Raw genomic sequence first — 56,900 nt, 5'->3', positions numbered from 1 at the left:
GAAATATTTAGGTGTGTCTGTTGGACTGCCGCTTTCAACCGGCATGCAGCTGATTTTAAATACGGTCGCCGGTGCATTGTTTTTTGCGGAATGGACCCAGACCCGCGATTATGCATTAGGTGTTAGCGCGTTGATCTTATTGGTGATCGGGGCTTATCTGACCGCTCGCCAAGATGGTGAAAGTCCGGTAGAAGCCGGCAGCAAGATGCTTGATTTTCCTAAAGGATTTCGGGCATTGATCTCATCCACTATTGGGTACGGCGCCTATACGATTTTGATTACTTGGGCAGGATTGGACCCATTGGCGATCATTTTGCCACAAAGTGTCGGGATGCTGATCGGTGCCAGCCTATTTGCTTTAAGAAAGACGAAGGTCGACCGTTTTGTAGGGAAAAATACCTTGTCAGGATTGTTATGGGGCATCGGCAATGTCTGCATGCTGATCACGGTTCAGCACGTCGGACTAGCGGTGGGCTTCTCATTGTCGCAGATGGGAATCATCATTTCAACGCTAGGCGGGATTTTTATTCTCGGCGAAAAGAAAACCAAAAAAGAACTGCGGTATGTGGTGATTGGTTGTCTGCTGGTGATTATCGGCGGTGTTTTGCTGGGGTATATGAAAGCAACATAAACGTATATTTTTGAGGAGGAGTTATGGATTTATTTCGAAAAAAAGTCATACAACGGGAAAGTGTGACGAATTTAAAAAAAGAGTTGAAGTTAAAAGATTTGATTATGTTGGGGATCGGCGCCATTATCGGCACAGGTATCTTTGTTGTTACAGGGACTGCTTCTGCTGAGTATGCCGGACCGGCATTGATTCTTTCCTTTGTTGTAGCTGGTATCGTTGTTGTGTTATCAGGGCTTTCTTTTGCGGAATTTGCTTCTCGGATCCCCGTTTTAGGGGGCGCCTATTCGTATCTGTATGTCGTTTTTGGTGAATTTACCGCGTGGCTGGCAGGCTGGTTTTTGATTTGCGAGTTCTTATTGGCCGTTTCTTCGGTGGCATCTGGCTGGTCAGGCTATGTGCAAGGCTTTTTGGCCAGTGCGGATATCCATTTACCAACTGCGTTGACGGGCGGTTATGACCCAAGCAAGGGGACCTACATTGATTTGATCGCTGGTTTAGTCATTATTTTTGTAACCTTGTGGGTCAGCCAAGAAGCGAAAAAAGCGTTACGTTTGAACAATGCCATGGTATGGGTCAAATTCGGCGTGATCCTCTTGTTTATCGTCTTTGGTGCCTTTTTCGTGGAACCAGACAACTGGCAGCCCTTTATGCCCTTTGGTTTTTCAGGCGTTTTTAATGGTGCAGCGTTAGTTTTCTTTGCTTTTCTTGGCTTTGATGCCGTCGCAATGGCGGCGGAAGAAGTCGAAGATGCCAAGAAAAATGTCCCTCGAGGAATCATTGGTTCCATTGCGATCGCAACTGTCCTTTATATCATTGTCACACTGATCATGACGGGAATCGTTCCGTTTGCTGAATTAGGAGTCAATGATCCGGTAGCTTTTGCGATGCGTTATGTCGGTCATGGGGTTGTCGGATCAATCATTTCTGTGGGTGCGATCTTGACCTTATTAACAGTGACGATCGCTATGATGTACTCCTTGGCGCGTCTGTTATATGCCATCAGTAAAGATGGGTTATTGCCAAAAGCGATGCAAGCCATTGATCCAAAGCATCAAACACCAAAGAAAGCGACCTACATCGCGGGTGTTTTTGCTTTCTTCTTTGCGGCAGCTTTCCCATTGAATATCTTGGCAGAATTGACCAACATTGCGGCATTGTCGTATATGATCTTAATGTCCTTAGGAATCATCAAGCTGCGGAAGATGATGGGCCCACCTGCTAAAGGCGAATTCAAAGTACCACTGGTACCGTTATTGCCTTTGTTGTCCGTTGCCAGCTGTCTCTTCTTGATGACCCGTCTACAAACGGCGACCTGGATCGTTTTTGGGATCTCCTTAGTGATCGGAATCGCGATCTATTTTGTATATGGCTATCGTAACAGCGAATTAAATGAGAAAATTGACGAATAGGATTGTGAAAAGGCAAAGACCCGGATGCGGTTTTTGTCTTTTTTTATGTAAATATAGCCGAGCTTCCTATAAGCAGCGTTTTAGGAGGCTTTTTTTGTTATTCAAATAGTGGTCATTTCTGGTGCTGATCATTGCAATGACAGTCTTTCTTGATCAAAAGTCCTCTATGAATCTGCTTTTTTTGAGAAATTTTCCAAATGACAGATTCGCTAAAGGTTCATCCAGTATGCTTTTGTTAGAGAAAAAAAGAGAGGATGTTGGCAATTGAATTATATGAAACGGGCATGGCTGAGTGTGACGAGAAAGCGAGGAAAATCTGCAATATTGTTTGCTGTTATTCTAATTTTAGGAAATGTGATCGCTGGCGCAATTGCGGTCAATCAGTCGACTCAAAATGTCGAAAAGCAGATCAAAAACCAATTAGGTTCCCTCGCAACGATCGATATCGACTATGAATCCTTGATGGCAAATAGTGAGGGCGGCGCAAGTATGGAGGAGATTCAGCCGCTGCCGGAGGAGCTGATCAAACAAATTGGCGAGCGCTCGGAAGTCAAACAGTATGACTATTTGCGAGAAGCATCGATTGCTGTTGAAAACTTCAAACCTTATCGTTTTAGTCGTCAAGAAGATGATGACAATGTCATGATCGTTGGGGGCATGCTTTCCTTGATCCATTTGGCAGGAACCAATCTCTTAAAGCCGCTAGACTTTGAAGAAGGTACGGTGAATTTAACACAGGGACGCTTCTTCACTGAAGAGGAACAGCGTACCGGAAAACGTGTGGGGTTGATTTCTGAAGAGTTGGCTCAGGAAAACGGCTTAGCCGTCGGTGACACCATGGTCTTAGATGGACAGTTTATCGACTATTCGTCTGGTGAAGAGACAGAGAAACAAAAAGGCAATGATTACCCAATTGAAATCGTCGGGATCTTTAAAAACACAAATTTAGAAAAAGCGAATGAAAAAAATGATAATTCGAGTTCGTCCTTTTTTGATGATAGTCCCTTCAATCGTATCTATATGCCAAATGATGCTGTGAAAACGATTGTTGAAGAGGAACGTGCGGGGCAACAAGCGGCATTTCCAGCGACAGATCCTGGTTCTGATAAGGATTTCTTTACCCCGCAATTTATTTTGAATCAACCAGAAGATGCAGAACAATTCAAACAAGAGGTGACACCACTCTTGCCAAATGGCTATAAGGTCAATGCTTCTACGGATGAGTATGACCGTGTGGGAACCAGTATGAATCGCTTATCACAAATTTCCTCGTATGTCGTAGTGATTGCGGTGATTGCTTCCTTGATTATTATCTCCTTGATCATTGTCTTGTTTACCCGAGATCGTAAATATGAGTTAGGTATCTACCTTTCGTTAGGGGAACGCCGGAAATACGTGTTTGCACAGATTGTGATCGAACTCCTGTTGATTGGTGTCAGTGCAATGCTGATCTCCTTGGTTACAGGGAATATGCTGGGCAAGATGGTTTCTGAATCTTTGTTAACCAGCAGTATGCTAGAGGCAAACCAGACAGGGATGGAACAATTCTTTGTGGGTGCACCGAAAATCGACCAAGCGACGATCAACGAGGCGTTTCGCGTTCAATATACCTTATCTTATGTGATCGCCTTTTTAGCGACTGGGATCGTGACGATCTTGCTTTCGGCAGTGGTGCCGCTGTTGTATATTTTACGGTTGAATCCGAAAAAAATCATGCTGTAAGGAGCGATGAACATGGCAATTTTAGAAACAAAAGACATGACGTATTACTACCAAGATGGCGAGAATCGCCGGAAAATTTTAGATAAAACCAATATCTCCTTTGAAAAAGGCAAATTTTACACGATCTTAGGAAAATCAGGCTCAGGAAAGACCACTTTTCTTTCCTTGATCAGTGCATTGGATCAGCCAACCGATGGGGAAGTGTTTTTTGAAGAAAAAAATATCAAAACGATCGGTTATGAAGAATATCGCCGCAACAAAATCAGTTTGATTTTTCAAAGTTACAACTTGATCCCTTATTTGACGGCTTTAGAAAACGTCCTTGTTTCGATGGCGATTTCAGACAACAAACTCCCGGATCAGCATGATCAAATTGCGTATCGTTTGCTGGACTATATCGGCATCAATTCCACGAAAGCCGATCGTTTCGTCAATCAGCTTTCCGGTGGGGAACAGCAGCGGGTCGCCATCGCTCGTGCTTTAGCGACCAACGTTGATATCATTTTAGCCGATGAACCTACCGGGAATTTGGATGAAGGCATGGAACAAGAAATCGTGGATATTTTTAAAGAACTAGCGGCGATCCACAACAAGTGCATCATCGTAGTGACCCATTCGACCGAGATCGCCAAGCAGTCAGATCAGACTTTTTACTTAAAAAAAGGTGCGTTGACGGCCTATGAGTGATTTTTTATCGAAGTTTGAAGAAGAACCGAAACAGCCAGACAAGGGATCAGCAGCAGCCGAAGTACCTTCTTCCCGTGCTTCCCGCAAAGAAAAAGGTTCAGCTTCTTTAGAAGAGGGGATCGAACATGATCCCTCCTTCAAAAAGAAGCGGCGAAAAAAACGACTGCTAGGGTTAGCTGCCTTGCTTGGACTCTTTATACTCAGCGGCTTTTTATTTTTCCAATTGGCGTATGTCCGGTTGGATAACTTTGTGGACAAAGAGATCTCAGAGGTCAGAGAATGGGCAGCGGAACATGATCTTGCGGTTGATGTCACACCAGCCTATGATGAAGCCCCAGCCAATCAAGTGATCGCCCAAGCAGAAGCCGCCAGAAGTCGAGTCAGAAAAAGAAGCACCCTGCATCTAACCGTGAGCCAAGGACCTGATCCAGAAGAGAAATTGGCATTGCCAGACTTTATGGAAATGACGAGGGACGAGGCAGCAGAGTGGATCGAAAAAAATCAAGCAAACAATTTGACGATCGTCGATGAATACCACGATGAGATCGAGGAAAAAGCACCGATTCGAGTAGAATTTACCAATAAAGAAGTCTCACGAGAGAACTATCATCGTCGAGATGTCGGACGAGTCTTTTATTCCAAAGGCGAAGAAACCTTTGAAAAAGATATTGAAGTACCAGACTTTAGTGATAAAACCCGTGCAGAGGTAGAAACATGGGGGAAAGCCCATGAGCTGGAGCTTGAAGTCAAAGAACAGGCTTCGGATACTGTGGAAGAAGGCAAGGTCATTGAACAAAGCGTGGCACCAAAAGAAAAAATCGCGAAACGGGATGCGTTTCAAGTAACGATTTCCCTAGGGAAAGGGGTCACCGTACCAGACTTTTCAACGATTTTACCAGATGATGCCCAGGCCGCTGTTGAGGGTGTCACTGTGCGGATGCGGATGCAGTTTACTCAGAGTCTGCCCTATGGACAATTGATCTCGCAAAGTGAGACCGCCGGGACCGTCTTAACCAGCAAAGATGACCAAGGCATTGAAGTCGTCTATTCGGCAGGACAACCTTATATCAAAGATTACCGTCGAAGCGAGATCCTTGAAGGGGATCTGCAAAAACTCTTCTTTGATGAATTCCGTTCAAAAGGGGCGAACATCAGCTATCAAGTCCGTTATGTCAATTCAGCAGAACCCTACGGGACAATCGTGGGGATGAGCAAGTTCAATCAGTTTTTACCGTTAGAAGATACGATTACCTTCGATATCAGCTTAGGCAATCAGACAGCCCCAGCGGCATCTGATTCTGAATAGTCGCTTTCTTTTTTAGTCAACCTGCAAAAGGAGGAAACCCATGCGTCATCAAGAGAATTTTCAAGACCTTAGGAAAAAGCTGTTTGTGTTTTTACTAAGCGGTATGGTAGCATTGTTGCTACACATGTGGATTCATCAAACAAGTGTACACATGCGGATCGTTTCAACAGAACCTTTTATTGGAGAACAATTGGAATGAGTCTATAGGAATGATTGTGCTTACTGAAAAGTGATTGAAAAAGAAATGATGAGTGTAAAAGGGGGACTGACCGATGCGGATCTTATTCGTAGAAGATGAGCCATCGATCGCAGAAGCGGTTGCCAGCTTATTGAAGAAACAACATTATTCCGTTGATTTGGCGTATGATGGCGAAACCGGATTAGATTATGCAGCGAGTGGTGTATATGACATTCTCGTTTTGGATATCATGCTGCCAAAAATCGATGGGATCACATTGCTAAAGACGTTACGCAAGCAAAATATTCGCACGCCGATCATTATGTTGACGGCCAAAAGCGAAGTCGATGACAAAGTACTCGGCTTGGATGCAGGGGCAGATGATTACTTGACGAAACCCTTTCAAATGAAAGAGTTGCTGGCACGGATTCGTTCGCTAGGCAGAAGAAAAGATTTGGATTATCAAGAAGACCAGTTAGCCTTTGGCAACGTGGGCTTAGATCGTAATGAGCTGCAGTTATCCACGCCTAGCAATCAAGTGGTGCTGTCACCCAAAGAAATGAAACTGATGGAGCTATTTTTAGCCAGACCTAAAGTGATTTTATCAAAAGAAACCATCATCAATAAAATTTGGGGCTTTGATCCCGATGTGGAAGAAAACCGCGTTGAAATCTATGTGTCTTTGCTGCGGAAAAAACTGACGCTGCTTGAAGCGGATATCGGCATTCGCACGATCCGCAATGCGGGGTATATTTTGCAGAGCAAGGAGCCGCCATGTTAAAAAAATTGCGAAATAAAATGCTGTGGTTCAATATGGCGTTGATCTCAATCATTGTCTTAGGTGCCTTTACCTTTATCTATATTTTGAATGCCACCCAAATTGAAAACGAGATCCAATCATTGATCTCGCAAGAAGCAAACACCCTAGCTGCGGTACCTTTGGATGAGGAGGAAGTGCGGCAATCACTGACAGAGCCTGAGTATCCAATGATGTTGACCATCACGAATAGTACCAGTGAGCTCAGAGAGATCGCTCTACTTGACATTAGCCAAATGGATGTCGTGATTCAAAGTATTGATGAGAGCGTCGATCAAAACGAGCTTTATGAAGCCTTGGTCGATGCAGCGGCGAAACAAGGGGAGATTCCTAACGAAGTGAAGGTGAATGGTCGAAATTGGCGGTATGCGCTCTTTTTAGTGACTTCTTTCAATCAATACTCAATCGATTACGATGCAATAGGGGAATATTCCACCAGTATCAATAATTACGAGCCATTTTATCAAGTGCTGTTCTTTGACGTCACCGACTACAAAACCAGTCTAAGCAACTTAAGAAACACGCTTTTGCTCATCGGCGTTTTAGCTTTAGCCAGTATTTATATCGCTAGTTTTTATGTGGCCAATCGAGCCTTGCGACCGGTGGAACTGGCTTGGCGCAAACAAAAAGAGTTTGTTTCTAACGCTTCCCATGAGTTGAAAACACCACTGGCGATCATTCAAGTCAATGCTGAGGTATTAGCTGGCAGTCCAGAAGAAACCTTGGAAAGCCAAATGAAATGGCTGGAAAACATTCAGTTAGGTTCCGAACGGATGGATGAGCTAGTAAATAGCTTATTGCTGTTGACCAAATTTGAAAGTGCCGAGCAAGAAATGGTGCGTTCGGTGATCGATGCCAGTCAAGTCGTGCAAAGTGTTTATCAAAGCATGGAGGCGATTGCGCTGGAAAAAGGGATCCACTATCAGGAACAGATCGCTAAACAGGTGCGCCTTGAAAGCAATGAGCAAGCCTTGCGGCAATTGACCATGATATTGGTAGACAATGCCTTGAAATACACGCCCGCTGGAGAAACAGTCACAGTGGCCCTAATCGAACGGCAACGAAAGACAGTGCTGCAAGTCTCCAACGGTGGTTGTCCGATCCCCGAAGAAAAAATTCCCTATGTCTTTGACCGCTTCTACCGCGGGGATCCTTCTCGCAATCATCAAGAAGGCGGCTATGGGTTAGGTTTAGCCATCGCCAAAGCCATCACAGAAATGCTGCAGGCGCAAATCAGTTTGACGGTGGATCAAGACGGCGTCAATCATTTTGAAGTTTCATTTCATTGAGATTGGATCGCTGCCTTCACTTAAATAAAATTTTTCAAAAAAAGAGGACTCCATGAATGGAAGTCCTCTTTTGATAGGTGAAATTTACTTGTTGCTAGTTAAATCCAATAAGCGGTCTTTCAAGTCTTCTTCTAGATGACCCAATTCCACTTCGGCAGCACGACGTTTTTCTTTTCCTTCTTTTTGGATCCGTAATGTTTCTTGGATCGTTTCCACAAGGTCGTTTTGTGTTTTTTGCAATGTTTCGATGTCGACGATGCCGCGCTCGTTTTCTTTCGCTGTTTCAATAGCAGAAACTTTCAACATTTCTGAGTTTTTCTTCAATAGATCATTGGTGGTCTCAGAAACTTGGCGCTGTGCCGTAACTGCATCTTTTTGACGCAATAAAGTCAAGGCAATGACCACTTGGTTTTTCCATAGCGGGATCGCTGTATTGACAGAAGCTTGGATTTTTTCTGCTAACGCTTGGTTCGTGTTTTGGATCAGGCGAATTTGCGGTGCCTGTTGGATCGTGATTTGACGTGCCAAGCGCAAGTCATGGGTCCGTTTGTCTAAACGATCTAGGAATTGCGTGTAATCGTTGGCGATCTGTACGTCCATTTGATCATTCGTTTCTTCTGCTTTTTTCATGGCTTCAGGAATGATTTTGGTTTGCAATTCTTGCATCTTCAACTCGCCAGCGGCAATGTAGATGTTCAATGCATCGAAGTAATCTTTGTTCTTTTGATACAACTGTTCCAACATCAGGTTGTCTTTTAGCAAACCGTCTTTTTCTTTATCCAATTTGACGGCGATCTTGTCGATTTGGGCACCGATTTTTTGGTATTTAGCGGTGATTTCAAAAATGGATTGTTTTACTTTACCAAACATCCGCTTGAATAAGTTGCCTTCACCTGCACGCAGTTCATCTGGATTGGCTTCTTGCAAGCGATACATCAACTCAGTCAATGAGTCGCCCACAGGGCCGATATCAGCTGCTTGGACATGGTTCAACATAGATTGGGAAAACTCCCCAAGTTTGGTTTGGGCAGCTGCACCATAGGTGATGACTGCTTGCTGGTCAGTTGCATCGATCTTGCTGGCTAATTCTTGGGCCTGTGCTTGACGCTCTGGCGGTAATTTGTCAATCAAACGCGGTGCTGTTTGCTGTTCTTTCAGCTGACTGATCTCCGCTTGTTGAGTAGTGGTCAAAGTGTCGACAGGGGTTGAAAATGGGTTGTTCAATAAATCGTCAAGCGTATCCGTTACGGGTTTTACTTGATTTGGTGTGTCACTCATAATAACTCCTCCTAATAATTGTCTGCTTTCGAAAAAAATCTAGCCTGGGCTAGATTTTTTTTTAGATTCTTTTTTTGTTGCCAATCAGAATCTATCCCTATTCATTATCTCGTTTTATGCTTTGTTTGGCAATGGATAACTCAATATCCATGTCATCAAGATCGTCTGCTACAAATTGGGAGTAGTCTTTGGCGATCAAGGAAGCCATTTGCTCGATAATTTGTGTGCTTTCTTCGATTTTATCATAGGTCTCACGACTTTTGATCTCATGGCTATTGATTTCAATGAACTTATCGGTCAAATCGACCATATTGGGCAAGTGGGTATAAAGGAAATGACTTGCCAAAGGCAGTTTAGTTGGTTCTTTTACGAGTTCTTTGAAAAGAGCTTTTGAGGCACGCAAGGCATCGTGACGCAAGTCAATGGCTTTTAACTTGTTATTGCTAGTGATATTTTTTTGGTATTTATCGATTTGGTGTTTCGTCTGATTCATCGTTTCACGGAACAATTCGATCTCACGAGCAGTCATTCCGCTTTTCAAGTAATGGGCTTCTCGTTCTCTCGTTAAAGAAGGCAAAACTTGTGGATCCGCTGCCGGAACTTTACGTCCTCTGATACCGACGTAGACTAAAATCGCACCGACGATTAATAATAGGCTCGCAAATGAATCGCCTACTACGTTAAAAATAATACTGATGAGGACGATCGCACCAACGATCAGCCAGATGTTTTTTTTCATTTTTCCTCCTCCTAAAAATCTCTTGGACAAGTAGATTGGGTTATTCGACATCTTTATTTTAGCATGTTCACTAAAAGAAAAATATCAGACTTGGGGTGGATTTTCCGATTTTTAGTAAATTCATAAGCTTTCTTGCTATTTCTTAAGAAGATATTTTTTCTAAATTATGCTAAAGTGTTTGATAGATAAGACGTATGAGGAAAGTTAGGTGTCGATAGATGTTAGAATTTAAAGATTTTGAAGAAAAAACGATCCAACGGAATGAAATTTTCCATGGCAAAATCATTGATGTGGTGGTTGATGATGTCTCCTTGCCCAATGGTGGAACCAGTAAACGCGAACTAGTCTTCCACCCAGGTGGGGTGGCCGTGATCGCCTTGACGAGTGAGAACAAAATGCTGTTCGTTCGCCAATTCAGAAAGCCATTAGAGCGAGTGATTTTAGAGATACCAGCAGGCAAAATCGATCCAGGAGAAGGCGCACGTCCAGATTTGACTGGCGCCCGGGAATTGGAAGAAGAGACTGGCTATCGCGCAAAAACGCTAGAGCATGTTTCTTCTATGTACCTTTCACCAGGATTTGCGAATGAAATCTTGCACGTCTATTATGCGAAAGAGCTGGAAAAAGTGGCAAATCCCTTACCGCAAGACGAAGACGAAGTGCTGGAAGTCTATGAATTGAGCTTAGAGCAAGCACAAGCCGCTATCGCTGATGGAACGATCTGTGATGCGAAGACCGTGTTTGCGATCCAATTTTGGGAGTTGCTGGAATTGAAACGGAGGAACGGACTTGCCTAAAGAACCATTGATCACCCGCAGTGAACTTCGACGCCGACGCGAAGAAGAACAAGCGGCGTCTGAACGTAATCAGCAAATCGTAGAAAAGCAAAGCAAGAAAGAATGGAAACAAAAAGAAAAACAAATTGATAACCACTACCGAAAAGTGCGCAAGAAAAACAAAGAAATCACGAAGACCCGTGCCGGTGAGAACCAGAAATCTCGGGATCTGAACCGTTTTTTAATGAAAGCCATTGTGATCGTCACTTTATTGTTAGTCGTCGTCGGTTTGGCGATCTTTTTGTTGTGATTCATCTAGTACTAAGAAAAAGCCGCCCCTGCATCTTCTGCAAGTGCGGCTTTTTTGTTATTCGGTCGGCTTTTTCAAAATAGCTAAAAACATGGCCGCTGGCTGATTCATGAACAAATGATCCGCTTCATGAAAAACGGTAAAGGAAGGGTCGGTAAACCCAATCGCCTCTGTCAGTTGAGTCAATGCAGCAGGGTCAAACCCATTATGAACCAGCGGGTGAGACACGGCGGGATTTTTGAGGAAATCCACTAGGTAAAGGGTTCCTCCTGGCTGCAGCAAGGCGTATAGTTTTTCCATCATAGCGGCTGTGTCAGGAATATGCAGCAAGACGAGGGATAGCAGCACAGCGTCTGCTTTTGCTTGTAAGGATTCTTGCAGCAGATCGTGGACAGTTGCAGAAGCATTGGCCAGCTGCAGTTGGTTGATTTTTTTTTCAGAAACCTCGATCATGCCAGGGGCAGTATCCCAGATGGCTAAGTGCTGGACATAAGCTGCTAAGGGCAGACTTACTAGGCCGGTACCGCCGCCGATATCGATCAGAGTTTGGTGCTGGTTGTCTTTAAAATAAGGTTCAAGGGTTTGGGTGACTAATTGTGCTAACGCGATCCGTTCAGGGGTATCGTATTTTGCTGCCATGGCGTTGAAAATTTCAGACATAAGTGCCTCCTTTGATAATGACAAAAAACTGTTCGTTTCGTCAAAACTAGTTTATCATGAAAGGAGAAAAAACACGTCAGTAGATACGTGGGAATTTCTGTTGTTTTTCATTTTAAAGGATGAAAAATAAACGAGAAGCAGGAGGCAAACACATGAAAATTGGTATTATTGGTGCAATGGAGGAAGAAATCAAGACGTTGCGGGAACAGTTGATTTCACCGCTTTCTTGGGAACGCGGCGGCGCACTATTTATTTCAGGAAGTATCGGCAATCATGAAGTGATCGTCGTTCGTTCAGGTATTGGTAAAGTTCTGGCATCGATCACCACTAGTTTACTGATCCAACAATACGGGGTCAATATGGTGATCAATACTGGATCAGCTGGTGGGATCGGTGCCGGTTTACAAGTAGGGGATTTAGTGATCTCAGATAAAGTGGCCTATTTTGATGTCGATGTGACTGGCTTTGGTTATGAATATGGCCAGTTGCCTGGTGGGATGCCTTTGTATTATGAAGCCAGCCGCTATTTGATCAGTGAGATGACGAAAGCCGCAGAAGCGACCCATCATACCGTGAAAAAGGGACTGATCGTTACTGGTGACAGCTTTATTCATGACCCGCAAAAAGTACAGGAGATTTTAGGACATTTTCCAGATGCCTTGGCTTGTGAGATGGAAGGAGCCGCGATCGCACAGACTGCGCAGCAATTCAATATTCCTTTCTTAATCGTGCGCGCGATCAGCGACACCGCCGACCACGCAGCAACCGTCTCTTTTGATGAGTTTATCTTAGAAGCTGGCAAGCGTTCCGCTGAAATGGTCTTGGCATTCGTTGAAACATTAAAGTAACTTAAAAAACAGGAGAGCCGATCCGTAAGAGGAGGAAGGAAGCATGAGAGCATTACTATCCATTGATTATACGTTTGATTTTGTTGCAGATGAGGGACGATTGACGACGGGTGCTGCTGGGCAAGCGATTGAAGCTGCCTTAGTGGCTCGGACGCAAGCCTTTATCGAAGCCGGTGAGTATGTCGTTTTTGCCATTGATCGTCATGAGGAAACAGACAACTATCATCCTGAAAACCGCTTGTTCCCACCCCACAATCTTGCGGGCAGTGCGGGGCGACATCTTTATGGTCGTTTAGCCCCGCTTTATGAAACCTATCAGGAAGCGCCAAATGTCTATTGGATCGACAAGCGCCATTACTCAGCGTTTAGTGGTACCGACTTGGACATCCGACTCCGGGAAAGAGGGATCACGGAATTGTACCTGACCGGCGTTTGTACCGACATCTGTGTCTTGCATACAGCAGTGGATGCCTATAATTTAGGCTACCAACTGGTGATCGATGCAGATACCGTTGCCAGCTTTGACGCGGTCGGACATGAATGGGCACTACGCCATTTTGAAAATACCCTTGGTGCGAAAATCATTTCTGCGAAGGAGGAAGCATAAATGGGATGGATGGATCAATTAAAAGCAAATTTCAGTTTCAGTGAACTGACTAGCCTTTATCAAGCGTATCAAAAAGGGAATCTTGATGTGAAGGCGTTGTTGAACAATGACTTCTTACAAAAGTATACAGATTTTCAGAACTTGGATGAGTTTATGGCTAAACTAGGAATCCAGAATGAAAACCAAATCTTCGACTTTCTAAAAGACCGCCCCAATCGACAAAAAGCCGATCAAGTCGTCAATGAGCATTCTCAATTCGATTCTGTGATTAGTATGATGAAAAAAGCTTTACAGAAATAAACAATTGGCGAAGAAAAAGCGCAAGCAGAAAAATCTGCTTGCGCTTTTGTTTACCAGATCTGCACACGATCTTCTGGTGCACGATACATAGGGTCACCAGGTTTGATATCAAAGGTTGTATAAAATTCATCGATATTTTGGACTTGGATATTGGCCCGTAGTTTAGCTGGTCCGTGGACATCGATCGCCAGTAAGAGCTGTTGGTATTGTTCTTTGGCTTTTGTACGCCAAATCTTCGCCCAATTGGTGAAGAAGTCTGTTAAAGAAACATCGCTTTCTTTTTGCGCTGCTTCTAGCGCACAGCTTAGTCCGCCTGCATCGGCGATGTTTTCAGAAACAGTCAATGTTCCGTTGACGGTACCGCCGGCAAAGGGCAGGCCATCAAACTCGTCGATCATCGCTTGAGCTAAGCGTTCAAAGTGGGCCAGATCTTCTTCTGTCCACCAATTGTTTAAATTACCATATTCATCAAATTTTGCCCCGTTGTTGTCAAAGGCGTGGGAGATCTCATGAGCAATGACCGCGCCGATCCCCCCATAATTTGCGCTGGTGGATTGTTCCAAACTATAAAAGGGCGCTTGTAAGATTGCGGCTGGGAAAACGATCACGTTCTTAAATGGGTGATAGTAGGCATTCACGGTAGCGGCGGACATTTCCCATTCCTCGCGATCCACGGGCTGCTGCCATTTTTTGAAGCCATCTTCTCGGAACAAACGATTGAAATGCAGGGCATTTGCCAGCAGACTTTTCTCTTCATCGGTATGCAATTGATCATAAATAGCAGGAACTTGATCAGGGTACCCGACATGGATGCCTAAACGATTCAATTTGATGATCGCTTTTTGGCGGGTTTCTTCACTTAACCACGTGTTGTTGCGCAAACGATCTTGGTAGACAGCAATCATTGTTTCCACCATGTGTTTGACGTCTTTTTTCGCCATTTCCCCAAAGTACTTGCGTCCATAATAATCACCGATCACTTGACTAAAATGACCCATCGTTAAGTAATAAGCCGCTTTTTGTTGGGGAGCCGCTTCATCGATCCCTGATAAGTAGCGACTGTAGGTTCCGCCTAACTGACGCAATTCTTCACTCAGATAGCTAGTATAGCGCAAGCTTTGGTTGACGATCATCCAGCCTTTCAAGAGTTCAAAATGGCTATCAGAAACAATAATGTCAAAGGCTTCAAAGTAAGCGGGTTCCGTTACGATCAGCTCTTCTGGTGTACCTGGTAAAAGGGCTGTCAAGAGTTGTGTAAAATCGATCTTGCTAGCTTGCTTTGCAAATTCCTCCAAGGAGCGAGGATTGTAGTTTTTACTATAATCCGCACTTTCTTCCGCACTGCGGACGTGAGGGGCGATCAATTTATCAAATGCGATCGCTTGCTCTACCAACGATTCCGCTTCTGCTTGGTCTTTTCCGTAAGCAACTAAAACGTTGACGGCCATCTCAAAGTAGACTTGCAGCATTTCGCCTGCTTGGGGATTTTCTGTGTAATAGGTTTTATCCGGCAAAATAGTAGCAGGCGGATAGACCGACAAAGTATTCATTTGCGCATTTTTCATGTCTGCATCGACATCCAGTTGGAAAGGCAAGGCAATGCCATCTAAAACGAAACTTGCCAGTTGCTGATTCAATTCCTCATAAGAACGCAACGCTTCGATTTTTGCTAATAGTGCATTTGCTTCAGTAGCGCCAGCTGCCTCTCGTTGGGCAAAATCGCTGGCTAAGCGGTAAAAAGCCACAGCATCCTTCATGCGGCCTTTTGGCGTAGCATGGGGATCGTGTGCCATATTTTCAAATTCTGCGATCATTAAGGAATCGATTCCGTCAACGAGATCTTGGAATCCACCCGTAGCGGGTTTATCTGCTGGAATAACAGCGGTCTCCAGCCACTCGCCATTTACATAGTCATAAAAATCATCTTTTAACAAGGTTGTCATGTCTTTCGCTCCTCTCGCTTTCTACTATTATGAAACAAAATCTGTAAGGACGCAAAGAAAAGTTTTCTAGACGAAAAAGGGTTTTGATCCAAGTAGGAGGAGAATCTAAGGTATAATAAGAAAAAAGGCAGGTGAACGAGATGGAACAAGTAGAGTGGAAAGGGATCGCCGAAGAGCGGTTTCGTCCGTATAAGCAGTGGGTCACTCCTTCAGGGTATTTATGCGGCACCTATGCGGCAGCCGTCTTTTTGGCCTACTATCAAGATTACATCGATGAAACGATCATCCCGAAAGCGTTTCGTCGAAAAAAACAGCGGGATCTGACAGTAGTGACGGAAATGCTGCGTGTGCTGATTCAGCCTCATGGGTTGCCGACGATCGCTTGGCAAGTCAGTCATGGTTTGACTCGGTTTTTCGATCAATTCCAATTGCCTTACCGCGGACGTGCGACCGTTGTTGGCGGTTGGCATCGAGCGTGCAAACGAATCGACGAAGGCAAACCGGTGATCATCGGTATTTTGAAGCCTTTAGGCAGCACATATGGCAATCATTGGGTCGTGGCTTACGCCTACGCCGAAACCGCCAGCGGAGAACGCTATTTTAAAGTTCATGACAACTGGGGCAACTACAAAAAAGTAATTCCCGCCAGTTGGGTAAACGGTACCGTCACACTTCCTTGAACGAGACGGTTAAAAAAACAGTCACTTTGTGCTAGAATAGAAGAAAACAACCACATTCATTGGAGGCAATCATGGGCGAAAGTTATAAAGATAGTTCGTTGAAAATTTTTAGTTTAAATGGAAATTTACCATTAGCAGAAAACATTGCGAAAGTTTTCGGTACAGAACTAGGGAAGTCAAAAGTGACACAGTTTAGTGATGGAGAGATTGCCATCAATATTGAAGAAAGTGTGCGGGGCGACCATATTTATATCATTCAATCGACGAATGAACCCGTCAATGATCATTATTTAGAGTTGCTGATCATGATCGATGCGATGAAACGGGCTAGTGCGAAGACCATCAATGTCGTTTTGCCTTATTACGCATATGCGCGGCAAGACCGAACCGCCAACCCGCATGAGCCGATTACTGCAAAATTGATTGCCAATATGCTGGTGGAAGCAGGGGCTTCTCGGATCTTGACGCTTGATCTGCATGCCGTCCAAGTTCAAGGATTTTTCGACATCCCAGTGGATAATCTCTTTACGATCCCATTGTTTGCCCATTATTATCGCGAACAAAAAATGACTGGTGACGACTATGTCGTTGTTTCACCAAAAAACAGCGGTGTCCAACGGACCCGTAGTTTGGCAGAATACTTAGATACAGCGATCGCGATCGTCGATCAAGATGAAGCCGATGGCGGCTATGTGATTGGTGATGTCGTTGGGAAAAAATGTATTTTAGTTGATGACATTTTAAATACCGGCCATACATTGGCAAAAGCGGCAGACTTGTTGAAGGAAGCTGGTGCCAGCGAAGTGTATGCTTGTGTGTCTCACGCCTTACTTTCGCCGCCAGCTAAAGAAATTTTGGATCAATCAGCGATTGAAAGGATTTGTGTCACCGATTCTTGTTGGACCAGCGAAGAACGCCATCCAGAAAAACTGCACTACATTTCTTGTGCTGAATTGATGGGGGAAGCCGTTCGCCGCATTCACGAAAATACACCAATGAGTCCATTGTTCCGCCTGGAAAGCAAAGAGTATAAATAAAAATATGAAAAGCACCCGCTATCCCTAGGGACAGCGGGTGCTTTTGCGTGTGGGGGAAGTGGACCAGACACAGCGGATCAGTTCAACTGATTGCGGTTCAAGACCGTTTCTCGTTTGATCAGCTTATGTGGTACGACCAGCTGTACGCCGTTTGAATCTTCATGATTCAATTGCGCCATCAGCCGTTCGGTAGCGATTTTTCCTAAGGACAACACGTTGATATCGATACTAGTCAAATACGGGTGTGTCAAAGTAGCAAAGATCGAATTATTGAAACTGATGATGGATAAGTCATCCGGGACTTTGTAGCCATACATCGTCGCTAATTGAATGATCCGCACAGCGAACAGATCATCGATCACGACGATGGCAGTTGCTTGGGATTCTTTGATCGTTTCTTCAAACGTGACGTAATCTTCCGCTTTTTCAAAGGTCAATGCTGGATAAAAGGGGAGATTTGCCAGCATCATGGCTTTTTGGTAGCCGAAAAAACGTTCGAAATACAGATTTTCATGGGTCGTATTAGTAGCAAATAAAATCTTCGTATGCCCTTGGGCGATCAGATGCTCGGTTGCTTGCTTGCCTAACAACTGGTTGTCATTATCGACAAAAACGATTTTGTCTTCATTGCTGTATGGTTGACCAATCAAGGTAAAGGGGACTTCTTTTTCGACCAGATAATCGATGATGGGGTCTTTTTCATCGGAATAGACCAAGATAAAGCCATCTACTTGTTTTTGCAGGTGCATTCGTTCCACGTTTTTTAGTAATGTAGCAAAGTCACGGGCGGAGGCAACGGCAACCGTCATTTGATGATGGCGGGCCTCTTCATTGATGGCTTCGATCGTTTCTAAATAAAAGGGGTTTCCTAGTCGTTCTTTCGAATCAAGGGGCGGCAAGATCACGCCGATGGCACTAGATATCTGTTTGCCGAGATTTCGAGCCGCAAGATTGGGGACGTAGCCCATTTCTGCCATTACTTTGCGCACTTTCTTCTTAGTATCTTCAGAGATACTGGGATGATCGTTTACGACACGAGAAACCGTGGATGTAGCGACGCCAGCCTTTTTGGCGACATCTTTGACCGTAATGCTCACTGATTTCCCTCCTTTTTTAGCTTATAGTATCACAAAGTGTCGGCACAAGGGTAGAGCCAATCAAAAGAAAGAAGAAATGCAGACATTTCTTCTTTCAGAAGGCTTGTTTAGCTAATCGCTGTACTGATTTCGTCTTCTAAAACATAGTCTTTGCCATACACCTTGATTGGCAATGCCTCACCGCTGATTTTTTTCAAAGTCACCGTCGACTCATTGACGGAAACAAAGAGCAGACGTCCACGATAGTTGATGTGGAAGGCATAGCGGCTCCACGTTTTAGGTAAGAATGGCGCAAACCCTAAGTGGTCGTGATCGGTTTTCATTTGAGCAAAGCCTTGAACGATCGCTAACCAGCTGCCGGTCATAGAAGTGATGTGCAAGCCATCATCGGTATCATTGTTGTAATTGTCCAAATCAAGACGAGCAGTCCGCTCATACATTTCCAACGCTTTTTCTTCCATGCCTAATTCCGCTGCTAAAATCGCATGGATACTTGGAGAAAGGGAAGATTCATGCACTGTCATCGGCTCATAGAAATCAAAGTTCCGTTGTTTTTCTTCTTTGCTGAATTGATCGCCGAAGAAGTAGATCCCTTGCAAAACATCGGCTTGCTTGATAAAGCAAGAGCGCAAGATATGATCCCACGACCAATTTTGGTTCAACGGCAAATGTTTTGGATCAAGATCGGAAACGGGCATCAAGTCTTTGTCTAAGAAGGTATCATGCTGGACGAAGACTCCAAGCTCTTGGTCTTCTGGGAAGTACATATTGTCGATGATGTCTTGCCATTTGGCTTGCTCTTCGTCAGAGATCGTGACAGTCGCTTCGTCTTTGAAGGCTTCATAGCTGGCTAAGGTATAAGCTAAGACCCAAGTAGCCATTTTATTGGTGTACCAGTTGTTATTGATATTGTTTTCGTATTCGTTTGGTCCAGTGACGCCATGGATCATGTATTTTTGCTGACGTTTTGAATAGTGGACACGATCTGCCCAGAAACGTGAAATCGCGCTTAACACTTCTAATCCTTCTTTTTTCAGGTAACTTGTATCGCCAGTATAATTCGTATAGTTGTAGATGGCATAAGCGATGGCACCGTTTCGGTGAATTTCTTCGAAAGTGATCTCCCACTCATTGTGGCATTCGATCCCAGTGAAGGTCACCATTGGGTAAAGGGCACCTGCTAAGCCTTGTTTTTGCGCATTGATATGGGCTTGCGGCAATTGGTTGTGACGGTATTTCAACAAGTTGCGGGTCACTTCTGGTTTTGCTAATGCCAAATACAATGGGACTGCATAGGCTTCGGTATCCCAGTAAGTCGCACCGCCATATTTTTCACCAGTAAAGCCTTTCGGTCCAATGTTCAAGCGCTCGTCTTCGCCATAATAGGTTGAAAACAATTGGAACAGGTTGAAACGAATCCCTTGTTGCGCCGCAGCATCGCCTTCAATGATCACATCGGCTAAATCCCAGCGGGCTTTCCAAGCAGCGACTTGTTCTGCACGCAACGCATCATAATCTGCTTTGTATAAAGTGCCTAATTCGGTGACTTTTGCTGGATGATCATGAGCGGGAACATCACGACTCGTAACGATCAAGACTTCTTTGATCAATGAGAAGGTGTCACCGGCTGCCCCAGAAAAGGCAAAGGTATCAGCGACGCAAAGTTCGCTTTTCACGGAATCAATCGGTGTTTGGCTATGACGCATAGCAGAAGTGACAGTAAAGCGTTCAATGTCAAAATTATTTTCTACGGTCCGAGTCGTCAAGTAATGGAAGGTTTCGGTTTGGCCATGAGCCAATTCTTCCCAGAAACGTTCGTCGTAGTTGCTGTCTTCGTTATGGACGTTGTTATCTAGTTTAGAAATGACTTTGATCTCAGCGTCGCCTTCAATGATCTCAGCATCCATCTTAATGAGGGCAAGTTCACGTTTTACGATGCTCAAGAAGCGTTCAAAAGAGAATTTAACCGTTGCACCTGCTAAAGTCACAGTATAGTTGCGGCGTAAAATCCCAGTTTCCATGTCTAGTTCTAAATGGAAATCACTTGGGCTGATTTTTGCTAAGTCGACTAATTGGTCATTGATAAATAGATCCATTGCAATAAAGTTGACCGCATTGATCACTTTGCCAAAATAGTCAGGATAGCCGTTTTTCCACCAGCCAACACGGGTTTTGTCTGGGTACCAGACACCTGCGATATAGGTACCTAAGTGATGATCGCCGCTGTATTGTTCTTCAAAGTTGCCGCGCATTCCCATGTAGCCATTCCCGATGCTTGTTAGCGACTCTTGCAGTCGACGATTTTCTTTATCTAAGGTAGATGTCGCGATTTTCCATGGATCGATCTCGAACAATCGTTGGATTTTTTTCATGAAAGTCCCTCCAGAATCTTTTTGATATCTCTATCATAAGCGCAAACGATTGCATCGTCAAGTGAAAGTTGTTGCGTTTAAAGAATTTCCTATTAGGAAACATCGAGAAGGAAAGATTCAGTTAGATAAAGGCGAAAAAGCGAATAGAATACCTTTTGATATTTCTGGGTTTACAAAATCTTTTTTCTCCGTTAGAATGAAATCATTAAGAAACCGATTGCGTAAATCGATTCAGGGAAGGAAGAAGGAAGATGAAAAAATTATTGAGCTTCGAATTTTGGCAAAAATTCGGAAAAGCGCTAATGGTGGTTGTCGCTGTTATGCCAGCCGCTGGTTTGATGATCAGTATTGGGAAAACGATCCCAATGATCAATGCCGACTGGGCATTCTTGATCACCACAGGAGGCGTCATTGAAAACATTGGTTGGGCAATTATTGGTAACTTGCATTTATTATTTGCATTAGCTATTGGTGGTAGTTGGGCTAAAGAGCGAGCTGGTGGGGCATTTGCTGCCGGGATCGCCTTTATTTTGATCAATCGGATCACTGGTTCGATCTTTGGCGTGACGAGCGCGATGTTAACCGAAGAAGGCGCCTTTACCCATACGTTGTTTGGGACAAAGATCATGATCGACGGTTTCTTTACTAGTGTATTAGAAGCACCTGCTTTGAACATGGGCGTCTTTGTCGGGATCATCGCCGGTTTTGTGGGGGCAACAGCTTACAACAAATACTATAATTTCCGCAAATTACCGGATGCGCTTTCCTTCTTTAACGGCAAACGCTTCGTCCCTTTCGTGGTGATTGCCCGTTCAGTAGTCGTCGCATTAGTGTTATCAATCGTTTGGCCTTACATTCAAGCCGGTATCAACAACTTCGGTTTATGGATCGCGCAATCACAAGAAAGTGCGCCCGTTTTAGCACCTTTCTTGTTTGGAACCTTGGAGCGGCTGCTCTTACCATTCGGGCTGCATCATATGTTGACGATCCCGATCAATTACACCGAATTAGGTGGAACCTACACAATTCTTTCTGGGGCACAAGCCGGCACCCAAGTCTTTGGACAAGACCCATTATGGCTTGCTTGGGCAACAGATCTAGTGAATATGCGCAATGCTGGAGATACGTCACAATATCAATTTTTATTGGAAAACTTTGTTCCTGCCCGCTTTAAAGTTGGACAAATGATTGGTTCATCTGGGATCTTGATGGGCTTGTCTTATGCCATGTACCGCAATGTCGATGCGGACAAACGGCACAAATATACCTCTATGTATTTATCAGCTGCCATCGCTGTCTTCTTGACAGGGGTAACAGAACCGTTGGAGTTCATGTTTATGTTTGCTGCCGTACCGCTTTACATCGTTTATGCAGTCGTACAAGGGGCGGCATTTGCGATGGCGGATATCGTCAACTTACGGGTCCATTCTTTTGGGAATATCGAGTTGTTGACCCGTACCCCAATGGCGATCAATGCCGGCTTAGGACAAGATTTGATCAACTTTGTGTTAGTGACCATCGTCTTTGGTGTCGGGATGTATTTCTTGGCAAACTTCTTGATCAAAAAATTCAACTTTGCAACACCAGGTAGAAACGGCAACTATGAAACAGAAGGGGCCAGCGATGCGCCAGCAACTGCTTCGGCGGATGGCAACTTGAACCCAGATTCACAAGTCGTGAAAATCATTCATTTATTAGGTGGACGTGAAAATATCGCCGACGTTGATGCATGTATGACTCGTTTACGGGTCTCTGTGAAAAATCGAGAAGCGGTCGGCGATGAAAAAGCGTGGAAAGCCGCAGGGGCTTTAGGCTTGATCGTAAAAGACAACGGTGTGCAAGCAGTCTATGGACCGAAAGCAGATGTCTTAAAATCAGACATTCAAGATATCTTAGATTCTGGTGTCACGATTCCCGAACCGACTGCTAGTCAAGCACCAGCTGAAACCACTACCCATCAAAGCCAAGGCGTGACAGCTGAACTAGCTGCCGTTGCCACTGGAGAAGTGATGCCGATCACCTCTGTCAAAGACCAAGTGTTTGCGGAAAAAATGATGGGTGACGGTTATGGTATACGTCCAGAGCAGACGACAGTTGTCGCACCAATCAGCGGGAAAGTCACCAACATCTTCCCAACGAAACATGCGATCGGCTTGCTTTCTGATGAAGGCATCGAAGTATTGGTTCACATGGGCTTAGATACCGTTGACTTAAACGGTGCACCCTTTACGGTAGCTGTCACTGAAGGACAACAAGTGGCGGTCGGTGACAAGTTAGCGGAGATGGATCTCGCTGCAGTAAGTGCTGCTGGCAAAGACACCACCATCGTTGTAGTGTTGACCAACAGCGATCAAATCGATTCCTTTGAATTGACCCAAATCGGCAAGCAACAAGCAGCCGCAGTTGTTGGAATCGTAAAACTATAATAAAATGACAAGCGGGTCGACTCTTTTGTTGACCCGCTCTCTTTTATTTTTAAAAGGAATCGTACAAGCAAACCGAGAGAAGGAGCCTTATTCATGAAGGTATTAACATTGAACACCCATAGCTGGTTAGAAGAAAATCAGCTAGAAAAATGCAAAATGATCGCACAAGAGATTGCAACAGGCGACTATGACATCATCGCCTTGCAAGAAGTCAACCAAACGATCGCTGCTCAAACCATCGTTCCTGATGGGCTTTATTGCCCGACAGATACGCTGGTGGAAATCAAGGAGGACAATTTTGCTTTACGCCTAGTGGAAGAACTGCAACTGTTAGACTGTGACTACTATTGGTCATGGACCTACAGTCACGTAGGCTATGACATTTACCACGAAGGCAATGCCTTATTGTCCAAACAGCCCATCATTGCCAAAGAATATCTTGCTTCACAAGCCACGGATGTCTGGGATCATACCACGCGCAAAAACCTGAGCGGCGTGACTGAAGCCGATGGGCAGATCGTACAAGTCGTTAGCTGTCACTTTTCTTGGTGGCAAGACGGTAAATTTGCCTACGAGTGGCAACAGACAGAAGCATTTTTAGCAGAACGGGCAGATACCTTATTGATTCTAGGAGATTTCAACAACGATGCGGCCAGTTCTGGGCATCAACTGGTCCTTGACAGCTCCTTACAGCTGCAAGACAGCTTTTTAACGGCTGCTGAAACGACCGGGGAAGCCTCTGTCGTTAAAGCCATTGATGGCTGGCAAGACAATCGAGAAGCGTTGCGGATCGATTATGTTTTTGCATCAAAAGACCTGCAAGCAACGGAATATGAAGTCGTTTTTGACGGAACGCGTACTCCAATCGTCAGCGATCACTTTGGAATCAAAGTGGTTTTTGCTTCAAAAACAGATCCAAACTAACATGAGCGACAGCAAAAAGCAGTGCCAACCGGCACTGCTTTTCTTTTTGGGGAAGTTAAATCGCTGATCGAACAAGGAGGAAAAAGAATAAACTCAATAAAAGAATGAATGCTAATGCCCCATAGGTAAAACTCTTTTCGCCCCAAGTTGCGGTTTCCTCCTGACTCGAAAGACTTCTTCTTGTAAAAAAGACGAGTCCTGCGCCGATGACATTCGCTGTCAGCAACTGTTGGAAGAAGATCAGGAATAAATACTGTCCCAAAAGGCCTTTTTTACTCATGGAAAACCGTTGAATAAAGTACAGGCAAGCCCCTTGCAGCAAAAGGAGACTACTTAACAAGACCCCTAAAGCGGCTAACGGTTGCGAGTTGAGGTACTGGGCAAAGGTCATCCCATGGTTGAAGGCAGTCAAGGAAAGATAAAGATAGTAAGCACCGGCGATCAAAAGCCAATAACTCAGTAAAATCAATGGAAACGCCCATTTTCGTTTAGTCATGGTTGCCCTCCTGTAAAGTGAATAGTCCGTAGGAACGGATCAAATAATCAATCAAGCAGCTCAGTCCGATCAAAGACTGGCTAGGGATTTTCTTGCGACCGATTTGAAAAAAATCGCAATAATAGGTCAGGTGAAACGTTGAATGGCGAGCAAAATAATTATCTCCTGGCGCACTCAATGTCAAAACGGGAATCTGACGAATCGCAAAAGTCGTCAGATTCTCTTTGACGTTTTCTGTTTCGCCGCTGAGTGAGGCGATGATCACACAATCTTCGGCAGTGATCATCGGCATGACCATATCAAATTCCGTTTTGTTCGGCAATACGATCACTCGTTTTTCCATAGAAAGCATCATTTTGGAAAACTCCTCCAGTGCTTTCTTTTGGGAGAACCCAGTTGGGTAGCAGTAGATGGTTTTGCTGCGGTCAAACAAGCGGTTGAGGGCAGCTAAGTCTACTGTTTTTACATAGTTTAGGGTGGCGAAAATATCCTCTTGTTGCTTTTCAAAAATCGTTTTTTGCTGCGAAATCGTTGTTGCCTGTTCTTGCTGATGCCGTAGAAAATATTTGAACTCGGAATAGCCAGAAAAACCAAGTTTTTTCGTCAACCGTAAAATAGATGACTTTGAGACGTGAACCTGCTCGGATAGCTCGACGATCCCCATAGATAGAACGGTATCGCCGTGGGAAAGAATATAGTTCAGAATGCCACGATCAAGTTCACTTAACTCTGCTTGGTGCTGTTGAATCAAATACTGTAATTTCACAAAAACCCCTCCTTATTGATTAAGTATAGCTGAAAAGCCAGGAGGGGAGGCGAAGAACGCTGGCTAGTGTAATTCTGGCCAAAAGGCTTGATTTGCTTCGATCAATTCATCGAGTAATTCTTTGGCTACACGGGCATTTGGGACCACTTTTGAAAGAATCAGTGCTTGCCACAGCTTCTGGTAAGAACCCTCTGCCCAAGCTTCCACGACTAATTTTTCTACGGCGACTTGTTGTTCCATCAATCCTTTTTGGAAGCGAGGGATCTTGCCTTGTGTGATTGGTTCTGCCCCGTTACTGCCGACGATACAAGGCACTTCCACCATTGCCTGTTCATCAAAGTTGACGATCGCTCCTTCGTTAGGCACGATCAACAGCATTCGTTCTTGCGTGTTATAAGCAATCGCTCGTGCAAGGTCAACAATGTAGCTGGCGTGTTCATCCACTTCAAGCGTGGTGTCAGTCGCTGTCTGGTTCTCTACGATGCGTTGGCATTCACCAAAGACGTGTTTTTCGCGGCCAGCCATGACTTCATTTGCCCGTGTAAAAGATGGGTTGGTGTGCGCCACTTCATCTTGAGGGAAAAAGTAATACTTCAAGTAGGTATTTGGCAAAGTGGATGGATCAACCTCGTACACTTCTTTTGCTTTGGCAAAGGTGTGCATCCAGCTGGCATCAGCATGTTGGCTCGCTTCGATTTCTTCTGGCAATGAATAGCCGTATTTTGCTACATGCGCTTGGATCTGCGGCAGCAAGTCATTGCCAGCTTTGTCTCGTATATCTGTCCACCAGCCAAAATGATTCAAGCCATAATAGCGAACGACCAATTCTTTGCGAGAAGCTAAACCGATCGCTTGCGCCATCCGTTCTTCGATTCCCACTGGCATATCACAAATATTAATGATCTTAGCATCAGGGCGCAATTTACGAGTCGCTTCTGCGACGATCGCTGCAGGATTGGAATAATTCAACATCCACGCATCAGGGGAATATTTTTCCATATAATCGACTAACTCCAATACACCGCCGATAGAACGCATCCCATAAGCGATCCCGCCAGGACCACAAGTTTCTTGGCCGACCACACCATATTTCAAAGGGATTTTTTCATCCTTTTCGCGCATCGCATACAAGCCAACTCGGATATGCGCCATCACAAAATCGACATCCTGAAACGCGGTTTCGGGATCAGTGGTTGCTAAAAAGCTGATTTCGGGTGCGCGTTCTTTCAATAAAATCTCGCAAGCTTGTGCCACTTTTTCTTGTCGTTCTTCCAAATTGTCGTAAAACTTGATTTGGCGAATCGGGAAACGATCCAAGTGTTCTAAAAGCATCAAGACGATTCCAGGGGTAAAGGTACTGCCGCCTCCAGCGATCACGATTGAAAATTTTTTCATTTTTGTTTCCTCCTTAGTCTGATACAGCTAATAATTTTTCGAATTGTTCTCTCACTTGTGGCACATCCAGACCAACGATCACTTGGAAGGCGTTGCCGTTGCGAACAACACCATGGGCACCAGCACTTTTAAAGATGTCATCTGGCAGCACTTGGTCTTGATCTTTAACGGTGATTCTTAGGCGAGTAGCACAATTAGTGACTTTATCAATGTTGTCGCGACCGCCAAACCCTTCTAAGTAGACTGCGGCTTGTTCGGTGTAGCGATTGGCACCAGCAATCACTGGAGTTCCAGTGTTGGCTTGTTTTTCTTTGTAATCTTTTTTGGTGTATAGTTTGACTTCGCTATTGTTTTCTTCCCGTCCTGGTGTGGCTAACTTAAATTTGAGGATCAAGAAGCGGAAAACAAGGAAATAAAGCGCAGTAAAGGCTAACCCAATCACCAACTGCGTGAAGATCATACTGCGATGATTTTGAAATAGCGGAATCCAGACCTTCGCTAACAGATCGATCAAGCCGCCCCCCATATCTCCAACGACCCCGAAGGCAAACATCGTTGCCGCCATGGTCGCTGCTAAAACAGCGTGCACCGCAAAGAGGGGTGGTGAGATAAAGAGGAAGGTAAATTCCAATGGCTCAGTGATACCAGCTAAAACGGCAGTTAAAGTGGCAGGGATCAAAATCGCTAAGACTTTCTTTTTATTCTCAGGCTTGGCTGTGAAATAAAAAGCAGCAGCGATCCCCGGTGCAGCAAAGATCTTAGAATTGCCATGTAAAGCAAAGCCCCCTTCAGGGAAAAGCTCTTTCAATGGTCTGGTGGATTGGGCAAATTCTTGTAAATGTGCCATCCAGTATTTGGAGATTCCTTCTTCGACGACAGCAGGACCAAAAACAAAGGGGGTATACACGAAATGATGGAGACCTGTGGGGATCAATATTCGCTCTAAGAAAGTATAGAGCCAGACCCCAAAGACCCCAGCACTTGCTAGAAACCCTTGCATGGACCCAATGCCAGCTTGGACTTTCGGCCAAATCAATGCAATCAAGAAAGCGACTGGCAACATCAAAAAGAATCCAAGGATCACGACAAAGGAAGAGCCTTGGAAGATTCCGAGAAAATCAGGCAGCTTCGTATCGAAAAACTTGTTGTGAAGATAGACGACGATCGCCGAAATAAAAATTGCTCCGATAATACCAGTATCTAATGTTTTGATGCCGGCGATCATTTTCAAGCCACTCTCACCGCCGGGATCAGCTGCAAAGTTGACACCGAAGAAGTGACCAAAGTATTCGATCATGCCAGAAATAAAATAATTACAAGTAATATAGACGACAAAGGCTTCCATTGCCGCTCGCGCATTGGCTTTTTTTGCGAGACCGATCGGTAATCCAATAACAAATAGTAATTCCATTTGGTTGAAGACCGTCCATGCACCGTTTTCAATAATCGTCCAAATGTTGAACCAAGTAGAGCCTTCAGTGGCGATGCTCCCCACAAGCATCGGATTTTTAAAGATAATACACAGCGCGACCATGATCCCCGAAAATGAAAACAAGAGGACCGGGGTAAACATCGCACCGCCAAACCGCTGAACTTTTTCCATCATAATTTCTTAACATCTCCTTTCAATTTTTACTACAACCTCAGTATAGAAAAGAAAGATAGCGGTTACAATAAAGCGAGGTGGCATAGGAACGTAGAAGCAAACAAAGAGAAAAGGTAGCAACTGCGGGGAAATTTCCCATAAAAAAACAAACCTGCGAAAAACAGGTTTGTTTGCTAAGTACGTGTATTTAAATTTCGACGTTGCCATAACGATTGGCAAGGGCGGTGCGGATCAAGCGCTCTGCCAAATGCTCATTTCTTGCGAGAAGCGGTCCGTGGAAGTAAGAGCCGAACACATTGCGGTAAACCACGCCTTCGGTTTGGTCTTCGCCATTGTTTCCTTGTCCTTGGATGACTTTCCCCAATGGTTTTTCCCCTTTACCTAAGAAAGTACGGCCATTATGGTTTTCAAAGCCATAATAGGTCTCATCGAATTCTTCATTGTGGATCACGATGTCACCGATGAAACGGTTGTTTTCTTGGCTTAAGGTGTAATGATCCAAGGCACCGATCCCCTTGATTTTCTCGCCGTTGGCACCGATGTAGTAATGACCCAGCAATTGATAGCCGCCGCAAATTGCCAGCATCACGCCATCATTTTCGATATAGCTGGTCAGGGCTTCTTTTTTTGATTGGATATCTTGTGAAACGATCACTTGTTCAAAATCTTGTCCGCCACCGAAGAAGACGAGATCATATTTTTCAGGATCGAAGGGCTCGTGAATGCTGACGACTTCTGCGTTGAAGGTCACGCCTAGTTTTTCGGCCACGTAGCGCAACATCAAGAGATTGCCGTTATCGCCGTAAGTATTCAAAAGATTTCCATACAAGTGGGCAACATTCAGTTGATACTTAGTCACGACTCATTCCTCCTTTGATATAGCCTTTTTCCGCAAGCTTTTTGCGTAGCTGCAGGACTGCAGTGTAAGTCGCTAAAATATAGACTTTTTCTGTTGGTAAGTCTGCAATTTGCTTGATGACGTCATCAAGTTCAGGGGTTTCAATGATTTTCTCTTCAGGGATCCCCGCAACTTTTAACCGCAACGCCATATCTTTGTGACGATCACCACCAGCGACCACTTGAGGAATCCCCATATCGGCAAACGCTTCATGGTCGCCATCCCAAATCCAGCTGACGTCGATCCCATCTGCGTAGTTGGCATTCAACAAGCTGACTAGTGAGAAAGGATAGGGCGACAGGCTGATCATATCGATGACTTGGTTCAAACCAACAGGGTTTTTAACTAAAACTAACGTACATTCTTTGTCCCCGATGCGGATCACTTCTTGGCGGCCAAAGACTTTTTCGTCATAGGCCAAACCAGATTTGATTTTTGCAGGTGCTACGCCATAATATTCCGCAACCGCAGTTGCCGCCAGCGCATTGTAGACATTGTACATCCCACCAACTTCGATGCGATAGTCATTGCCATCGATCACAAAAGCAGCAGAGGTGTTGTCCATTGCAGTCATTTCCGTCAGTTTATAATCCAATTCTGGTCGATGGAAGCCGCAATTTGGGCAGTAGTATTTCCCAAGATTGGCATAGGTGATCATTTTATAATGCAAAATGTGATGACACTCAGGACACAACACGCCATCCGTATTGTAATGGGCCATCTGCTCTTCATCTGGCAAATGATCAAATCCATAGTATTTCCGCGGATTGACAGTTGCCACCGAATTAAACAGTGGCGAATCCCCATTGCAGAGGATCGTTGCTTCCGGTGAGTTTGCGGCACCTTCAACGATCATTTTATAGGTCGTATAGATCTCGCCATAACGGTCCATTTGATCGCGGAAAATATTGGTGAAAACGAACAATTCCGGTTTGATGTACTTCGTTACTTTGCTGAGACTGGCTTCATCGATTTCTAAAACCGCAAATTTTTTGCCTTTTTTAGGGCGTGCCGATAGAAAGGTTGAAACGATCCCTTGGACCATATTGGCGCCGGTGGGGTTCGTTAATACTTCATCAAATTCTTGGCGCAAAATATTGACAGTCAAGGCAGTCGTCAATGTTTTGCCGTTGGTGCCTGTGATCACGACGACTTGGTAATCTTTCGCCAAATGATCTAATATATGTGGATCAACTTTTAATGCTAATTTACCAGGCAGGCTTGAGCCACCTTTGAAAAAGTTCTTTAATACCCATTGAGAGGTCTTACCGACTGAAACAGCCAGATGACTTCGTATTCCCATAATGTAACCCTCCATTAGAGCGAATGCTTTCGTTGTGCAAATTCAATTTATCATACCATATACCAAGAAAAAGGTTAAATTGCTTTTGCGATTCTTTAAATTTCTACAAAGACCATTCTGATAAATGGCTCTTTTACTTGCGATGATCAAAGGCTTGAAAAGCAAAACAGCAAACCTTCTGCCAGGTTTGCTGCTGCTTTAACCGATAATGATTTTTTCCGTTGGGTACTCGTAGCCTAAGTCACGTGTTTCTTTTGGTACGAATAACATCAAGGTGTACAGCATACCGACACGGCCGATAAACATCAAAAGAGCAATCACGAGTTTGCCGATGGTTGATAAATCGCCCGTGATTCCTAAAGAAAGCCCTGTGGTTCCAAAGGCCGAGGAAACTTCAACAATGATGGCGATCAAAGGGATATCCTCGATGGCGGTCAAGAATAAGACACAAAAGAAGCACATGCCCATCGAAAGCATGAAGACCACCACTGATTTACGGACGTCATCTTGATCGATCCGGCGACCGAAGATATTGATATTGTCCTCACTTTTCAAGAAGGCATAGAGGTACAGCCCAATGATGGCAATGGTCGTCGTCCGAATCCCCCCACCAACAGAGCTGGGACTACAACCAATAAACATCAGCAAGGAGAAAACGATCAACGTCGTGGTTTGGAAGTTGCCTAAGTCATGGATCTGCAGGCCAGCATTCCGCGTTGTCATGGAATAAAACATGCTGTTCATCCACATACCACTAAAGCTGTAATCTTTGAATAAATAATCTTTCTCAAGGAAAAAGATCGCTAATGTACCGCCGACAAAGAGGATCACGAAAGCCAAAACAGCAATTTTTGTGAATAAAGAAAAGCGAAACGGCAAGCGGCGGCGTTGTTTTTTCATTTTAAAAAGGACCCATTCCCGAAAGTCCATGATCACTGGAAATCCGATCCCCCCGATAAAAATCAAAATCATGATACACGTCAGGAAGAAATAATCATGGGAAAACGGCAAGATGGAATTGCCCGTCACATCAAACCCTGAGTTGGTCACAGCAGAGATCGCTTGATAAAACCCATAAAAGATCGCGTCACGCCAATTGTCATAATACCCGTAAAGATGAAAATAAACAGCGAAGATCGTACCTGCTACCAACTGACAAACTAAAATGATGGTAAACGTCGTTCGAATCATCCGAACGATCCCGCTAAGCTTTGGCTGGTTCATATCTGTCATGATCAATTGGCGTTGCTTTAAACTGATTTTGCGCCGTGAAACGATCGCAAAAAAGGTCGAGATCATCATGATCCCTAAACCACCAACTTGAAAGAGGACTTCCAATAAAATGACCCCGCGGTCGTTAAATACGTCATTGATCGGGAAGGTAGTCAACCCTGTGACACTGACCGTGCTGACCGCCATAAAGAACAGATCGATAAACGCGACATGAGAGCCCGGTTCCCGAAAGAAGGGAAGTGAAAAAAGCCCCAAAGAGACCACCGTCATCACGATATAATAAAAAACAATCACTTGGATTGAAGATACATTCTGGGAAATAAACGTCTTGCTCCTGCGCTGCGTCAAGCGAGCAAAGCGGGTAAAGTTCATAACAAAAACCCCTCACTAATTAAACTATCCCCAGTATACCAAAGAACCAAGTAGATTTGAAAGAAAGCAGGATAGAATTTATGTGGGGCAGAAATTGCGCAAGGAAACGTTTCTGGAGTGATTCTTTTCATTCGGGCAAAGGAGCCGCCAATCAATCCTTGTGTTTGGCAGCGATGGTCTGCCTTTGAATGATCTTCAATCATTGTAAGGATTTTTGAAAAGGTAGGCACGATTGAATGGTGTAAAGCAGTAGTCTCTTTTTTGAGAGGCACTATCCCTTCAATCGATTTTTTAGCAAGAAAAAGGATGCGGAAGTTGTATATACATGTTAAAATAATAATGTGAGAAAAACGCTTTCTTTAATAAAGAAAGCCAGAATGGAGAGAAGTAGATGAATGCCAACCCTTATGATATCAAGTTAGTAGCTGTCGATATGGATGGAACCTTTATGCGCACGGATTATACGTATGATGTTCCCCGCTTCAAGGTCGTGTTGGCCCGCATGAAAGCAGTCGGCTGTCAGTTTGTCGTTGCCAGCGGCAATCAGTATTACCAGTTGCGGGCTCAATTTCCCGGCTATGATCACGAGCTGAGTTTTGTTGCAGAAAACGGAGCACTTGTCAAAGACAAAGAAACAGTGCTTTTTGCAGCGGACATTCCCCGAGAAACGGTTTTCGCAACCTTAGATTTATGTAAAAAATACTCCGAAGTTAAAAATGTAATGTGTGGGCTCAATAGTGCTTATTGTGAACGGGGAACGGTCAGTGATGCTTTTTTTGAATTAACAAATAAGTATTACCACAAATTGCAATGGGTCGATGACTTTGCCCAAGTAGAGGACACGATCCTGAAATTTGCCCCAACCGTTCCTGTCGAAAAAACGGCCTATTATTCGGAACTATTTCAAAAAGAACTAGCTGGTTTGCTAGTGCCAACAGGCAGTGGGCATGGTTCCGTGGATCTGATCGTGCCTAACTGCCACAAAGCATCAGGATTGGCACGCTTGGTAGAGCGATGGGGGATCACTCCTGAGCAATGTGTCGCTTTTGGCGATGGCGGCAATGATTTGGAAATGTTAGCCTATTGCCAGAGAGGCTATGCGATGGACAATGCGCCAGAAAACGTCAAAGCCGTTGCCACCGCTGTCTGTCCCTCAAATGATGAGGATGGAGTATTAGTCACATTGGATCAGCTGTTCCCGATAGTCTAGGCGTTCTTTAAGATTCTTAAAAATAGGTAAGTATTCCGATCAATTTTCACGATTTCAGAAGAAAACGCTGGCAATTTATGAGAAGATAAAAGAAATAAAAGATAACAGCGACGATCCGCACGGAACAATAGAGAGAAAAGCGCATCAATTTTTTGAAAATCGAGACGGAAATGGGGAAGATCATGAAGAACGTGAAAATTATTTTTTTTGATGTTGATGGCACACTGATCGACATGAACAAAAAGCAAATCTCTGAAAGAATGTTAGCCACATTAAAAACCTTGAAGAAGCAAGGGATCCTGTTGTGCATTGCGACTGGCAGAAGTCCCATCGCGTTGCCGCAATTTGAAGGCGTGACCTTCGATGCGTTTTTGACCTTTAACGGATCGTATTGTTTTAATCAAGCCGAGGGGATCCACCAAAACCCTATTCCTAAAAAAGATGTTCAGCAAATCATAGAAAATGCGACGGCGCTCAAGCGTCCAGTAGCAATCGCAACGAAGGATCGTACCGTTGCCAATGGCAAAGATGCTGATTTAGTTGAGTATTTTTCCTTTGCTCATCAAGAAGTGATCGTGGCAGAAGATTTTGAAGAGTTGATCCAACAGCAAGACATTTTCCAAGTGATGTTAGGTTCAGGGAAAGAAGACTACGCCAAAGTGATGGCAAATACTACAGAGGCGAAAATCACCGCCTGGTGGGATCGGGCAGTCGATATTATTCCAGCCAGCAGCGGGAAAGGAAGCGGCATTGCCAAAATGCTGGCTTACTATGGCTTGGATAAATCCGAAGCCATTGCCTTTGGGGATGGCAACAATGACATTGAGATGCTGGAGGCAGTTGGTTGGGGTCTAGCAATGGCCAATGCTTCGGATGAGTTAAAAGCGATCGCTGACGAAGTGATTGGTCACGTAGCCGAGGAAGGTATTTATCAATACTGCTTAGAAAACGGGTTGCTGGGTGAAGCCGTGCAGTGATGGGCAATGCGTCAGTTGCTGTTGCCCGCTAAGAACATGCGCAGCCAGGATTGCTACTGCGTGTCAGTTTGATCAAATAAAAAAACTGTTTCCGAAATGCATTAGGGAAACAGTTTTTTATTGATATAAAGTTGTTTAGCAATTTGTACGGTTTACAGCGCCTCTACTGCTTCGATCGCCTGATAGACTTTTTCGGGTGTGATCGCAGGATCAATCAAAATAAAGGTTTCTTCTTCCTTGACAGCATAGGTCAGAACCGAGGCGAAGTAATCCCGATCAAGGCGTGTCACGTGGAGATCCTTCAGCTTCATCGGCAAGTGCAAAGCTTCGTAAAACGGCCGTAATTCTTCAATCACATCAAAATCATTGGTATAGGCAAGCTGGACCCAAATGCAGTAGGCGACTTTATTGCCGTGCAAGACACTATGGGTCTCATTCAAATAAGACAAGCCGTCATGCAGCGCATGCGCACCGGACGTGCGGCCAAACTCTACTGCAAAACCGCCAACTTCGCCTGCCAAAGCAATGATCGCGTCGGTGATGCGGGCAAAGGCGGGTGTCAGCTGCCCAGCTTCTAGGTCTTTGACAGCTTGGATCGCATCGGCAATCAGCAAGTTTTTGATCAAAAGAGCGCTTTGGAAACCTAGCCGTACTAAGGCAGTCTTGTCGTCTTCTGCCATGTTGCGGACGATGGCTTCCATTTCATAATATTTGGCTAAGGTATCAGCGATCCCTGCGATAAAGTAATCAACAGGTGTGGCTAGTAAAAAACGGGTGTCGACGATCGTCATGTAGGCACCTTTTTTGGCATAGTCGATTTTACAAATCGTATGATCGGGGTAATAGGCGACGATCACCGGGGTAAAGGGCGCACAGTTGGAAACCAATGTAGGGATCACGATCAGCTCTGCGCCAAGGGTTTGGGCGGTGATTTTTGCTGTATCAGCGACCTTGCCGCCGCCGATTGCCACCACGGCATCTGCTTGCTGGATCGCTTCAGCTAAGGTTTGCGCATTTTCATAACTCGATGATCCATCGTAGCGGTAGATCGGGTAGTCAAATGAATGAGGGTAATAGTTCGAAAACACATCGAATGACTGCTCCCCAGTAATTACTGCTACCTCTTGGAACTCTCGTAAATACTCCGGCAAATCAGTTAAGACCCCATCGCCCGTAATATAACGGTTTGGACCTGGACGGACTTCATTAGCTAACATCAAACAAACACTCCTTTATAATCGTCAGAATTTTCTAATCAGTGTAGCGCGAAAATGCCCTGACTGTCAATTTCCTTTTTGGGAAAAAACAGAAAACAGCCGATCTGCTGACGAGGCAGATCGGCTGTTAGTGATGAATTGTAAGGAACGTTCTCCAAAATGTTAAGCCCAGTTTTGGCGAATAAAGCCGGCTCGACCGGAGCCTTCGCTATAAGCATTGTAATGGGCTGCATTTTTTTTGTAAAAATCTTGATGATAATCTTCTGCAGGATAAAAAGGTTCTGCTGGTTCGATCTTCGTTACGATCGGACGGTCAAAGCGGCCGCTAGCTTGCAACTGCGCCTTTGATTTTTCCGCAATCGCTTTTTGTTCTTCACTATTGTAAAAAATCACTGGACGATAGGAATCACCACGGTCGGCAAACTGACCAAACGCATCCGTGGGGTCTGTCTGCTGCCAATAGATGGCAACTAATTCTTCATAAGAGATGACTTCAGGATCAAAGGTGATTTCAACTGCTTCGGTGTGACCGGTGGTACCTGTCGTTACTTGTTGGTAGGTTGGGTTAGGGACATGGCCGCCAGTAAAGCCCGAAACCACTTTGAGGATGCCTGGCTGTGAATCAAAAGGCTTCACCATGCACCAAAAACAACCACCAGCAAAAATTGCCGTATCTTTCATAGGTATTCCTCCTTTGCTTCTATGGTATGCTTCTAGTAGAGAAAAACAAGAGATATGCTTAGATAACTTACTAACGAAGAAAGGAACCGCCCATGGAAAGCATGTTAATTTTACTACGGGGGAATTCTGGCAGCGGAAAAACCACTATTGCCAAAGCTGTTCAGCACGTTTTTGGGGAAGAGGCAGTGCTGATTTCACAAGATGTTTTTCGGCGAGAAATTTTTTGTGTCAAAGATACCCCTAATAATTTAGCCAGCGGTTTGATGAAAGAAGCTGTCCTATATGCGAAGGGGAAAGTGCCGATGATACTTGTTGAGGGGATTTATTCTCGTGAAAAATACCAAGACTTTCTCGACTTTCTAATGAAACTCTTTCCCCAAAAAAAGCTAGTTTATTATTTTGATCTTTCTTTCGAGGAAACGGTCAAAAGACATCAGACCCGAATGCAGCGAGACTATTTATCCGAGGAAGCGATGCGTAAATGGTGGCTTGAGCGAGACTTGCTTTTCCCAAAAGGATCTTCAGAGGAAAGACTGATCAAAGAAGGCCTAACGATAGCAGAAACGGTCGATCAGATCATCGCAGATTATCAAGAAACAAGAAGGAGTGATTGAATATGGCGCGAATCATTGAACAAGGAACAGACCAAGAATTGGCTGCGTTAGAAACAGCATTAACAGCATACACAAAGCATCAAAAACCATTTACACAAACAGAGACCTATCAGAACTTTAGCAGTGTAATCAAAAAAGAGGGTGTGGTGATTGCTGGTGGCATTGCCTACGCCTCGATGTATCATATCGGCTATCTTGACACCCTGTGGGTCAAAGCATCCGAGCGGGGAAAAGGGTATGGCAAGCAGATTCTTACGGATCTTGAACAGCAGTTGAAAGCATTTGGCTGTGAAAATTGCCAGACGGCGACTTTTGATTTCCAAGCACCAGATTTTTATCAGCGAGTGGGCTATGAAGAAATCGGGAGAATCGCCCATACGCAAAATCAGCTAACAGAAATTTTTCTAGTAAAGAAATTACGTGATTGAATCCCAAAGAAACCGTTGAACAAGGACGAAACCAATGAAAGAGAGGCACAACCAATGTTAGATAAATCAATTCCATATGCAGAAATCTGGATGAAGCGAGCACACAAAAGCACACCGATCCAGCCCATTCAATCCGATAACTATTCGCTACGCAGCTACCAAGCAGGAGACGAAAGGCACTGGGCACGGATCGAAACATCCGTCGGAGAGTTTGACAATGAGGAAGAGGCATTGGCGTATTTTGAAAAAGAATTTATGCCCGAGCAAGCACAGCTAGGACAGCGAATGTTTTTTGCCATTGATCAAACAGGTACACCGGTCGGCACGGCTACCGCTTGGAAAAAAGCCAAGCAAGACGGTACACCGGTTCCGCTAGTCCATTGGGTAGCAGTAATGCCGCAAGCTCAACGTCAAGGGATCGCTCGCGGCTTGGTCACGCAAGTCGTTTCTGTCTTAGAGGCAGCCAACGAGCCGATGTATCTTCATACGCAAACGTGGAGCCACGCAGCAATCAAGCTCTACCAGCAGCTCGGTTTTGTGATCATTGCAACGGATATCAATGGGAATGAAAATCCAGAATATCCACTGGCTTGTCAAGTATTGGCAGAAGTGGCCAGAAAAGCCAGAAATGATTAAGAAGTACCGGCAGCAAAAAATCCGTTAACTTTTCGTAAAACTCTTGCGTAAAAGGCGGCGTGTGTCGAATTTAAGTCTGTAAAAATTCTCCTTTTTCAAGTATAATACCAAAGGAGTATGAGGAAGGATGGGCGAGATGGCACAGCTTTTTTTTAAATATGGCGCAATGAATAGTGGGAAAACGATCGAGATACTGAAAGTTGCTCACAACTATGAAGAACAAGACAAACCAGTCGTGATCATGACAAGTGGATTGGACACGAGAAGCGGCGTGGGAAATGTTTCGAGTCGCATCGGCTTAGAGCGAGACGCGATCCCGATTTTTGATGAAACGGATCTATTTCATTTGATCAAAGACCTCGGTTATAAACCTTATTGTATTTTGATCGACGAAGCACAGTTCCTAAAGAAGCATCACGTGCTGGCTTTCACCAAAATCGTGGATGAGTTAGGTATTCCTGTAATGGCCTTTGGCTTGAAAAATGATTTCCGCAATGAATTATTTGAAGGCTCAAAATACTTGCTGCTTTACGCAGATAAAATCGAAGAGATGAAAACCATCTGCTGGTTCTGTCATAAAAAAGCAACCATGAACTTGCACTATATCGACGGAAAACCCGTTTACGAGGGCGATCAAGTACAAATCGGCGGCAATGAAGCGTATTATCCAGTTTGCCGCAAGCATTACTTTCACCCGGGAATGAAAAAAGAAGGAGAATAATCAATGTACGATCAGTTACAAGCAATCGAAGACCGTTACGAAGAATTAGGCGAATTACTAAGTGATCCAGCCGTGATCTCTGACACCAAACGCTTCATGCAGCTTTCAAAAGAAGAAGCCAATACACGGGAAACGGTGGAAGTCTACCGCCGTTACAAAGAAGTCGTTGAAGGAATCAAGGACACTGAAGAAATGCTTGGGGAAAACCTAGATGCAGAAATGGCTGAGATGGCCAAAGAAGAACTCTCTGACTTGAAAAAAGAAAAAGACGTTTTAGAAGAACGCATCAAGATTTTGTTGTTGCCAAAAGACCCGAATGATGACAAAAACATCATCATGGAGATCCGTGGTGCAGCAGGCGGCGACGAAGCAGCCTTATTTGCTGGCGATCTTTTCAATATGTATCAAAAATATGCGGAAAACCAAGGCTGGAAAGTCGAAGTCATGGATGCCAACGTCACTGGGATCGGCGGCTACAAAGAAGTCATCATGATGATCACTGGCGACAACGTCTTTTCAAAATTGAAATATGAGAGCGGCGCCCACCGAGTGCAAAGGGTACCGTCTACCGAATCACAAGGCCGAATCCATACGTCTACGGCAACGGTCGTGGTTATGCCTGAAGCAGAAGAAGTCGAAATCGATATCGCAGACAAAGATATTCGTACCGATATTTACCATGCCTCTGGTGCCGGTGGTCAGCACGTTAACAAAACAGCTTCTGCTGTTCGTTTGACTCACTTGCCAACAGGGATCGCTGTTGCGATGCAAGATGAGCGTTCACAGCTGAAAAACCGTGAGAAAGCGATGAAAGTCTTGCGGGCACGGGTCTATGACCAAATGCAGCAAGAAGCACAAAGCGAATACGATGCAAACCGTAAATCAGCAGTGGGTACCGGCGATCGTTCTGAACGGATCCGGACCTATAACTTCCCGCAAAACCGCGTAACAGATCACCGTATCGGGTTGACTATTCAAAAATTGGATCAAATTTTAGCTGGAAAACTCGATGAAATTGTTGATGCACTGATCGTTTACGATCAAACATCAAAATTAGATGAGATGCAAAATGGCTAAAACCTATCGAGAAGTCCTTTCACGGGCTTCTTCTTTTTTAGAAACGAAAGGACTGGACGGGTATGCGATCCAATACCTGTTTTTACAGCGAAAAAACTGGCAGCAACTCGATTGGCTGCTGCAGATGGACCAACCCATCCTAAGGGAAGATGAGGCACAGATCGCAGCAGATCTTGAACAGTTGCTACAGCATGAACCCCCGCAATATTTATTGGGGTATGAAGAATTTTATGGTCATCGCTTAAAAGTGACCCCTGCAACCTTGATCCCGCGTCCAGAAACCGAAGAGCTGGTGGAAAACTGTCTGGCAAAACTACCAGCAGATCAGCCGCTACGAGTCGTTGACATTGGCACGGGTACAGGAGCGATCGCCATTGCCTTAAAATTGGCACGTCCCCAGTGGTCGGTAAGTGCCGTGGATCTTTCAGCAGAGGCGTTAGCCGTTGCTAAAGAAAATGCGACAGCCTTAGGTGCAGAGATCCGCTTTTTCCAAGGAGATACCTTGGAGCCTGTGGCAGATCAGCAATGGGATCTGATCGTTTCCAACCCGCCGTATATCAGCGCTGAAGAGTGGCCGCTGATGGATATCAGTGTACGGGAAAAAGAGCCTAAAATGGCGCTTTTTGCTCAAGAACAAGGATTGGCGATCTATAAGCAATTAGCACAGCAAGCACCGAAGTGTTTGGCACCAAGTGGGCAAATGGCGCTGGAAATCGGCTTCCAGCAAGGACAAGCTGTTCAACAGCTTTTTGCAGCCGCTTTTTCCAACAAAGAAGTTACCGTAGTAAAAGATCTTGCGGGTCAAGATCGGATGGTGTTCGTCAGTCATCCACAAGATGTGGATAAATAATTTTTTTTTGCTACAGAAAAAGTGCAAAAACCTTATGAAATGAACAATTTGGGAATAAATGGAGTTATAAACAAGGTTATCCACACTTGACAAACGACTTATCCACAAAATGTGGATAAGAAACGAGAAAATGTTGATAAGTGTGGAAACTTCTCAAAAAAGGATGTGGATAAATTGTGGAAACAAAAATTTTTGATCAATCACAGTTAAACGAAGCAGCAGCTATCTTAGCTGAGGGGGGATTAGTGGCGTTCCCGACGGAAACTGTCTATGGACTAGGGGCTAGCGCGCTTTTGCCAAAAGCTGTTGCGCAAGTGTATCAAGTCAAAGGACGACCTAGTGACAACCCTTTGATCGTTCATATTGCCGAGCCAGAGCAGTTGGAACCGTTTGTGGATAACAAGCATCCTTTTGCTGATAAATTGATGGAAACTTTCTGGCCTGGGCCCCTAACCTTGATCTTTTCGATCAAAAAAGACAGCTTACCTAGCATCGTTACTGGCGGCTTATCCACAGCGGCGTTTCGGATGCCCAACAACACCAAGACGTTAGCGTTGATCAAACAAGCCCAACAGCCATTGGTTGGTCCTAGCGCAAATACATCTGGTAAACCAAGCCCAACATCAGCTGCGCATGTTCAGCATGATCTGGCAGGCAAAATCGCTGGCATCTTGGACGATGGGGTGACACAGATCGGTGTCGAATCAACGGTCTTAGATTTGAGTGACCCAACGGCACCGCCGATCATCTTACGCCCTGGTGCAATCTCTAAAGAACAGCTTGAAGCAGTCTTACAAACAAAAGTCCTCGTCGATCAGCATTTAGTAACAGAAAGTGAAGCACCCAAAGCGCCAGGCATGAAATACAAGCACTATGCACCGAATACCAATGTCATGATGGTCAATGACCAAGATTGGTCGGCAGCCATGGCTTGGGCGAGAGAACAGCAGCTTAAGGTAGGTGTTTTAGCTGGACCGACGATCGCCGAGCAGGTCCGCTTCGAAGCTGCAGCCATCTATTTATTTTTTGATGACAGTGTGGAAGCTGCGACAAAAGGGCTGTTTGCGGGGTTACGGGCGTTAGATGAATCGATTGCTGAGCTAGATGTCTTATTCGCACCCACGTTTCCAGAAAGCGGCTTAGGGGCTGCTTATATGAATCGGTTGAAAAAAGCTGCAAATCAAAGTTTCTTTCAAGAAAATTAGCAAAAAACCAGAATTCATTATAGGTAGCTTATGAAGAAATGTGATACAATGCTACCATTAAGGTAAAGGGGTGTTGTAAGCATGGATTATCAAACGTTTGATCCCGAATTGTGGCAAGCGATCGAAAAAGAAACGAATCGTCAACAAAACAATTTGGAATTGATTGCGTCTGAAAATATCGTTTCAGAAGGTGTAATGGCTGCGCAAGGTAGTATTTTGACAAATAAATACGCTGAAGGTTATCCAGGTCGTCGTTACTATGGCGGCTGTGAATTTGTTGATGTGGTAGAAAACTTAGCAATTGAACGGGCGAAAAGTATTTTCGGTGCGGCATATGCCAATGTTCAACCGCATTCTGGTTCTCAAGCCAACACAGCAGCTTATTTAGCGTTGATCGAAACAGGCGATACAGTATTAGGGATGGATCTTTCCGCAGGCGGTCATTTGACCCATGGCTCACCAGTGAATTTCAGCGGCAAGACCTATAATTTTGTTAGTTATGGTGTTGATCCTGCAACAGAAGTCATTGACTACAATGTCGTTCGTATTTTGGCGCGCAAGCATCAACCGAAACTGATCGTTGCCGGTGCCAGTGCTTACTCACGTACGATCGATTTTGCGAAGTTCCGTGAAATCGCTGATGAAGTTGGCGCAAAATTGATGGTGGATATGGCGCATATCGCTGGTTTAGTAGCGGCTGGTCTTCATCCAAACCCAGTTCCTTATGCGGACATCACGACTTCTACGACCCATAAAACATTACGCGGCCCTCGAGGCGGCTTGATTTTAACAAATGATGAAGATTTAGCGAAAAAAATCAATAGTGCCGTTTTCCCTGGTATTCAAGGCGGCCCATTAGAGCACGTGATTGCAGCGAAAGCTGTTGCATTTAAAGAAGCACAAGATGCGTCGTTCAAAGAGTACTCTGAACAAGTCATTCGCAATGCGCAAGCAATGGCGAAAGTCTTCAACCAAGCACCACAAGCCCGGTTGGTCTCTGGTGCAACAGACAATCACCTATTATTGATCGATGTGCGTGGCTTTGATTTGAACGGAAAAGAAGCAGAAGCATTGCTGGATCAAGTCAATATCACCGTCAATAAAAACTCTATTCCTTTCGAATCATTAAGTCCTTTCAAAACGAGTGGGATTCGCGTGGGGACACCAGCGATCACTAGTCGTGGCTTTAAAGAAGAAGATTGTGTCGAAGTGGCGAAATTGATCGTCAAAGTTTTAGAAAAACCAAATGATGAAGCCGTCTTGGCAGAAGTAGCGACGCAAGTCAAAGAATTGACGGACAACTATCCACTTTACAAAAACAAATAAATTGGGACTGTGACAGAAGTTAAGGTCAGACAAGACGTCTCACGCGTTTTTCCTACGCTCCAGCTCCTTTGATCACCAAAAGTGAAAAAGGGGCTAGAATGAACGTAGAGGCGTGTTACATGCCGTCTTGTCTCCTTCCTTCTAACACAATCCTTTTTTTGAGGAAAAGCAGTATTGCCTGTGGCAGATGGTTGTAACAAGAGCCGATTTGCTTTAAAATAAGAGAAAAACCAAAGGAGATTTTTTTAAATGGGTAAATTTCAAGTAATCGATCACCCGCTGATCCAACACAAATTAACAATGATCCGCGACAAGAACTGTGGAACAAAGGTTTTCCGTGAAGTTGTTAATGAAATCGCAATGTTGATGGCGTATGAAGTGTCTCGCGACATGCCGCTTGAAGATCTAGTGATTGAAACACCAATTGAAGAATCAACACAAAAAACACTATCTGGTAAAAAGGTAGCGATCATTCCGATCCTGCGCGCAGGTCTAGGCATGGTTGATGGTATCCTTGAATTGATCCCAGCCGCAAAAGTTGGTCATATCGGGATGTACCGTGATGAAGAAACGCTAGAACCACACGAATACTTCGTAAAATTACCTGAAGATATCGATGAACGTCAATTATTTATCGTTGACCCAATGTTAGCTACGGGCGGTTCAGCGATCATGGCGATCGACGCACTGAAAAAACGCGGCGCTTCAAACATGAAATTCGTCTGCTTAGTTGCTGCACCAGAAGGCGTGAAAGCATTGCAAGATGCCCATCCAGATGTTGATATCTACACTGCAAATCTTGATGAACGCCTAAATGAACACGGCTATATCGTTCCTGGTTTGGGCGATGCCGGTGACCGTCTATTCGGTACAAAATAAATCAATACAAATAAGACAAAGGCAACTGCTTCAAGTTTTGCCTCGTCAATGATGCCATGGAAGAAGATCGACTGCCAAAACGGTTCGATCGGTTATCCATGGCTTTTTTTAGCTTTTCATAAAATCAGACAATGAAAAAAGGAGAAAATCAACTGATTTTCTCCTTGCATTAAACGGGTTATAGTTTGGTTAATTGTTTGTAATTGATGATCAATACACCATTACTTTGCGAAACTAATTTCTGGTTTTCTGGGGTTTCGTTCAGCTCGACCACCGCAGAGTTTTTCAACTGCTTTGTGATGGTACCAGTTTGTTTCTTCCCATGGAACGTGAACATGACAGGAGTAGCGACCTCAAACGTTGAACCTTCTTGTGACGGGACAATTGTTGTTTCGAATTTACCAAATGTTGCCATGTAAAAACCTCCTTGATACTTCTATTATATCACAATTTTCGGAAAATTTCAGTAAGTAGATTTTTTTCAGCAGACCTCTTTACAAAACAACCGTTTTTGCATATAATTTTCTTTGTGCCATACAACGCCAGCTTAGCTCAGTTGGTAGAGCAACGCACTCGTAACGCGTAGGTCACAGGTTCGAATCCTGCAGCTGGCATAAGAAATGAAAAACCATGAATCCTCTTTTAGAGGATTCATGGTTTTTCTTTTGCAGGTGATAAGTAATCTCAATTTTTCCTGATTTACCCGATAACTGTTCTTATTCGCCCATTAGCATTACATGGCATGTCCTATTTCGCACACGATTTTGATCGAAATCAACAAAATAGATATAGCCTACAGAGCCGATCTCTAGCTTGCCGTTACTTAAAATAAAACTTTCGCTTGCACCGAAAAAACTCGAGCGAATATGGGCATCGCCGTTTAAAATCGTTGCTGGATCTGTTGGGTAGTTTGGATCGTCCAGACTCATCAAAAATTCTAAATGCTTTGGTCCAGGATAACGATAATCGGTATTTTCTGATAGTTCACGAGGAATAATTTTATCGAGAATTCGGTTTAAATCAACTTGAAGAAATTCATCTCCGTTAAAGTCTGTATCATGCATGTATTCTTCAAAGATAACAGAACAGGTCGTATGGGGAGACTGTACGAGACAGATTCCATTTGAAATTCCGCTTTTTTCAACCATCGTTTTCACTTCTTCTGTGATGTTGTGGTAAGACACTCGATTCCCGTTAGAAGTTAACGTCAGTTGCTCTTTTAAAAATTTCACAGTGTTAATCCTCCTTTTTATGCTTCACCGCTTGTTTGATCATTTCTGTAAGGGTTTGAACGGGATCATCTGCTTGCACAATGCCGCTTGTCCCTCCGGTACCATCAGCACCTGACGACAAAGCTTTTTCAACATCGGCCGCACTAGATATACCAGCAGCCTGCAAAATCAGGATTTCTGGATCAATTTCCCGAACAACACGATTTGTTTCCGTCATGTATTGAAGATCACTGGTTTGTCCTGTCCCAATTAGTTCGGTTGGCTCGCAAACCATCACATCCGGTTTCAGGGAAGCCGCGGCTCTCGCTTCAGTCAATGAATTCGCACACACAATTGTTAAGAGACCCAATTCATTTGAGCGCTGAATCGCTTTAGTCAGTTCTTGCAATGTCATGGGGTGTTCAGCATGGTTTAAAAAGGTAGCTTCAGCTCCGGCTTCTGCCACTGCTTCGGGTAAAACATAGCCCATTCCACGACCAATTTCGATTCCGTCTAAATGTTGGACAGTGACGAATAAATGTGTTGTTGCCTGTTTAATTAAAGAAACGTCTGCATGCTGAACAGTAAATAGAATGTCGATGTCATACAAAGATGACAACTCATCAGCAACTTTTGCCAATGCCAATGCTTGGTTTCCATAAAGATAGGCTTTGGGATTGACGACAAAGAATGGCGTTCTTAAGGTTCTTTTTTTCATTTGTTTTCTCCTTCACGATAAGGTTTGGTATGAAAGACTGTAAAATAGTGCTCGAGTGTTTTGGCCATTCCATTGCTTGCTGAGTGAAGTAAATCGAAATAGTCATTTGGTTGATTTTTGTTAATTTCATTCATAGCAGCAGTGACAAAGTCAGTAAAAATGTTTATTTTACGGATACCTTCTAAGGCACATTTTTCAAGGTTTTCATCGCCAGAAGAGGACCCACCATGCAGAACAAGAGGAATACTGACGGCAAGGTGTATTTCCTTTAAAACGTCAAAATTTATTTTGGGAATCCCTTGATAATGTCCGTGAGAGGTGCCAATAGAAACTGCCAACGAATCAACCCCGGTTAATTTGGCAAATGCAACAGCCTCAGAAGGTTCTGTGTAAATAGATTGACTATTTCCGGCTGATTCCAGACTGTTTTCCGACCCGACGTGCCCGATTTCGGCTTCAACAACGACACCATTTTTATGAGCGTAATCGGCGATCTCCTTTGATCGGCGGACATTTTCTTCAAATGGCTCCTCAGAAGCATCGATCATTACGGAAGTAAAACCTAAATGAATGGCTTTTTTGATGACCTCTTCATCGGTACCATGATCTAGGTGCAGAGCGATAGGTGCAGTGCTTTTCTTTGCCAAAAATTTTCCAATCATGGCAGCCTCTTCTAAAGTCAACATGTTCATATGGGACTGAGCGAAGGCCAATATCAAAGGCTTGTTTAAACGTTCAGCAGTCTCCGCGTATGTTCTTGCACTAGTTAAGTCGAAAAAATTTGCTGCAGGTAATGCATAGTTGTGTTTTTCTGCATGTGCGAATAGTTCTTTTGTTGTGACCAACATAGGGCATTCTCCTTATTCTTTGATTTTCTTTTCGATTTCCGCGTACATTTCTTCTGTACCAATTCCTGTTAAGAGTGGCAGCCCCATAATTACGCGATCTTTGATTGAGTCTGGAACAACCGTTGTACTCACCACGATGTCATAGTCATCAATTTTATTCATCTCATCTGCCACTTTGGATTGATACAGTTTCACTTGATCAGTCATCCCTTTTTCTTTCAGCCATTCTTTTACCTTATTTGTTACAATTGTTGAAGTTGCAACACCTGTGCCGCACATAATCAATAGTTTTTTCATTATCATTTCCTCCTATTATTTTGATAGTTGTTTCTTGGGACGAATTTTATTTACATAAATCAATCCAAACAAAACAGAGACACCAATTATGGCTAAACCGCCCCAGCTTAATATTTTGGTTAAGCCGACATAAAGGAATGTGGTCCATAAACCACCTTCAGCCATAGCAGTGATCATAGAGTTTCCTTGTAGATCAAAGTTTGCGGATCGAGCAGCAGTAGTGACAAGCGGTGCTGCCCACGAAGTAATATAGAGAATGCTTACCATATAAATCGTTCCAGCAATTACCGTTCGAATGATGTTTCCTCCAAAAACAGCAGCCATCAAGCAAATCAGAAAGGGAATGGTTGCTAAATCACCAAAAGGCAAGGTCGTATTGCCAGGTAGAACTACGGCTAACAAAATAGTGATCGGAACTAGCAGCAATGAGGAAGAAAGGACAGCTGGATGACCAACCGATAATGCTGCATCCATACCGATGTAAAGCTCTCTTCCAGGAAACCGTTTTTTGACGAATTCATTTGCAGATTCAGAAATAGGTGTTAGTCCTTCCATCAGTAAAGCAACCATTTTAGGCATCAAAACCATCACAGCGCCTGTTTGGACGGCTAATTGGCCGACACCTGCTGTGTCATATCCGGCAAGTATTCCCATGATGAGACCAATCAAAAAGCCCATAACAGTAGAGTCACCAAAGACACCAAATTTTTTCTGAATGGTTTCTGGATCTGCTTTCCAATCTTTTAGTCCCGGAATACGATCAAAGAGCCAATTCATCGGTAGTGCAAAGATGAATCCGGGTGCGGCGGTACCATGAGGAAAAGTGATATTAGGAAATCCGTAGAACTTATTAATGATCGGACCTAAAATATCTCCCATTAAAAGAATCATCATCAAATAGATGACGGTGGCCGCGATCCCCATTGCAAAGTCTCCAGTGAGGGCATAAATCAGAGAAGAGATGAAGGCTGCGTGCCAAATATTCCAAATATCTACATTCAATACTTTAGTCAGCCCTAAAATGATGAGTAGAACATTTAGGACCACACCAATCGGAATCGCAAGACTTCCTAAAATCGTCCCATAAGAAATTGCCGCTGCGGCAGGCCATCCGACATCAATCGTTGTCAAATTTAATCCTAGACGTTCAACCATATGCTGGGCGGCAGGACCCAAGCTGCTGCTTAGAAGGTCAATCACCAAATTCAATCCAACAAACCCGACACCAACAGTTAAGGCTGAAGTAAAGGCTTTGCCAGGCTTGGTCCCCAAAATTATTCCAAAAATAAAAATTAAAATAGGCAAAACAACGATTGAACCTAGATCAACGAACCACTGTAATGCATTTAACATAATTGTTCCTCCTTTTTATTGCAGTCCATTTTTTTCAATAATCGAAAGATACGCTTCTTTAGTCGTTACTGCGGATAGGGCTTCCAAAACACCTGGTGTTTGAAACATAGAGATAAGATTTTGTAGCATACCCAATTGCTCATGTGGTTCCTTCAATGCAAGCATGAACAACAGAGATACATCGATTTTCTTTTCTTGCGAACCCATTTCAATAAATGAAAGGGGAGAGGCAAGTGACATAAAAGCGACTTGGGATCGTAAAACAAATTTGCTGTCCGTATGTGGGATCGCTACCCCAATGCCGTTAATTTTTAAACCTGTAGGAAAGGTTTCTTCTCGCTGTACGATATTTTGATAGAACTGATCATTTACACAATGAGTTTTGATGAGTTCGTCTGCTAATAGTCGAAAAGCTTCCTCTTTTGTTTTAAAATCTTTTTCAAGTAACACGATTTGGTGATCAAAAAACATGATCAATTTCCTCCTCTTAACAATCTTTGATACAGTTCTTCTTGCGTTTGACTATTAACGATCCATTGAATTTCTTCGGCTGAGTTAAACAATCCGTAAATCGAAGCGATCAACTCTTTTGCCTCGATCATGTTTTCTTCAGCAATCGCAAGCAAAACAATCAGTTGGATTTTTGTGTCTCCCCAAGTAATTGGCGCATCGAGGGTGAGAAAAGCAAGTTTTGTTTCTTTCACTGTATATGGATCAGCATGTGGAATGGCTACTCCTGTCTTTAAGCCCGTGCTTCCTAGTTCCTCTCGTTCAAATAGAGAATGCTTAAATTTCGTTGTAACAAGCTTTTTTTTCAGATAATCATCTGCTAAAAAATCCAGTACATCTTTTTTTGTTCGAAACTTTTTTTTGACAAAAAGGAAAGTAGGATCTAAATATTTTTGTAATAAAGTCGTTTTCTGGTATTTTTTTGAGTAAAAATTTTTCTCATTCTCATTAAGATTAGATATCTTTGCTGAGATTCTTCCTATTTCTTCGGTAGTAGGAAGCGGCGAAATATAAATAACTGGTAGTGCTGTAATGTCCAATGGAATAGTTGATATGATCAGATCAACAGCCTCAAGAGATGTACTGGCCAGTTTACTCAAAGGAATGATCTCCAATACGGTATCAGCAGCGATCGTCTGTTTGATACGGTTAAAAATCAACTCCGATGTAGCAAAACCAGATTGGCAAACAATTAGTATATGGTTAGTAATTTTTATCTTTTCAAAGGCTAGCTGAAAATGGATCGTCAGAAAAGAAACTTCGTCTTCTGTTAATAAGATTTGAAATCGCTCCTCTAAATCTCCAATTGCATATTTGGTCAATGTATACATTGTTGAGTATTGTTTTTTGATACTTTTTATCAGTGGGTTTTTCAATAAAATTCCTGTCTTTGATCGATGGATCATGGGAACGATATGAGCCAGCAATGTTTGCAGTAATAATTTATCTTGTGTCAGATCTGCGTTTAACATATGTGACATTTTTTGAATAATTTGTTTCGTACAATTTGTGATAGTAGATTCGTGAGGCTCATCCATTTGACCAAAAGGTTCGATGCCGTGTGCTAATAACAAGGAACATACATATTGAATATCTGTATCACTAAATTGAACAGGTAGTTGCTGTTGGATCATTTCAGAAAAATCAACCGCGATCATATAGAATTTCATTCGTCTCAGTTCGTCAAATACTAGCTGCTCTTGTTTTTCAATGTGTTTATCTATAAGAAGTCTTGAAAGAAAAATTCGCAATGAAAGCTTCAAGGATTCAATAGAATAATTATTGACTGGATGGCCGATTGTTTGAGTCATGTCTGAGACAAATTTCTTTGTTAAATCGAGAACCTTAGAGTCAAAGAGATTGTTGACCAAAAGATTTTCACTGGCTTTGGCGTCGGTATACTTCTCTAAAAAAGATTTGAATACGTTTTGAGCAGCAGATTCAACTGAGGTTAGCTTGAGTCCGCTAGTAGTCATTTTTGTTGATACTTGATGGAATCGACAGAAAGCAACGATTTCATCAACATCTTTCTTTATTGACTGGTTGCTAATATAAAAATATTCAGAGAATTCCTGATAATGCATTGGTTTTACTGAAAACAGATAGTTAGCGAAAATAAAGATTTTACGATAATTAGGTGAAAATAGTTCGAGTTTAGTCTCTTTTTTTGCTAACAATCGATAACCATTCTGTTTTGCTGATTCAGAACCAGATAAAAAGATTCCTTTTCTTGGTACTTTTTTGATAGCTAGTCCCGAATCTTTTAGTTTCTTTTCTAAAGTCGTTAAATTGTTATAAACCGTTTTTTGGGATACATTTAACTGCTTTTGAAGAAAAGAGGCAGGGCGAAACTCCGTTTGTTCTAATAGTAGTTGCAACAGTAGTTGTTCTCGATTATTTAAAATCATTGGTTCACCTCCGGAAGCGCTTCCTTAATTGTATTCTAGTGAAATTATGTGGTGGCGTAAATAACATTTCATTACCACATTAATGTGGTAAATAGGCTCGTCGTGCATCAATTTATATTCTGAGCAACTTAAGGGAAGTAGTCACAGGTTGCTATTTCTTTGAAACGAAAATAAGGTGGCAATTTTTGACTGATTTAAAGTTGCTTTGTTCGGTTACATTGAGTAAAGAATAATTAAAATAAAGAAGAATACTTAGAATAAGATATTTTATTAAGTAAGGAGAATAGACGAATTCAGCGAGTTTTCATTGAAAAGTATGTCGCTGAACTTCCTATCTAGTACATATACGATCGTTTTACTCTGATTGATCAGATATGCATCAGAACAGAGCGCTTCTTTCGTTGTAATTCTAAACAATTTTAGATTGTTTTTAACCCTCTTTTCCCGAAAATCATTAAAGTTTCTAAATTTTTTGTGAATGCTCATGGACAATCCTTTCTTTTCTCCTCAATTATCACTATAATGGATAAAGATTCTACAGAAGAGAGTGTGGACATGGAAAATTCACGAATAAAAACGAATGATAATCGAATTGACTACGGTGTGATTCTACCCGTATTTTTATTATGTCTGATTGGTTTGGCGTCCCTATATGTGGCGCTGACACACGATCCGAATAATCCGAATATGATGCGAATGTTAGGGTTTCAAGCTTTATGGTATGTGTTAGGCGTTGTTGCCGTGATCATTATCATGCAGATCAAATCAAAATGGCTCTGGAAATTGACGCCCTATATTTATGGAGCTGGGCTAGCCGTTATGTTGGCGCTGCTGAAATTTTACAACCGGACGATGGCTGCCTCGACAGGGTCGAAAAACTGGTTTAGTTTTGGTCCCTTTACCTTGCAGCCTTCAGAATTGATGAAGATCGCCTATATTATGATGTTGGCGTTAGTCGTCACGCAGCACAATGTCAAGCATCGGGAACGGGATCTGAAAACAGATGGGTTGCTGATTGCAAAAATGTTAGCCGTCACGATCCCAGTATTGATTCTGATTACCTTACAAAACGACTTTGGTACGATGTTGGTCTTTCTAGCGATTTTCGGTGGGGTCTTCTTGATGTCAGGAATCTCATGGCGAATCATCGTGCCAGTGATTGCAGCATTTGTGATTCTCGGTGGCGGAACGATTTTCTTAGTGACCACCGATGTTGGTCGTGAGTTTCTGTACAATACAGGAATCTTTAAAGAATACCAATTCGCCCGTATCGATTCGTGGCTAGATCCTTTTCATGATACCCAAGGGCAATCCTTCCAATTGGCGTATGCTCTGATGGCGATCGCTTCTGGCGGGATGTTCGGGAAAGGATTTAATGTCAGCGATGTGTATGTACCGGTCCGAGAATCCGATATGATCTTTTCGGTGATCGGTGAGAATTTTGGGTTTATTGGCAGCGCATTTGTCATTTTATTGTATTTTATTTTGATCTACCGGATGATCCGGGTATGTTTCGATACCAACAATGAATTTTATGCCTACTTGGCAACTGGGATCATTATGATGATTCTCTTCCATGTGTTTGAAAACATTGGCGCAAACATCGGTCTCTTACCGTTGACGGGGATTCCACTGCCGTTTATCAGCCAAGGAGGATCTGCCCTATTAAGCAATATGATTGGGATCGGTTTGATTTTATCGATGCGCTATCAAGCTGAGACCGCACCAAAAACACTTTAAGGAGTTCACATGATTACATTTTATTGGTACCCAAAATGCAGTACATGCCGAAATGCGAAGCGTTGGTTAGAAGAGCACGAGATTCCCTTTGAAGCGATCGATATGGTGGCTACACCGCCTCAACCGGAACAATTGCTGGCTTGGATCCAATCAAGCGAAGCACCGTTAACCCGTTTCTTTAACACAAGCGGCATGAAATACCGTGAATTGCAATTAAAAGAAAAAGTGCCGACCATGACTGCCCAAGACGCAGCCGATGTGCTGGCAACCGATGGTATGTTGATCAAGCGCCCACTGCTCGTTAGCGGCGACCGCTTTTTGATTAATGGATTTAAAGAAAATGAATATGAAGGAGTCTTACAAGAATCATGGAAAAGAAATGCTTAAGAAAAAAAGATAATTTGTGGGTTTTGTTTAACGGGAAAGAATATTGTGTCGGTTTAACAAAAGAAGCGCAAGAAGAACTTGGTGCGGTCACGTTTGCTTCGATTCAAAAAGCAGGAACTGCTTTAAAACAAGGAGAGACCCTTGTTGAGCTGGAAGCGGAAAAAGCAGTCAGTGAATTTCCAAGTCCATTGACGGGCGTGATTTCTTCCGTAAATGAAAAAATCGATCAATCCATTGATACCTTAAATGATGAAGACGAAATGAACGCTTGGCTTGTCAGCTTCAAAGAGGTTGACCCAAGTCAATTTGAAGCCTTGTAAGTCAAATCTGTAAAAACGACTATTTTTTCAAAAAGAATTGACAGTCGGATAAGACGTTGCTATAATTTGCTCAATAAATGAATGCTTTGAAAAGAAGAGTACATGTTCTTAACGTACACAGAGAGCCCTGTTTGGTGCAAATGGGCAACGGAGAGAGGATGGAAGATGGTCTTTGAGCATGATAGGTGAGTGGAAACAAGCCTATCACGGGAGGCACCCGTTACAGTGCAGCAGTATGCGAAGCAATTCAAGTACTGAGCGAGGCTGTTGATGCGAATCGACAGTAAATCAAGGTGGTAACGCGGAAGTTGTGCTTTCGTCCTTTGTAACAGTATAATGTACAGAGGATGAGAGCTTTTTTTGTGTTTAACCAACCAAAGAGGAAAGATGGGAATAACATGGCATTAATCGAATTGTCGCATGTAAAAAAGTCATTCGGCAAAAAGCAAACGGCTGTCCACGCCGTCAATGATGTTTCACTGCAAGTGGAAAAAGGCGATATCTATGGAATCGTCGGCTACTCTGGTGCTGGGAAAAGTACATTAGTTCGTTTGTTGAACGGCTTAGAATTGCCGACAGCAGGAGATGTAGTCATTAACGGTCAAAATATTTTGGCATTGAAAAACAAAGAATTGAGAAACTTCCGCAAAAAAATCGGCATGATTTTTCAGCACTTTAATCTATTATGGTCTCGAACGGTGGCGGAGAACATCGAATTGCCATTGGAGTTGGCTGGCGTTGAAAAAGCAAAACGACGTCAACGAGCGCAAGAGCTGATTAAATTAGTTGGGTTGGAAGGGCGGGAAACTGCCTATCCGGCACAATTGTCTGGCGGGCAAAAGCAAAGAGTCGGGATTGCTCGTGCATTAGCGAATGAACCAGAAATTTTGCTGTGTGATGAAGCAACGAGTGCGTTAGATCCACAAACAACAGAAGAAGTGTTGGATCTCTTACTTTCCATCAATAAAAAATTGCATTTGACGATCGTGCTGATTACCCATGAAATGAACGTCATTCGTAAAATCTGCAACAAGGTCGCGGTGATGGAGCATGGGCAGATCGTTGAAGAAGGATCAGTACAATCGGTTTTCCGTAACCCGCAGCAAGAAGTGACCAAACGTTTTGTTCAGCAAGATTTGGAACCAGAAGAAGATGTTGAAGAACTACGGCAAGCCTTCTTACGAGAAAATCCGCAAGGGCATTTAGTGACCTTGACCTTTACACAAGACAACGCCAATGAACCAGTCATTTCACAAGCGATCCGCCGCTTTCAGATCGATGTCAATGTCGTTTACGGAAAGATCCAACAAACCAATGAAGGATCCTTTGGCGGCTTGACGGTCTTATTGACAGGTGAAGCAAGTGAGGTCGAAAAAGCGATCGCCTTTTTCAAAGAGCAGCAAGTGGGCGTGGAGGTGATTGAGCGTGGATAAGTCATTTGTAGAAACCTATTTTAATTTTGAAAAAGTCGACTGGACCAACATGCAGCAAGCAACTCTGGACACTTTGTTTATGACTTTTTTCTCAATGGTTTTAGTGGTTGTGATCGGTTTGCTTCTAGGATTGGCGCTTTATTCACTAGGGCGTAAACAAACGGCGGGAGCCAACATTTTCTATAATGTGGTTTCCATCATCAGTAACGCCTTTCGCTCAACGCCATTCATGATTTTGATGGTCTTGATCATTCCGTTTACAACATTATTAGTCGGTTCGTTCCTAGGGGCAAAAGCAGCGATCCCAGCATTAGTTTTATCGGCTGCGCCGTTTTATGCTCGGATGGTGGAAATTGCTTTTCGTGAAGTCAATCCTGGTGTGATTGAAGCCGCCGAAGCGATGGGCGCCAGTTACTGGGAGATCATTTATAAGATCGTGATTCCAGAAAGTGTTCCGGCATTGATTTCAGGACTGACGGTCACAACGATCTCAATGATTGGTTATACCGCCATGGCAGGTGCGATTGGTGCCGGTGGGCTAGGCGCTTTGGCTTGGCAAGAAGGATTTCAACGTGGAAATTACACTGTTACGCTTGTTGCAACAGTGATTATTTTAATTATCGTTTTCATTATCCAAGGGGTCGGCGATTTCCTTGCGAAGGCCACCGATAAACGGTAAATGAAACGAAGAACAAAAAGTGGAAAATATGGGAGGAAATGGATATGAAAAAGATTTTTGGTATTGCAACAACCTTATTGTTAACTGCCGCTTTAGCTGCTTGTGGAACAGGCTCAAATTCAGGAAGCTCTGATTCATCTGCGGCTGAGGGAGAATCAACAAAATTAGTGATCGGTGCATCGGTTACGCCTCATGCGGAAATTTTAGAACAAGCCAAACCTTTACTAGCAGAAGAAGGCATTGATCTTGAAATCAAAACCTTCGATGATTATGTGTTGCCAAACAAAGCATTGGAAAATGGCGATATCGATGCCAATTACTTCCAACACATTCCTTACTTAAACAAACAAATCGCAGACAATGGCTATGACTTTGTCAATGCTGGTGCGATTCATATCGAGCCAATGGGTCTTTACTCAAAACGAATCTCTGATATTTCAGAACTAGAAGATGGTGCAACGGTTCTTACTTCCACTTCTGAATCTGACTGGGGTCGTATCCTAACGATTTTACAAGATGCTGACTTGATCACCTTAAAAGACGGCGTTGATACAGAAACGGCAACCTTTGATGATATTGCTGAAAATCCGAAAAACTTAGAATTTAAACATGACGTCGATCCATCTCTTTTGGCGACTGCTTATCAAAACGACGAAGCAGACCTAATTGCCATCAATGCGAACTTCGCATTTGGGATCGATTTGAACCCAGCGGATGATTCTGTTTTATTAGAAGCGGATAATTCTCCTTATGTCAACGTGATTGCTGTCCGCAGTGGTGACGAAGATAGCGACAAAATCAAGAAATTGATCGAAGTGCTTCATTCAGACGAAATCAAAGACTTTGTTGAAGAACAATGGCAAGGTTCAGTGAAAATCGTTGATGCTGACGCAAAATAATTCACTGATAGTAAAATGATTTTAAAAAGAGCGTACCGCTATTCAAGTGGGCGCTCTTTTTGTTGCGGAAAGGCAATGATGGGTTGGAAGAAAGAGACGTCTTGCCAAATGCATTCATAGAGCAAGGGCAACTCGGGATGCTTCTTTAAAAGTTTTTCGTAGTGGGGAAGCTGTGTCAAGAAAACACGGACCAAGCATTGTGAACGTTCAGATAAGCGAGGATTTAATGGCGGATAGACAAATAAATTGCCCTCCAATAATGCCCCCAGCAGATGGGCTTGGAAAATTTTCGGCAAAAGAACCTCTAACGGCTGCTCGATTGGATACTGCCTCAAAACTGGGGTGATGATTTGGCATAAGAGGACAGATTCTTCTGCAGGTACATAGAAAGGCTCCAGTGTTAGAAGCTGTTTCCATAAAAACAAATAGCTGCGTTCACCGACTAAGTAGAAACTTGGAACAAAGTGTTTGGGAAAAACTTGTTGAGTAAACGTGATTGATGTGTTGGGATAAAAAGCAGTTTTCCGTAACTGATGGATTTGTGTCAGCTCCTGAAACGCTTGATTGGGGGAGATAAGCGCTGGGTTTGCTAAGAGGGTAAGGCGAAAAAGCACATAGCGCAGTTGTCGTTCGTTGCCAGTGATTAAAGGATAACTGCGGCGATCGATAGCT

At 43.6% G+C, this 56,900-nt stretch carries 58 protein-coding genes, 1 tRNA gene and 1 other annotated feature (2 of these 60 cut by a window edge); of the genes, 35 read left to right on the top strand and 24 right to left on the bottom strand.

Translation table 11 applies throughout. The annotated features are described in order from the left end of the window. From IGJ12_RS14890 to IGJ12_RS14855, 8 genes are all read left to right on the top strand, one after another. Nucleotides 1-631, top strand: the 3' portion of a protein-coding gene (locus IGJ12_RS14890; RefSeq protein WP_430619163.1) for a GRP family sugar transporter. It extends 236 nt beyond the left edge of the window; the window shows 631 of its 867 coding nt (coding positions 237-867); the start codon falls outside the window, past its left edge; the stop codon is at nt 629-631. 23 nt (nt 632-654) lie between these two features. Beyond that, on the top strand, nt 655-2,040 hold the full coding sequence (locus tag IGJ12_RS14885) for an APC family permease (RefSeq protein ID WP_005233503.1): 1,386 nt from the start codon (nt 655-657) through the stop codon (nt 2,038-2,040). A 273-nt stretch (nt 2,041-2,313) separates the two neighbouring features. Further along, nucleotides 2,314-3,762, top strand: a complete 1,449-nt coding sequence (locus tag IGJ12_RS14880) for an ABC transporter permease (protein WP_016621948.1) — start codon at nt 2,314-2,316, stop codon at nt 3,760-3,762. 12 nt (nt 3,763-3,774) lie between these two features. Continuing rightward, entirely contained in the window at nt 3,775-4,449 is a 675-nt protein-coding gene (locus IGJ12_RS14875; RefSeq protein WP_008379303.1) for an ABC transporter ATP-binding protein, read from the top strand. Next, on the top strand, nt 4,442-5,755 hold the full coding sequence (locus IGJ12_RS14870) for a PASTA domain-containing protein (protein WP_430619162.1): 1,314 nt from the start codon (nt 4,442-4,444) through the stop codon (nt 5,753-5,755). The genes IGJ12_RS14875 and IGJ12_RS14870 overlap by 8 nt, the downstream gene beginning before the upstream one ends. A 40-nt stretch (nt 5,756-5,795) precedes the next feature. Then, nucleotides 5,796-5,954, top strand: a complete 159-nt coding sequence (locus IGJ12_RS14865; protein WP_016621946.1) for a hypothetical protein — start codon at nt 5,796-5,798, stop codon at nt 5,952-5,954. Between the two features lie 73 nt (nt 5,955-6,027). Continuing rightward, nucleotides 6,028-6,714: a response regulator transcription factor gene (locus IGJ12_RS14860; protein ID WP_087664558.1), complete on the top strand. Its 687-nt coding sequence runs from the start codon at nt 6,028-6,030 to the stop codon at nt 6,712-6,714. Continuing rightward, nucleotides 6,708-8,039, top strand: coding sequence for a sensor histidine kinase (locus IGJ12_RS14855; protein ID WP_016621945.1), 1,332 nt, complete (start codon nt 6,708-6,710; stop codon nt 8,037-8,039). The genes IGJ12_RS14860 and IGJ12_RS14855 overlap by 7 nt, the downstream gene beginning before the upstream one ends. An 84-nt stretch (nt 8,040-8,123) precedes the next feature. On the opposite strand, the gene IGJ12_RS14850 is transcribed toward IGJ12_RS14855, so the two are convergent. Both IGJ12_RS14850 and IGJ12_RS14845 read right to left on the bottom strand, forming a co-directional pair. Next, nucleotides 8,124-9,317, bottom strand: a complete 1,194-nt coding sequence (locus tag IGJ12_RS14850; protein WP_005233515.1) for a toxic anion resistance protein — start codon at nt 9,315-9,317, stop codon at nt 8,124-8,126. A gap of 97 nt (nt 9,318-9,414) precedes the next feature. Continuing rightward, complete coding sequence (locus IGJ12_RS14845) at nt 9,415-10,056, bottom strand: 5-bromo-4-chloroindolyl phosphate hydrolysis family protein (protein ID WP_008379306.1); 642 nt, start codon at nt 10,054-10,056, stop codon at nt 9,415-9,417. A 218-nt stretch (nt 10,057-10,274) separates the two neighbouring features. On the opposite strand from IGJ12_RS14845, the gene IGJ12_RS14840 reads away from it, so the two are divergent. Together IGJ12_RS14840 and macP are read left to right on the top strand one after the other, a co-directional pair. After that, nucleotides 10,275-10,853: an NUDIX hydrolase gene (locus IGJ12_RS14840; protein ID WP_008379307.1), complete on the top strand. Its 579-nt coding sequence runs from the start codon at nt 10,275-10,277 to the stop codon at nt 10,851-10,853. Further along, on the top strand, nt 10,846-11,142 hold the full coding sequence (gene macP / locus IGJ12_RS14835) for a cell wall synthase accessory phosphoprotein MacP (protein ID WP_005233519.1): 297 nt from the start codon (nt 10,846-10,848) through the stop codon (nt 11,140-11,142). The genes IGJ12_RS14840 and macP overlap by 8 nt, the downstream gene beginning before the upstream one ends. A gap of 57 nt (nt 11,143-11,199) precedes the next feature. On the opposite strand, the gene IGJ12_RS14830 is transcribed toward macP, so the two are convergent. Continuing rightward, the gene (locus IGJ12_RS14830; protein ID WP_430619161.1) at nt 11,200-11,802 is read right to left on the bottom strand and encodes a class I SAM-dependent methyltransferase; all 603 of its coding nucleotides are present in this window, start codon (nt 11,800-11,802) and stop codon (nt 11,200-11,202) included. A gap of 152 nt (nt 11,803-11,954) precedes the next feature. Between IGJ12_RS14830 and IGJ12_RS14825 the strand changes: the two genes are divergently transcribed. The 3 genes from IGJ12_RS14825 to IGJ12_RS14815 are packed head-to-tail and all read left to right on the top strand — an operon-like array spanning nt 11,955 to nt 13,557. Beyond that, entirely contained in the window at nt 11,955-12,650 is a 696-nt protein-coding gene (locus IGJ12_RS14825; RefSeq protein WP_042890679.1) for a 5'-methylthioadenosine/adenosylhomocysteine nucleosidase, read from the top strand. Between the two features lie 43 nt (nt 12,651-12,693). After that, on the top strand, nt 12,694-13,257 hold the full coding sequence (locus IGJ12_RS14820; protein WP_008379309.1) for a cysteine hydrolase family protein: 564 nt from the start codon (nt 12,694-12,696) through the stop codon (nt 13,255-13,257). Continuing rightward, nucleotides 13,258-13,557 carry a hypothetical protein gene (locus IGJ12_RS14815; protein ID WP_008379310.1) on the top strand — a complete coding sequence of 100 codons (300 nt, stop codon included), beginning with the start codon at nt 13,258-13,260 and terminating at the stop codon, nt 13,555-13,557. Nucleotides 13,558-13,607: 50 nt separating this feature from the next. Here the strand turns inward: IGJ12_RS14815 and IGJ12_RS14810 are convergent, their stop codons facing one another. Further along, nucleotides 13,608-15,500 (bottom strand): M13 family metallopeptidase, encoded by a 1,893-nt coding sequence (locus IGJ12_RS14810; protein ID WP_016612961.1) that lies wholly within the window; start codon nt 15,498-15,500, stop codon nt 13,608-13,610. Between the two features lie 140 nt (nt 15,501-15,640). Here IGJ12_RS14810 and IGJ12_RS14805 point away from each other — a divergent pair, with 140 nt between their 5' ends. Continuing rightward, nucleotides 15,641-16,180 carry a C39 family peptidase gene (locus IGJ12_RS14805; protein ID WP_005233534.1) on the top strand — a complete coding sequence of 180 codons (540 nt, stop codon included), beginning with the start codon at nt 15,641-15,643 and terminating at the stop codon, nt 16,178-16,180. A gap of 71 nt (nt 16,181-16,251) precedes the next feature. Further along, nucleotides 16,252-17,217 carry a ribose-phosphate diphosphokinase gene (locus IGJ12_RS14800; protein ID WP_005233536.1) on the top strand — a complete coding sequence of 322 codons (966 nt, stop codon included), beginning with the start codon at nt 16,252-16,254 and terminating at the stop codon, nt 17,215-17,217. 77 nt (nt 17,218-17,294) lie between these two features. Here IGJ12_RS14800 and IGJ12_RS14795 read toward each other — a convergent pair whose 3' ends face one another. Together IGJ12_RS14795 and IGJ12_RS14790 are read right to left on the bottom strand one after the other, a co-directional pair. After that, nucleotides 17,295-18,314 carry a LacI family DNA-binding transcriptional regulator gene (locus tag IGJ12_RS14795; RefSeq protein WP_005227844.1) on the bottom strand — a complete coding sequence of 340 codons (1,020 nt, stop codon included), beginning with the start codon at nt 18,312-18,314 and terminating at the stop codon, nt 17,295-17,297. Nucleotides 18,315-18,421: 107 nt separating this feature from the next. Beyond that, the gene (locus IGJ12_RS14790) at nt 18,422-20,686 is read right to left on the bottom strand and encodes a glycoside hydrolase family 65 protein (RefSeq protein WP_016621941.1); all 2,265 of its coding nucleotides are present in this window, start codon (nt 20,684-20,686) and stop codon (nt 18,422-18,424) included. A gap of 251 nt (nt 20,687-20,937) precedes the next feature. Between IGJ12_RS14790 and IGJ12_RS14785 the strand changes: the two genes are divergently transcribed. Together IGJ12_RS14785 and IGJ12_RS14780 are read left to right on the top strand one after the other, a co-directional pair. After that, complete coding sequence (locus IGJ12_RS14785; RefSeq protein WP_016621940.1) at nt 20,938-23,112, top strand: PTS transporter subunit IIBC; 2,175 nt, start codon at nt 20,938-20,940, stop codon at nt 23,110-23,112. A 93-nt stretch (nt 23,113-23,205) separates the two neighbouring features. After that, nucleotides 23,206-24,036 carry an endonuclease/exonuclease/phosphatase family protein gene (locus IGJ12_RS14780; RefSeq protein WP_005233544.1) on the top strand — a complete coding sequence of 277 codons (831 nt, stop codon included), beginning with the start codon at nt 23,206-23,208 and terminating at the stop codon, nt 24,034-24,036. Nucleotides 24,037-24,091: 55 nt separating this feature from the next. Here the strand turns inward: IGJ12_RS14780 and IGJ12_RS14775 are convergent, their stop codons facing one another. The 7 genes from IGJ12_RS14775 to IGJ12_RS14745 all read right to left on the bottom strand — a co-directional run bounded on the left by IGJ12_RS14775 (nt 24,092) and on the right by IGJ12_RS14745 (nt 32,105). Continuing rightward, complete coding sequence (locus tag IGJ12_RS14775) at nt 24,092-24,532, bottom strand: hypothetical protein (protein WP_016621938.1); 441 nt, start codon at nt 24,530-24,532, stop codon at nt 24,092-24,094. Continuing rightward, the gene (locus IGJ12_RS14770; RefSeq protein ID WP_016621937.1) at nt 24,525-25,298 is read right to left on the bottom strand and encodes a MurR/RpiR family transcriptional regulator; all 774 of its coding nucleotides are present in this window, start codon (nt 25,296-25,298) and stop codon (nt 24,525-24,527) included. The genes IGJ12_RS14775 and IGJ12_RS14770 overlap by 8 nt, the downstream gene beginning before the upstream one ends. 63 nt (nt 25,299-25,361) lie before the next feature. Next, nucleotides 25,362-26,693: a 6-phospho-alpha-glucosidase gene (locus IGJ12_RS14765; RefSeq protein WP_008379332.1), complete on the bottom strand. Its 1,332-nt coding sequence runs from the start codon at nt 26,691-26,693 to the stop codon at nt 25,362-25,364. A 13-nt stretch (nt 26,694-26,706) separates the two neighbouring features. After that, entirely contained in the window at nt 26,707-28,299 is a 1,593-nt protein-coding gene (locus IGJ12_RS14760) for an alpha-glucoside-specific PTS transporter subunit IIBC (RefSeq protein ID WP_016621936.1), read from the bottom strand. A 187-nt stretch (nt 28,300-28,486) separates the two neighbouring features. Further along, nucleotides 28,487-29,158, bottom strand: a complete 672-nt coding sequence (locus IGJ12_RS14755) for a type 1 glutamine amidotransferase (RefSeq protein ID WP_005233555.1) — start codon at nt 29,156-29,158, stop codon at nt 28,487-28,489. Further along, on the bottom strand, nt 29,151-30,500 hold the full coding sequence (locus IGJ12_RS14750; RefSeq protein ID WP_042890677.1) for a Mur ligase family protein: 1,350 nt from the start codon (nt 30,498-30,500) through the stop codon (nt 29,151-29,153). The genes IGJ12_RS14755 and IGJ12_RS14750 overlap by 8 nt, the downstream gene beginning before the upstream one ends. A gap of 198 nt (nt 30,501-30,698) precedes the next feature. Next, the gene (locus tag IGJ12_RS14745) at nt 30,699-32,105 is read right to left on the bottom strand and encodes a TrkH family potassium uptake protein (RefSeq protein WP_008379338.1); all 1,407 of its coding nucleotides are present in this window, start codon (nt 32,103-32,105) and stop codon (nt 30,699-30,701) included. 391 nt (nt 32,106-32,496) lie between these two features. Here IGJ12_RS14745 and IGJ12_RS14740 point away from each other — a divergent pair, with 391 nt between their 5' ends. Beyond that, nucleotides 32,497-33,315 carry a Cof-type HAD-IIB family hydrolase gene (locus tag IGJ12_RS14740; RefSeq protein ID WP_016621934.1) on the top strand — a complete coding sequence of 273 codons (819 nt, stop codon included), beginning with the start codon at nt 32,497-32,499 and terminating at the stop codon, nt 33,313-33,315. A 182-nt stretch (nt 33,316-33,497) separates the two neighbouring features. Then, nucleotides 33,498-34,292, top strand: coding sequence for an HAD family hydrolase (locus IGJ12_RS14735; protein WP_369596796.1), 795 nt, complete (start codon nt 33,498-33,500; stop codon nt 34,290-34,292). 152 nt (nt 34,293-34,444) lie between these two features. On the opposite strand, the gene IGJ12_RS14730 is transcribed toward IGJ12_RS14735, so the two are convergent. Then, nucleotides 34,445-35,509: an iron-containing alcohol dehydrogenase family protein gene (locus IGJ12_RS14730; protein WP_005233563.1), complete on the bottom strand. Its 1,065-nt coding sequence runs from the start codon at nt 35,507-35,509 to the stop codon at nt 34,445-34,447. 162 nt (nt 35,510-35,671) lie between these two features. Next, nucleotides 35,672-36,190: a peptide-methionine (S)-S-oxide reductase MsrA gene (gene msrA, locus IGJ12_RS14725; protein WP_016609916.1), complete on the bottom strand. Its 519-nt coding sequence runs from the start codon at nt 36,188-36,190 to the stop codon at nt 35,672-35,674. A 92-nt stretch (nt 36,191-36,282) separates the two neighbouring features. Between msrA and IGJ12_RS14720 the strand changes: the two genes are divergently transcribed. The 9 genes from IGJ12_RS14720 (at nt 36,283) to upp (ending at nt 43,926) form a co-directional block, all read left to right on the top strand. Continuing rightward, on the top strand, nt 36,283-36,804 hold the full coding sequence (locus IGJ12_RS14720) for an AAA family ATPase (protein ID WP_005233565.1): 522 nt from the start codon (nt 36,283-36,285) through the stop codon (nt 36,802-36,804). Nucleotides 36,805-36,806: 2 nt separating this feature from the next. Further along, nucleotides 36,807-37,232 carry a GNAT family N-acetyltransferase gene (locus tag IGJ12_RS14715; RefSeq protein ID WP_005233566.1) on the top strand — a complete coding sequence of 142 codons (426 nt, stop codon included), beginning with the start codon at nt 36,807-36,809 and terminating at the stop codon, nt 37,230-37,232. 54 nt (nt 37,233-37,286) lie between these two features. Next, entirely contained in the window at nt 37,287-37,868 is a 582-nt protein-coding gene (locus IGJ12_RS14710; protein ID WP_042890675.1) for a GNAT family N-acetyltransferase, read from the top strand. Nucleotides 37,869-38,004: 136 nt separating this feature from the next. Next, nucleotides 38,005-38,589, top strand: coding sequence for a thymidine kinase (locus tag IGJ12_RS14705; protein ID WP_005227882.1), 585 nt, complete (start codon nt 38,005-38,007; stop codon nt 38,587-38,589). Nucleotides 38,590-38,592: 3 nt separating this feature from the next. Then, nucleotides 38,593-39,666, top strand: coding sequence for a peptide chain release factor 1 (gene prfA / locus IGJ12_RS14700; protein WP_005227884.1), 1,074 nt, complete (start codon nt 38,593-38,595; stop codon nt 39,664-39,666). Next, nucleotides 39,659-40,516 (top strand): peptide chain release factor N(5)-glutamine methyltransferase, encoded by an 858-nt coding sequence (gene prmC / locus IGJ12_RS14695; protein ID WP_016621930.1) that lies wholly within the window; start codon nt 39,659-39,661, stop codon nt 40,514-40,516. The genes prfA and prmC overlap by 8 nt, the downstream gene beginning before the upstream one ends. A 176-nt stretch (nt 40,517-40,692) precedes the next feature. Next, complete coding sequence (locus IGJ12_RS14690; protein ID WP_086298302.1) at nt 40,693-41,721, top strand: L-threonylcarbamoyladenylate synthase; 1,029 nt, start codon at nt 40,693-40,695, stop codon at nt 41,719-41,721. A gap of 81 nt (nt 41,722-41,802) precedes the next feature. Then, nucleotides 41,803-43,047 (top strand): serine hydroxymethyltransferase, encoded by a 1,245-nt coding sequence (gene glyA, locus IGJ12_RS14685; protein WP_005233585.1) that lies wholly within the window; start codon nt 41,803-41,805, stop codon nt 43,045-43,047. 249 nt (nt 43,048-43,296) lie between these two features. Next, a complete protein-coding gene (upp, locus tag IGJ12_RS14680; protein WP_005227894.1) occupies nt 43,297-43,926 on the top strand; it encodes a uracil phosphoribosyltransferase in 630 nt (209 codons plus the stop codon). A gap of 178 nt (nt 43,927-44,104) precedes the next feature. Here the strand turns inward: upp and IGJ12_RS14675 are convergent, their stop codons facing one another. Next, complete coding sequence (locus IGJ12_RS14675; protein ID WP_005227896.1) at nt 44,105-44,341, bottom strand: hypothetical protein; 237 nt, start codon at nt 44,339-44,341, stop codon at nt 44,105-44,107. Nucleotides 44,342-44,467: 126 nt separating this feature from the next. On the opposite strand from IGJ12_RS14675, the gene IGJ12_RS14670 reads away from it, so the two are divergent. Then, a tRNA-Thr gene (locus IGJ12_RS14670) sits at nt 44,468-44,540 on the top strand. A 102-nt stretch (nt 44,541-44,642) separates the two neighbouring features. Here the strand turns inward: IGJ12_RS14670 and IGJ12_RS14665 are convergent. Genes IGJ12_RS14665 through IGJ12_RS14635 form a run of 7 tightly spaced genes read right to left on the bottom strand, consistent with a single transcriptional unit; the run spans nt 44,643 to nt 50,770 of the window. Next, nucleotides 44,643-45,158, bottom strand: a complete 516-nt coding sequence (locus IGJ12_RS14665; protein ID WP_005227898.1) for a YjbQ family protein — start codon at nt 45,156-45,158, stop codon at nt 44,643-44,645. Nucleotides 45,159-45,162: 4 nt separating this feature from the next. Continuing rightward, nucleotides 45,163-45,855: a triose-phosphate isomerase gene (locus IGJ12_RS14660; protein WP_086298299.1), complete on the bottom strand. Its 693-nt coding sequence runs from the start codon at nt 45,853-45,855 to the stop codon at nt 45,163-45,165. Beyond that, complete coding sequence (locus IGJ12_RS14655) at nt 45,852-46,703, bottom strand: class II fructose-bisphosphate aldolase (RefSeq protein ID WP_016621926.1); 852 nt, start codon at nt 46,701-46,703, stop codon at nt 45,852-45,854. Before IGJ12_RS14655 ends, IGJ12_RS14660 begins: the two co-directional genes overlap by 4 nt. Nucleotides 46,704-46,715: 12 nt before the next feature. Then, nucleotides 46,716-47,000, bottom strand: coding sequence for a PTS sugar transporter subunit IIB (locus IGJ12_RS14650; RefSeq protein ID WP_008379369.1), 285 nt, complete (start codon nt 46,998-47,000; stop codon nt 46,716-46,718). Nucleotides 47,001-47,015: 15 nt separating this feature from the next. Continuing rightward, on the bottom strand, nt 47,016-48,353 hold the full coding sequence (locus IGJ12_RS14645) for a PTS galactitol transporter subunit IIC (protein ID WP_005233598.1): 1,338 nt from the start codon (nt 48,351-48,353) through the stop codon (nt 47,016-47,018). 15 nt (nt 48,354-48,368) lie between these two features. Beyond that, entirely contained in the window at nt 48,369-48,824 is a 456-nt protein-coding gene (locus IGJ12_RS14640) for a PTS sugar transporter subunit IIA (RefSeq protein ID WP_008379372.1), read from the bottom strand. A 2-nt stretch (nt 48,825-48,826) separates the two neighbouring features. Continuing rightward, entirely contained in the window at nt 48,827-50,770 is a 1,944-nt protein-coding gene (locus IGJ12_RS14635) for a BglG family transcription antiterminator (RefSeq protein WP_430619160.1), read from the bottom strand. Nucleotides 50,771-51,325: 555 nt separating this feature from the next. Here IGJ12_RS14635 and IGJ12_RS14630 point away from each other — a divergent pair. From IGJ12_RS14630 to IGJ12_RS14605, 6 genes are all read left to right on the top strand, one after another. Then, nucleotides 51,326-52,510, top strand: coding sequence for an FtsW/RodA/SpoVE family cell cycle protein (locus IGJ12_RS14630; protein WP_086316609.1), 1,185 nt, complete (start codon nt 51,326-51,328; stop codon nt 52,508-52,510). A 9-nt stretch (nt 52,511-52,519) separates the two neighbouring features. Beyond that, complete coding sequence (locus tag IGJ12_RS14625) at nt 52,520-52,897, top strand: arsenate reductase family protein (protein ID WP_008379379.1); 378 nt, start codon at nt 52,520-52,522, stop codon at nt 52,895-52,897. Then, the gene (locus IGJ12_RS14620) at nt 52,879-53,217 is read left to right on the top strand and encodes a glycine cleavage system protein H (RefSeq protein ID WP_010749086.1); all 339 of its coding nucleotides are present in this window, start codon (nt 52,879-52,881) and stop codon (nt 53,215-53,217) included. The genes IGJ12_RS14625 and IGJ12_RS14620 overlap by 19 nt, the downstream gene beginning before the upstream one ends. Before the next feature lie 77 nt (nt 53,218-53,294). Then, nucleotides 53,295-53,544: a binding site (T-box leader), on the top strand. Nucleotides 53,545-53,615: 71 nt separating this feature from the next. Beyond that, entirely contained in the window at nt 53,616-54,650 is a 1,035-nt protein-coding gene (locus IGJ12_RS14615) for a methionine ABC transporter ATP-binding protein (RefSeq protein WP_008379383.1), read from the top strand. Next, nucleotides 54,643-55,329, top strand: a complete 687-nt coding sequence (locus IGJ12_RS14610) for a methionine ABC transporter permease (protein ID WP_005233617.1) — start codon at nt 54,643-54,645, stop codon at nt 55,327-55,329. The genes IGJ12_RS14615 and IGJ12_RS14610 overlap by 8 nt, the downstream gene beginning before the upstream one ends. Before the next feature lie 44 nt (nt 55,330-55,373). After that, nucleotides 55,374-56,228 carry a MetQ/NlpA family ABC transporter substrate-binding protein gene (locus IGJ12_RS14605; protein WP_010749087.1) on the top strand — a complete coding sequence of 285 codons (855 nt, stop codon included), beginning with the start codon at nt 55,374-55,376 and terminating at the stop codon, nt 56,226-56,228. 38 nt (nt 56,229-56,266) lie between these two features. Here the strand turns inward: IGJ12_RS14605 and IGJ12_RS14600 are convergent, their stop codons facing one another. Next, a protein-coding gene (locus tag IGJ12_RS14600) for a helix-turn-helix domain-containing protein (protein ID WP_016612937.1) crosses the window boundary here: on the bottom strand, nt 56,267-56,900 show its 3' portion. The gene runs 419 nt beyond the window's last position; the window shows 634 of its 1,053 coding nt (coding positions 420-1,053); its start codon lies off the right edge, out of view; its stop codon occupies nt 56,267-56,269.

The organism is Enterococcus sp. DIV0802b (assembly GCF_050543535.1).
In the GTDB taxonomy this organism is placed as follows: Bacteria; Bacillota; Bacilli; order Lactobacillales; family Enterococcaceae; genus Enterococcus_D; species Enterococcus_D entomosocium.
This window is presented reverse-complemented; position numbering and strand designations above follow the sequence as displayed.

Excerpts from the sequence above, each read along its gene's own strand:
- IGJ12_RS14630 (WP_086316609.1), top strand. The coding sequence starts at position 51,326 with ATGGAAAATTCACGAATAAAAACGAATGATAATCGAATTGACTACGGT.
- IGJ12_RS14620 (WP_010749086.1), top strand. The coding sequence starts at position 52,879 with ATGGAAAAGAAATGCTTAAGAAAAAAAGATAATTTGTGGGTTTTGTTT.
- IGJ12_RS14675 (WP_005227896.1), bottom strand. The coding sequence starts at position 44,341 with ATGGCAACATTTGGTAAATTCGAAACAACAATTGTCCCGTCACAAGAA.
- IGJ12_RS14845 (WP_008379306.1), bottom strand. The coding sequence starts at position 10,056 with ATGAAAAAAAACATCTGGCTGATCGTTGGTGCGATCGTCCTCATCAGT.
- prmC (WP_016621930.1), top strand. The coding sequence starts at position 39,659 with ATGGCTAAAACCTATCGAGAAGTCCTTTCACGGGCTTCTTCTTTTTTA.
- IGJ12_RS14720 (WP_005233565.1), top strand. The coding sequence starts at position 36,283 with ATGGAAAGCATGTTAATTTTACTACGGGGGAATTCTGGCAGCGGAAAA.
- upp (WP_005227894.1), top strand. The coding sequence starts at position 43,297 with ATGGGTAAATTTCAAGTAATCGATCACCCGCTGATCCAACACAAATTA.
- IGJ12_RS14830 (WP_430619161.1), bottom strand. The coding sequence starts at position 11,802 with ATGTCTGAAATTTTCAACGCCATGGCAGCAAAATACGATACCCCTGAA.
- IGJ12_RS14705 (WP_005227882.1), top strand. The coding sequence starts at position 38,005 with ATGGCACAGCTTTTTTTTAAATATGGCGCAATGAATAGTGGGAAAACG.
- IGJ12_RS14655 (WP_016621926.1), bottom strand. The coding sequence starts at position 46,703 with ATGTTGGTCACAACAAAAGAACTATTCGCACATGCAGAAAAACACAAC.
- IGJ12_RS14765 (WP_008379332.1), bottom strand. The coding sequence starts at position 26,693 with ATGAAAAAATTTTCAATCGTGATCGCTGGAGGCGGCAGTACCTTTACC.
- IGJ12_RS14760 (WP_016621936.1), bottom strand. The coding sequence starts at position 28,299 with ATGATGGAAAAAGTTCAGCGGTTTGGCGGTGCGATGTTTACCCCGGTC.
- IGJ12_RS14800 (WP_005233536.1), top strand. The coding sequence starts at position 16,252 with ATGGGCGAAAGTTATAAAGATAGTTCGTTGAAAATTTTTAGTTTAAAT.
- IGJ12_RS14640 (WP_008379372.1), bottom strand. The coding sequence starts at position 48,824 with ATGTTTTTTGATCACCAAATCGTGTTACTTGAAAAAGATTTTAAAACA.
- IGJ12_RS14710 (WP_042890675.1), top strand. The coding sequence starts at position 37,287 with ATGTTAGATAAATCAATTCCATATGCAGAAATCTGGATGAAGCGAGCA.
- IGJ12_RS14855 (WP_016621945.1), top strand. The coding sequence starts at position 6,708 with ATGTTAAAAAAATTGCGAAATAAAATGCTGTGGTTCAATATGGCGTTG.
- glyA (WP_005233585.1), top strand. The coding sequence starts at position 41,803 with ATGGATTATCAAACGTTTGATCCCGAATTGTGGCAAGCGATCGAAAAA.
- IGJ12_RS14870 (WP_430619162.1), top strand. The coding sequence starts at position 4,442 with ATGAGTGATTTTTTATCGAAGTTTGAAGAAGAACCGAAACAGCCAGAC.
- prfA (WP_005227884.1), top strand. The coding sequence starts at position 38,593 with ATGTACGATCAGTTACAAGCAATCGAAGACCGTTACGAAGAATTAGGC.
- IGJ12_RS14660 (WP_086298299.1), bottom strand. The coding sequence starts at position 45,855 with ATGAAAAAAAGAACCTTAAGAACGCCATTCTTTGTCGTCAATCCCAAA.
- IGJ12_RS14635 (WP_430619160.1), bottom strand. The coding sequence starts at position 50,770 with ATGATTTTAAATAATCGAGAACAACTACTGTTGCAACTACTATTAGAA.
- IGJ12_RS14875 (WP_008379303.1), top strand. The coding sequence starts at position 3,775 with ATGGCAATTTTAGAAACAAAAGACATGACGTATTACTACCAAGATGGC.
- IGJ12_RS14615 (WP_008379383.1), top strand. The coding sequence starts at position 53,616 with ATGGCATTAATCGAATTGTCGCATGTAAAAAAGTCATTCGGCAAAAAG.
- IGJ12_RS14850 (WP_005233515.1), bottom strand. The coding sequence starts at position 9,317 with ATGAGTGACACACCAAATCAAGTAAAACCCGTAACGGATACGCTTGAC.
- IGJ12_RS14840 (WP_008379307.1), top strand. The coding sequence starts at position 10,275 with ATGTTAGAATTTAAAGATTTTGAAGAAAAAACGATCCAACGGAATGAA.
- IGJ12_RS14820 (WP_008379309.1), top strand. The coding sequence starts at position 12,694 with ATGAGAGCATTACTATCCATTGATTATACGTTTGATTTTGTTGCAGAT.
- IGJ12_RS14715 (WP_005233566.1), top strand. The coding sequence starts at position 36,807 with ATGGCGCGAATCATTGAACAAGGAACAGACCAAGAATTGGCTGCGTTA.
- IGJ12_RS14880 (WP_016621948.1), top strand. The coding sequence starts at position 2,314 with ATGAAACGGGCATGGCTGAGTGTGACGAGAAAGCGAGGAAAATCTGCA.
- IGJ12_RS14730 (WP_005233563.1), bottom strand. The coding sequence starts at position 35,509 with ATGTTAGCTAATGAAGTCCGTCCAGGTCCAAACCGTTATATTACGGGC.
- IGJ12_RS14625 (WP_008379379.1), top strand. The coding sequence starts at position 52,520 with ATGATTACATTTTATTGGTACCCAAAATGCAGTACATGCCGAAATGCG.
- IGJ12_RS14645 (WP_005233598.1), bottom strand. The coding sequence starts at position 48,353 with ATGTTAAATGCATTACAGTGGTTCGTTGATCTAGGTTCAATCGTTGTT.
- IGJ12_RS14745 (WP_008379338.1), bottom strand. The coding sequence starts at position 32,105 with ATGAACTTTACCCGCTTTGCTCGCTTGACGCAGCGCAGGAGCAAGACG.
- IGJ12_RS14790 (WP_016621941.1), bottom strand. The coding sequence starts at position 20,686 with ATGAAAAAAATCCAACGATTGTTCGAGATCGATCCATGGAAAATCGCG.
- IGJ12_RS14750 (WP_042890677.1), bottom strand. The coding sequence starts at position 30,500 with ATGGGAATACGAAGTCATCTGGCTGTTTCAGTCGGTAAGACCTCTCAA.
- IGJ12_RS14775 (WP_016621938.1), bottom strand. The coding sequence starts at position 24,532 with ATGACTAAACGAAAATGGGCGTTTCCATTGATTTTACTGAGTTATTGG.
- IGJ12_RS14885 (WP_005233503.1), top strand. The coding sequence starts at position 655 with ATGGATTTATTTCGAAAAAAAGTCATACAACGGGAAAGTGTGACGAAT.
- IGJ12_RS14865 (WP_016621946.1), top strand. The coding sequence starts at position 5,796 with ATGCGTCATCAAGAGAATTTTCAAGACCTTAGGAAAAAGCTGTTTGTG.
- IGJ12_RS14860 (WP_087664558.1), top strand. The coding sequence starts at position 6,028 with ATGCGGATCTTATTCGTAGAAGATGAGCCATCGATCGCAGAAGCGGTT.
- IGJ12_RS14605 (WP_010749087.1), top strand. The coding sequence starts at position 55,374 with ATGAAAAAGATTTTTGGTATTGCAACAACCTTATTGTTAACTGCCGCT.
- IGJ12_RS14780 (WP_005233544.1), top strand. The coding sequence starts at position 23,206 with ATGAAGGTATTAACATTGAACACCCATAGCTGGTTAGAAGAAAATCAG.
- IGJ12_RS14650 (WP_008379369.1), bottom strand. The coding sequence starts at position 47,000 with ATGAAAAAACTATTGATTATGTGCGGCACAGGTGTTGCAACTTCAACA.
- IGJ12_RS14815 (WP_008379310.1), top strand. The coding sequence starts at position 13,258 with ATGGGATGGATGGATCAATTAAAAGCAAATTTCAGTTTCAGTGAACTG.
- IGJ12_RS14740 (WP_016621934.1), top strand. The coding sequence starts at position 32,497 with ATGAATGCCAACCCTTATGATATCAAGTTAGTAGCTGTCGATATGGAT.
- IGJ12_RS14825 (WP_042890679.1), top strand. The coding sequence starts at position 11,955 with ATGAAAATTGGTATTATTGGTGCAATGGAGGAAGAAATCAAGACGTTG.
- IGJ12_RS14785 (WP_016621940.1), top strand. The coding sequence starts at position 20,938 with ATGAAAAAATTATTGAGCTTCGAATTTTGGCAAAAATTCGGAAAAGCG.
- IGJ12_RS14810 (WP_016612961.1), bottom strand. The coding sequence starts at position 15,500 with ATGACAACCTTGTTAAAAGATGATTTTTATGACTATGTAAATGGCGAG.
- msrA (WP_016609916.1), bottom strand. The coding sequence starts at position 36,190 with ATGAAAGATACGGCAATTTTTGCTGGTGGTTGTTTTTGGTGCATGGTG.
- IGJ12_RS14805 (WP_005233534.1), top strand. The coding sequence starts at position 15,641 with ATGGAACAAGTAGAGTGGAAAGGGATCGCCGAAGAGCGGTTTCGTCCG.
- IGJ12_RS14735 (WP_369596796.1), top strand. The coding sequence starts at position 33,498 with ATGAAGAACGTGAAAATTATTTTTTTTGATGTTGATGGCACACTGATC.